This window comes from Streptomyces sp. NPDC086777 (assembly GCF_040702065.1).
Taxonomy (GTDB): Bacteria; Actinomycetota; Actinomycetes; order Streptomycetales; family Streptomycetaceae; genus Streptomyces.
In genome coordinates this window covers 164,287-209,481 of sequence record NZ_JBFBJI010000017.1, presented here as the reverse complement: position 1 = coordinate 209,481, position 45,195 = coordinate 164,287, and the positions used below count along the sequence as shown (strand labels likewise).

Sequence of the window (45,195 nt, the reverse complement as noted above, 5' to 3'; positions counted from 1 at the left end):
CGCCCCGATCAACACGTTCGGCACACCGCTCAGACCGAACCCACCCACCGCCAGCGACGCACCGTCCGGCACATCAGCCACCGCCTCCGCGGCCGAAGTGATCAATTTGTCCATGTTCCTGTGATCCCCAGACGCTCGCGTGAATTCCGTGTCCGTCGCGGAGCGTTCTCCGCCGCCGGTCTGTCCGCCCCATCCGCATCCGGCCCTACCGAGACCTGGGTCCACGGTCCGAGGCCGTGACGCGGTTCGCCATCCCGCAGATTGGCGATATCCGTGGGGATCCGGGGCCCGTACACGGCGCCAGTCCCGCGAACACGGTATTTCGCGGCCGGCACCGGTTATCCCCAGCGGATTCCGTTGACCCCGGTCGTCCGGGCCGCCGAGAGTCTTGCTTCCACGCAGACGGCGGGACTGGGGAAATTCATGAAGACATTCGTGCATCGGGGGCAGATCACCAAGGTGGTCTTCGGCAGCGGTACGCGCAGCCGTATCCCCGAAGAGGCCGACGCTCTCGGATGCCGTCGGGTGCTCGTCCTGAGCGCACCCGGTCAGGTGGGCCAGGCGGCGGAGGTGCACGACGTCCTGGGTGGGGCGGCGGTGGGCACCTTCACGGAAGCCGCTCCGCACACCCCCGTCGAGGTCACGGAGAAGGCGGTCGCGTACGCCCGGACGGTGGGAGCGGACTCGGTCCTCGCCGTCGGCGGTGGCTCGACCATCGGCCTCGGCAAGGCGATCGCCCTGCGGACCGGGATGCCGCAGCTGGCGCTGCCCACCACCTACGCCGGCTCGGAGATGACGCCGATCCTCGGCGAGACCGAGGGGCGCCGGAAGACGACCCGCCGGCTGCCGCAAGTGCTGCCGAGGACCGTGGTCTACGACGTCGACCTGACGCTCACGTTTCCCGCGGCGGCATCGGTGGTCAGCGGCATCAACGCGATGGCGCACGCCGTGGAGGCCCTCTATGCACAGGACCGGGACCCGCTCGCCTTCCTGATGGCCGGTGAGGCGCTCGAATCCCTCACCCGGTCCCTCCCGGTCGTCGCACAGCGTCCGGACGACGGCGAGGCCCGGGCCGATGCCCTGTACGGGGCGTGGCTGGCGGGCACGTGCCTGGGCACGGTGGGCATGGCCCTGCACCACAAGGTGTGCCATGTGCTGGGCGGCACGTTCGGCCTCCCGCACGCCGAGACCCACGCGGTCGTCCTGCCGCACGTGGTCGCCCACAACGCGGCGGCGGCCCCCGAGGCCATGGCACGCATCGCGGGTGCGCTGTCGGCGCCCGACGCGGCGAGCGGTCTCTTCGACTTCGCGCGACGGCTCGGCGCCCCCGGGGCACTGCGGGACCTCGGCATGCCGGAGTCGGGCATCGAGCAGGCGGCAGAACTCATCGTGCGCGACGGCTACTGGAACCCGCGGCCGGTCGAACGGGCCGCGGTACACGCCCTCCTGACCGATGCCTGGGCAGGGCGGCGGCCGCGCACCTCACCCGGCGACGGACCTCGCCCGAGCGAGTCCGCGACCCACAACTCAACCAGCACGGGAGCGCGTCATGCGTGATCTGACCAGCGACACCATCACCGAGGCCGTGATCTCGACCATGCGGGAGACCAAGGACCCCCGCGTCGCCGAGATCCTGGAGTCACTGGTGCGGCACCTGCACGCCTTCGTCCGCGACGTCGGCCTGACGGAGGACGAATGGGCCCGCGGAGTCGACTTCCTGACGCGTACCGGGCAGACGTGTTCCCCGACGCGGCAGGAGTTCATCCTGCTCTCCGACGTGCTGGGCGTCACCATGCTGGTCGACAACCTGACCAACCGACGCTCCGGCGAGGCCACGGAGAACAGCGTGCTGGGCCCGTACTTCAGGGAGGACAGGCCCCGGCAGGCCGCATCCGCCGACATCTCCGGGGGGCTGCCCGGTACCCCGCTGTTCTTCGAGGGACAGGTCGTGGACCACGAGGGAGCGCCGGTGGCCGACGCCGCGGTGGACGTCTGGCACAGCGACTCGGACGGCCACTACGACATGGAGGTACCCGGTCTGGACGAGCCGGCCATGCGCGCGCTGTTCCGTACCGACGACGCCGGGAACTTCGGCTTCCGTTCCATCCGCCCGTCCAGCTACCCGATACCCGGCGACGGCCCGGTCGGCGAACTCATGAGCGCGACCGGCAGGTCGCTGATGCGTCCCGCCCATGTGCACCTGCTGATCGAGGCGCCGGGGTTCCAGCGCGTGACGACCATGCTGTTCCCCTCGGACGACCCCTACCTGGACACCGATCCGGTCTTCGGCGTCAGGGAGTCCCTGGTCGAGCGCTACGACACGTACGCGGCCGGCACCGGGCCCCGCGGGGGAGCGACCGAGGCGCCGTACACCCTGCTGCGCCGCACCTTCGTCCTCGAACCCCACGTCACGGACTGACCCCCACCGCCCCACCACGCCGAGAGCCGCTCGTCCGTGCGGACGACCGGCGTCGAACACTTCATCACACCGCGGGGTCCGGCCCCGCCCTCACGGAGGTCCTCAGATGAGTGAAACCGTTGATGTCGTCTTCGGGTTCCGAACCACGATGAGCCGGCTCGCCACGGGAGTCAGCGTGATCACCACATGCGCGGGCAGCACGCCCATCGGCATGACGGCGAGCGCCGTCGCCGCGCTGTCCCTGGAGCCGCTCCAGCTGATCGTGTGCATCGGCAACCAGCTGTACACGCGGACCGCGATCGCCGAGCACGGCCGCTTCGCCGTCAACGTCCTGGGCGAGGACAGCGAACACCTCGCACGGAACTTCGCCGTTTCCAAGGTGGACAAGTTCGCCGGCGTGGAGACCCTCGACGACCACGGCGTGCCGGTGCTGAAGGACGCCATCGCGGCTGTCGTGTGCGACGTCTCCGCGGCGCTGCCCGGTGGCGACCACACCATATTCGTGGGCGACGTCCGCCACTTCGAGCACCGCGTGGAAGGCCGGCCGCTGCTCCACTTCGGCGGAGACTTCGGCGCGCTCAGGCCCCACTGCTGACGTCGGCGGCCCGGCGAAGGCTGCCGTGACCCCCGGCCCACCACGGCCCCCGGCCCCCGGCGTCCGGCTCGCGCAGGCGAGCCGCGGACGCCGGGGCCGCACTCGTTCCGACGACCCCATCGAAGGTGCCATGACCAGCTCCGTGCCGACCTTCAAGCTGCGACCCGCCGACCAGCCCCCGCACCTGCTGACCCGGCCCCGGCTGCTGCGCCGGCTGGACGCGTCGACCGAGCCCGTCGTGGTGGTCTCCGCACCCGCCGGTGCCGGGAAGACGGTGCTCCTGAGCGAGTGGGCGCAGCGCCCCGCAGCCCGCGGCGGGTGCGCCTGGCTCAGCCTGGACGCGTACGACAACGCCCCGGGCCGGCTCTGGGCGGGCATCCTGCGGGCGCTGCGGCACGTACGGCCGGAACTGCCCGTCCGCCCCCACAGCGGCGCGTGGACGCTCGACGCGTGGCCCGAGGAGATCCTGCCGGACCTCGTGAGCGGACTGCACGGCCAGGGCCCGCTCACGCTGATCCTCGACGGGGTGGAGTCGATCACGGACGCCGACGCGGTCCGCAGCCTCTCCGACTTCCTGACCAGGCTTCCGCAGGGCTTCCGTGTCGTCCTGTCGACGCGTCACGTTCCGGGCGGGCCCGTACCCGCCCTGCGCGCCCGGGGCGCGGTCGCCGAACTGGACCGGGAGGACCTGGCCTTCACTCCGGAGGAGGCCGAGGCCGTGCTCACCGAGCTGCTCGGGGCCGCTCCGGACGCGGAGACGTCGAGCGCGGTGTACCGGAGCACGGAGGGGTGGGCGGCGGCGCTGTGCGTCATGGGCCGTACCCTCGCTCGCCCGTCGGGCACCGCCGGTACGGCCGCCGACCTGGCCCGCGGCGGGCGAGCGGTCACCGAGTACCTGGCCACCGAGGTACTGCACCGGCTCACCACCGAGCAGCGCGAGTTCCTCCTGCGCACCAGTGTGCTCGACGAGCTGAGTGCCGGGCCGTGCCGGGCCCTCGCCGGGGACCGGGCGGGCGTACTGCTGCGCGAGCTCGCGCGGACCGTCCAGCTGCTGGTCCCGGTGGCCGCCGAACCCTCGGCGTACCGGCGCCATCCCGCACTGTCCGCGCTGCTCTTCGACCTGCTCGGAGCCGAGGGGCGGGAGACCGTCGCGTCGATGCACCGGACGGCGGCCCGGTGGTACGCACGGCACGGCGGCACCACCGCGGCCGTCCGGCACTGGGTGCGGGGCGGCGACGAGGCCGCCGCCGTCGGGTCGGTACTCCGCGACTGGGAGAAGGCGATCTCGGCGGGCCGCAGCGGTGAGGTCGCGCACTGGCTGGAGCTCCTGCCGCGCCGCACGGTCGCCGCGGACACGAGACTGTGCGTCGTGGCGGCGATGGCGGCCCTCTCGGAGGGCGCTCCGGAGACGGCCCGGCGCTGGCTCGACGTGGTCCGGCTCAGGGAGCCGGGAGCGCAGACCGTCGGGGAAGGAAGCACGGTGTCCGACGCGGCAGCCGTCGCCCGGGCGGTGGCCTGCTGGCTGCAGGGGCAGATCCTGACCGGCGACCGGCTCGCCGAAACCGCCTTCGCCGGCACCGTCCCGCTGACGTCCTGGCGCGCTCTGGCCTGTACGGCCCGCGGTACCGCTCTGCTGTGGACCTCCCGGTACGAGGAGGCCGAGGCGCTGCTCGGCGAGGCGACCCGCGACGCGCATGTCGCCGGGCACGGCCTGACGCTCGTCCGCACGCTGGGGCTGCGGGCGCTGTGCGCCCTGCTGGCCGGACGCCACGAGCCGGCGCGCATGCTGAGCGACGCGGCCCTGGACGCGGCCGGGACGGCCGGGCTGGAGCGGCACTTCGTCGCCGCGCCCGCCTACATCGGCAGGGCCGGCCTGCTCCTCGAGGAGGGGCGGGCCGACGAGGCCGAGCGGACCCTGGCCGAGGCGGGAGCGGCGCTGGCCGACTCGTCCAGGACCGGCGGCGAACCCCAGATGCACGCCTGGTACCACGTCACACGGGCACGGCTTGCCGCTGCGCGGCACGACACGGCCGCCGCACGGGAGGCCCGCGAGACGGCCGAGCGGGCGGCGGCCCGGTGCGAGTCACCGGGAGTGCTCACGGAACTCCTCGGACGGGTCGCGCAGGACACCGTCGTGGCGCTCGTCGGGTCCGGGTCCCGGGAGCTGTCGCTGCGGGAACGCCGGGTGCTCCGCGCCCTGTGCGGTCCGCTGACACTGCGTGAGATCGCCTCCGAGTTCTACGTGTCCCACAACACCGTCAAGACACAGGTACGGGCGATCTTCCGCAAACTCGGCGCACACGACCGGAGCGAGGCGGTCGCCAGGGCCCGGGAGCGCGGCATGCTCTGACCCGGGCCCCGGCGTCCCGCTACTGGGCGTTCCGGCGCGTGCCGTCCTGTCGCCGGGCGTAGTCCGCCTGGGCCAGGTACGCGGTCTCCGGTTCCCCGTCGCCGGTCACGCTCTCGATGCCGCAGACCTTGCGGGCGAGGTCCGCCATGGTCCCGGTGGGGGACATCTCGGCACGCTTCATCGTGAGGCTCCGGATGGCCAGCAGGGGCGTGCCGTTGAAGTTCTCGAAGGTGCTGATGCGGTCGCCCCAGTCGGACAGGAACATGTCGCGGATCACGCGGCTGATCTTCAGCCGGTCGTGCGGCCTGCCGACCGGCCCGGTCTGCAGCGCCGCCAGCCACGGCCGCAGCTCGGGCCGATCCCACTGCCCCTCGGTGGGGTAGATGAGCGCGGCACGGCCGGACAGGTCGACGAGTTCGTGGGTCAGGTCGGTGATGTGCTCGATGTAGTAGGCCCGCCCGAAGTCGAACATCAGGACGTTCGGCTTGTAGATGCCGCCGGGAGTGAAGAACCCGTCGTCCTCGGAGGCGATCACGTGCGCCTTCAGCGTCTGGAGGAAGCCGGCGAACCGGGCGATCCGGGCCTGGACCGGCGGCAGTTGGTAGGTGCCGATGTGCTCGGTGATCAGCAGGGCCAGGCCGAGCATCAGCTCCGCCTTCACCATGGCGCGCACCAGGGAGTGGTAGTGCAGCCAGTCGAAGACGCGCTGCGGGTACAGCGAGGCGTGCTCGGGGTTGCCGATGTGGAAGACCCGGTTCCAGGGGATGAGCACGTCCTCGAACACGATGATGCTGTCCAGCTCGTCACCCTGCGAGGCGAGCGGGTGCTCCACCTCCTCGCCGTCGCGGACGTTGCTCTCGCGGCAGATGATGGTGACCCCGGGGGTGTTGGGCTTCACGGCCCCGTAGATGATCTGCTCCGCCACGATGCCCGGGCGGTAGAAGACGCCGATGTGGATCCAGTCCCCGAAGGCCGCGCCGGTGCTGATGGACTTCACGCCCCGCACGGTGATGCCCTCGTCCGAGGTGGCGATCACCCGCAGCGCGGGGGACTGGGCCTGTGCGGAATCGCGCGAGCGGTCCGCCTGCGGGTCGACGAAGGCCGGGGTCGCGTTGAGGTCCCCGTCCCGCATCACGTTCCAGAAGTCGAGGATCCCGCCGGTGAGGTCCCGCCCGTCGGTCCCGACGGACTGGCTGCTCCAGGGCTCGGGGTCGTCGACGTAGGTCAGCAGGACGTAGTTGTTGACATCCGGCGTACGCGGTATCGCACCGCCGCCCAGCTCCCGCTGCACCGTCTCCAGATAGCGCCGCTTGCGCAGCAGGTCCTCCTTGGAGCGGTGCTGGAACCAGGTCATGGACCGCCGGACACCGTCCTCGTCCAGGAACGTCATGACGTCCTGGAGGTCGGGGCGATGGTGCAGGTCGTAGAAGTCCGCGATGCTCCGGGCGTAGGCCCTGGTCTTGGGGTGCGTGGACACATCGGCGACGAGTTCGTCACCCACCCACACCGTGCGGCCGTCGTTCAGCGCCGCCAGGTATTCCTTGCCTGTACGCACGTCGTGCTCCTCTCGGGGGCAAGAGATCTGGACGACCAGGAGGATGCGGCGCGGCGGGGTGAGCGGACGGCGCCGGACCGACAATCACCCGGGTGAAAGCGCCGGGCACACAGGGACGGGCGTTGAGGGCCGATGTCGCGGTGCGGCATGCTGACCCCATGCGCAGCACAGACCCCGCGGGTGACCGGCCCGGTGGGCGTGGGAACCGGGCCGTGAACGGCCTGCGCCTCAGGGGACGGGGCCGCGAGCTGGCGGCCGTCCGCGCGGCCCTGGACACGGTGCGGGGCGGACGGGGTGCCTGCGTCGTCGTGGAAGGCGCGGCCGGCGTCGGCAAGAGCCGGCTGCTGGCGGAGCTGGACGACATGGCACGGCGGTCCGGGTTCGACGTGGTGTCCGTACGGGCCGACGAACTCGACCAGTACGCCGCCGGCGCGGCCCTGCAGCTGGCCCTGCAGCCCTCCGACGGCACCGCACGAGCCGCCGCGGCCACCGACGACCAGCGGCTGTGGCTGCTGGACAGCATCACGGACGCCCTGGAGGACCGTGCCCAGCGCGCCCCGGTGGCCGTGCTGGTGGACGATGCGCAGTGGGCGGACGCGGCCACGCTCCTGGTGCTGCGCACCCTGCCCCGGCGACTGGCGGCTTCGCGGATCCTGTGGGTGCTGGCGATACGGCCGGAGGCGGAGCGGCCGACCGTCGCCAGGGTGCGGGAGGATCTCGAACGTCTCGGAGCCCGCTGGCTGACCCTCGGCCCGCTGTCGCAGGAGGAGTTGCAGCACATTGCGGCCGACGTCCTCGGCGCGCAGCCGTCACCCGGGCTGGCCGGGCTCCTGCGGGGTGTCGCGGGCAATCCGTTCCTGGCGATCGAACTGGTGCGGGCCTTCGTCGACACGGACGCCGTCAGGGTGGAGGCGGGCGTGGCGAGCCTGCTGCACGACGGCATCCCCGTCGGGTTCCGGCGGAGCGTCGCCGCGCGTCTGGACCGGCTCCCGGAGGACGCCGTGCGCCTGCTCCAGGTGGGGTCCGTCCTCGGCCGGGAGTTCGACCTCGGTACGGCCGCCCGCATGCTCGGCAGGGAGGTGGGCAGCCTGCTGGCGGGTGTCGAGGCGGCCCTGAACGCCGGTCTGCTCTCCGGTGACGGGCCGCGACTGGCGTTCCGCCACGACCTCATGCGGCAGGCCGTCCACGAGAACCTGGCACCGGCCGTACGCGTAGCCCTGCACCGGCAGGCCGCCGACGTGCTGCGCGGCATCGGGGCACGATCGGCCGAGGTGGCCTGGCACGTCGTCCTGTCGGGCGGCCCGGTCGACGACGACGCCGTGACCTCGCTGACCACCGCGGTACGGGAACTGTCCTCGTCGGCCCCCGACGCGGCCGCGGACCTCGCCCAGCAGATCGCCGGGCTGCTGCCTCCGCACGACCCACGGCGCATCGCCCTGCTCACCGACGCCGCCGAGCACCTCGGCCGGACCCGCCGGGTGCACCAGGCGCTCGACCTGGTCGACGCCACCCTGTCGGACCGGCTGGAGCCGCTGCAGGAGGCGCGCCTGCGCCTGGTGGCCGCCGAGATCCACCAGGCCACGGGCGACGACGCCGCCGCGATGACGCACCTCCAGCAGGCTCTCGCGCTTCCCGGGCTGCCGGCCGACCTGCGGGTCCGGCTGCTGAAGACCAAGGCCACCGGCCACGTCTACCTCGGCGACATCACCGCTGCCGAGCAGACCGACATCGGACTGGTCGAGGCCTCCTACCGCAGCGAGGACCCGGCCGTCGTCGTCAGCGCCATGGTGTTCCAGTCGCAGACGTTCTTCTACCGAGGGCGGCTCGCGCGCGCCCTCGAACTCGCCGAGGAGGCCACGGCGCGTTCCGGCACCCAGACCGGCGTACTCCACCTGCGGCCACCGCGGATTCCCGCGCTCTGGCTGGCCACGGTGCTGACCGCCACGGACCGGCTCGCGGAGACCGGGCGGGTGCTGCGGGAGGGGCAGCGCGAGGCGGAGGCGATGGGCCTGGGCTGGTCGCTTCCCCACTGGCACGCGAGCCGGGCCTGCGCGCTGTTCGAACAGGGGGCCCTGGACGACGCGGCCGTGGAGGCCGAGGCCAGTCTGATGGTGGCCGAGGAGCTGGAGATCACCCAGCCGACTCCGCAGGCCCGCTCCGTACTGGCACTGGTGGAGATCCGACGCGGTGACCTCGCCAGAGCCAGGGACCATCTCCGCGCCGCCGAAGCCGGATCCGGCACGAGCACCCAGCGGTTCGGCCCGTGGGTGTCGCTGGCGCGCGCCTGCCTGGCCGACGCGGAGGGCCGGGACGCCGCGGCGGCAGCGGCGCTGGACGCCGGCTTCGCGGACGCCGAGCCGGCACAGCTGCTCGCGGTGCCGCCGTCCCACTGGCCCTGGATCGTGCGCACGGCACTGCGCGGCGAGGACGTGCCGGTCGCGCGGGCCGTGTCCGGTGCCCTGCGCACCCTCGCCGGACAGGACGACAGCCAGCGGATCATCGGGGCCGTCCGAGCCCATGCGGACGGACTGCTCCACCACGACCGGGGTGCGCTGGAGTCCGCCGTCACCGGTTACCGCAGCACCGGCAGGAGGCTGGCCCTGGCCGGGGTCTGCGAGGACCTCGCAGGCCTGCTGGCCGCCTCGGGCGACACCGCGTCGGCGATCTCCCACCTCGAGGAGGCGGGCGAACTGGCGTCGGCCTCCGGAGCCCTGCGCGATCACGAGCGGATCACGCGGAACCTCAGACACTTCGGCGTGCGCACGGCCGCCCCACGGCACCACACGAGCGGCACACCGGGATGGGAGGGCCTGACCGAGTCCGAGCGGAAGCTCATCCCGCTCGTCGTGGAGGGGCTCACCAACCGGGCCATAGCCGATCGGCTCTACGTGTCGGTGCACACCGTCAACACGCACATGAAGCACATCTTCGCCAAGCTCGGTATCAACACCCGGGTCGAACTGACCCGGCTGGCGATCGAGCGGGGCTGAACCGCCGACGGGGCGGACTGAGCGACGCCCGCGGCGGCGGGGCGCGGGCCGGGGATCCCGCGAACGAGCGATGCCGGCGCCCCGGGCCCGGGTGATGCTGGTCGCGACGGCGCCACAGGTACGGCGCCGTCGGGGATCGGGACATTCACTCCCCCTATTCCCGGAGCGGAGAGCGGAAACCGCCGACGCGGCCGGACCGATCCGGCATGGAGAAATTCGCCCGGGCCGTGCTCCGAATGTGCCACATATCGCATCAATGAGACATTGTGACGCGGACTCAGGCGGTTGTACGTTTCACCCGTGATGAGAATTTCAGCAGTTGCATTCATCGGTGCCGTGGCAGTCGCATTCGGAACTCTCGCAGCGACCGTGTCCCCCTGGTGGTGGCCGGCCGCCCTGCTTTTCGCGGCACTGGCGGGCGTGGGTTCCTACGATCTCCTTCAAAAGCGTCACTCGGTGCTGCGCAACTACCCGGTGCTGGGACATGTGCGCTTCATGCTGGAGTCGATCCGGCCGGAGCTGCAGCAGTATTTCATCGAGCGCAATTACGACGGCCGACCCTACGACAGGGATGTGCGCAGTCTCGTCTATCAGCGCGCCAAGGGCCTGGAGGCCGAGCAGGCGTTCGGGACCGAGCGGAACGTCTACGCCGAGGGGTACGAGTACTTCGAGTCGTCGATGAGGCCGCGCCCGGTGCACGCGGAGCAGCCGAGGATCCGCGTCGGCGGTCCGGACTGCACCAAGCCCTACGACATGGCACTGCTCAACGTCTCGGCGATGAGCTTCGGTTCGCTGTCCGCCAACGCGGTCCTCGCCCTGAACCGGGGCGCCGCCCTCGGGGGATTCGCACACGACACCGGTGAGGGCGGCCTGTCGGAATACCACCTGCGTCACGGCGGCGACCTGGTGTGGGAGATCGGCACCGGATACTTCGGCTGCCGCACCGCGGACGGCCGCTTCGACCGGGCGCAGTTCGCGGACAAGGCCGCTCACGACAGCGTGAAGTGCGTGTCCCTGAAGCTGTCCCAGGGAGCCAAGCCCGGCATCGGAGGGGTGCTGCCCGGGGAGAAGGTCACCGCGGAGATAGCCCGGGTACGCGGAGTCCCCGAGGGCCGGACCGTCATCTCGCCCCCCTACCACGAGGTCTTCGGCACGCCACGGGAACTGATCCGGTTCCTCGCCGAGATGCGCGAGCTGTCCGGGGGCAAGCCGGTCGGCTTCAAGTTCTGCGTGGGTTCCCGGCGGGAGTTCCTGGCGGTGTGCAAGGCGATGGTCGAGGAGGGCACCGCGCCGGACTTCATCATCGTCGACGGAGCCGAGGGCGGCACCGGAGCCGCCCCGTTGGAGTTCGCCGACCATCTGGGCAGCCCCCTGACCGAAGGGCTCGTCACCGTCCACAACGCGCTGGTCGGCGCGGGCCTGCGGGACCGGATCAGGATCGGCGCCAGCGGCAAGGTGGCCACCGGAGCCGACATCGTCAAACGCATGGTGCAGGGCGCCGACTTCACCAACGCGGCCCGCGCCATGATGTTCGCGATCGGATGCATCCAGGCGCAGAGCTGCCACACCAACACCTGCCCCGCCGGGGTCGCCACACAAGACCCGCGCCGCGCCCGCGCGTTGCACGTCGACGACAAGTCGGTCCGGGTCCAGCGCTTCCAGTCCGCCACGGTGAACAGCGCCATGAGGATCATCGCCTCGCTGGGCGTGAGCGGACCGGCCGCGCTGCGCCCGGACATGCTGCGCCGGCGCGTGGATCCCGTCACGGTCCGCTCCTACGCGGAGCTCTACGAATGGCTGGCTCCCGGGCAGTTGCTGATCGAGCCGCCGGAGTCCTGGGCCACGGACTGGAAGGCCGCCGATCCTGATCGCTTCACCGCCTGACCGGTCCCGCGGCGGTGAACGGGTGAAGAACGGGTGCGGCCCGGACGAGCGAAACGCAGGAGCCCCCGAACTCACCGTGCAGGCATCTCGTTCCGGACCGAGCCCGGTCCGGAACGAGATGCCTGCGCCTTCCGTGCCAGGTGATTCTCCTGGCCGACCGCGAGCCACGCCGAAAGCCAGGGCTCCAGTCCCTCTTCGAACGTCTGCCCGGCCTCGTCCTTGCCCGGGGCACCGTCTCCGGCGTTCATCGTGCAACACACTCCTGACTCCTCGGCCGGCTCAGCCGACCTGCCGGAATTCCGTGAGCCGGTTCCGGACCCAGGGGTAGAAACGGTCGAAGCGGTCGTAGGCGTGGCTTGCGCAGTGCCCTTCCGACGCTCTCCCGGCCGCGGGGAAAACGGCGGCACTCGCGGAACCGCCGGCAACGAAGAGAGCACCTGCGGCGACTGCGAGAAGAACAGCCACGACCGCTGTGCGGCGTACGGGTTTCTGCATGGTCATTTCTCCTTGCTCCGGCGAACGCCGACAGGATCACTATGCGCCGCAGAAACGGCAGGGGGCGTCGCGCAATCTGGTGATCGGGCGGTGCGCGGCCGTATCAGGAAAAGGAACGGCGGGACCGATCACCAGATCATGCGATGCGCCTCGATTCCGGGCCGTGCCATTCTGGCCGGATGGAAAAGGGCGTTGTTCGGGTCGGCTGCCCGGGAATGAACGGCCGCAGATGAGTGATCAGACGAAAGTGATCGTCCTGGGCGTGATCGCCCTCGTCCTCGGGGTCGGCCTCGTTCTCGCGCTGCAGCCTGCCTGCACGCCCTGACGGCGGACGCCTCAACTCCGCCCGGCGCCGAACGCACCGGTTCCCCGCGCGGTGTTCGGCGCGGGCCACCAGGCTGCGTTCGAGATCGGGGTCGCGGGTGAGCCGGTGAGCCGGGGAACCACGTCGGTGACCACGGAGACCTCGCCCCTCTCGATCGCCTGGTACCAGGAGATCCAGGTCTCGATCTGTTCCCCGCTCATGCCCAGCCGCCAGCGCCGCGCGAAGGCCTCCTCAAGGGTTTCGGGTTCGTAGCGGTAGGGCCGGCCGGTCGCCGCGGCGATCCGGGTGACCGCTTCGCCGAGAGTCAGCGCCTCGGGCCCGGTGATCTCCAGGGTCGCGCCGTCGTACTCCGAGCGCGGACCGTCCTCGAGGGCTACGGCCGTGATCACGTCCGCGATGTCCTCGTGGGTGACGAAGGCGGCCCGGCCGGTCGTCGCGGGGCCGCGCACGACGAATTCCGCGTCGGCGAGGGCCGCGGGCGTCGACGCGTAGAAGCCTGCCCGGAGGACCGTGTGGCGGATCCCGGCGCCTGCCAGGAACTGTTCGGTCAGCCACTGGTCGCGGGCGTTGAGGTAGGTGGCGGCGGGCGCCGCGCTGACGAGCGACACGTACAGGACCCGGCTCACGCCGACCGCGATCGCGGCCTCGACCGCGGTGGCGTGTTCCTCCAGCCGGCGGCCGTTACGGTGTCCGGAGACCATGACGAGGGTCGACGCGCCGGCGAGCGCCTTGCGCATGCCCGCGGCGTCGGCGTAGGCGGCCGGACCGCGTCGCCGGGCGCCCGGCAGGTCGGGCATGCGGTCGGGACTGCGTCCGACGAGGAGTTGCGGGACGCCGTGGCCGGCGAGCCGGGCCGCGATCCGGCTGCCGAGCGCACCGGTCACCCCGGTGACCGCCACCGTGGCGTGATTCTGGTCGGACATGTGTGTCTCCCTCCGGCCCGGGCAGCTGCGGAACCCGGTATTCCCTTTTTCGCTCACGTCCAGCAACGAGGGCGACGGCCCCGGCCGTATCCGCTGGTGCGCGACGGCGCTCTGAGCCACCGCCGCGGGGACGGTGCCGGTCGGCACCGTCGCCGCGGTCTCACCATCCCTGGGTCACGATCCATGTCTCGCGTGCCGGGGACCGGGATGTTCGACGCCTGCGCCGACCGGTGTCCGCTGGTGCCGGTCATGCAGGGTGAAGTCGGCCCGGACGGCAACACCCGACTGCAGCAGCTTCTGGTGGACCAGGGGGTCCCGTCCGGGGTGCGAGGCGACGACGCTGATGTACCCCTCGGGCAGGCCGGTCACGGCGTACTCGCCGCGCGCGTTCGTCGTGGTCCGCACCAGCTGCCGACCGCCGGAGTCCATGACGGTCACCGCGGCGTGGCGGACGGGCTGCTGCTCGCTGTCGCGGACGGTGCCCTCCAGCATCGGCAACAGCTCGCCGAAGTGGTGCGGGCGGACCGGCAGCGGGGTGGGGACGGGTGCCTCCACGGAGGGGTCCTCCACCGGCGGCTCGGGAATGTCCTCCTGCTCGTCCTCGGCCCCCAGCGCCGCGGCTGCGCGGTGGTGCCGCCACGCGTCCAGGCCGAGCAGCGCCGCTCCCGCGGTGATCCACGCGCAGAGCACGAGGACCGGTTTCAGCACCCCCGTATCGTCGAAGTACATCACGCCCCTCAGGGCGTCTACCGCGTTGCCCAGCGGCATGACCGCGTGCAGACCCTGGAAGAACCGAGGCAGCAGCGGGACGGGGACCAGGCCGCTGGACGGAACGCTCAGCACGACGTACAGGCCCAGGCCCGCGAGCGGGAAGAAGTGCCGGACGAACGGTGCCATACCGAGCGAGAAGGTGGCCACGGCCGTCGTGAGCAGGAAGGCGATCGCCAGGGCCGCCGGGTCGTCGGGGAAGAAGTCCAGTCCGACGCCGACGAGGAATCCCACCAGGCTGAAGAGGCCGGCGGCGCCCGCGATCGTGATCAGCTTCCTGCGCCGGGTGAAGGTCACCGCCCGCAGCAGGGTCGTGGCGAGGATGTAGCCGGGGACGTTCCAGGCGATCCCGAAGTAGACCAGGGTCGTGCCGGTCCCGTCCTTGTCGACCGTGGGGGCCACGTCGGTGACGGTGAGCTTCTGGTGGTTGTGCGCCGCGAGCCGGCCGAAGCCCTTGTCCAGCGCCTGCTCCAGGGCCGAGCCGTTGGCCTCGGCCACGTACAGCACGGCGTGTTTGCCGTCGGCGGCGAAGCCGGCCACGGCGTCCCGGTCCAGCACCGCCCGGCGGGCGTCTCCGGCGTCCGCCACGGCGGTGACGTCGAACCCGGCCGGGTGCTCCCGCTGCAGCACGGTGTCGACCTTGCGTTCCAGCGTGAGATCGGCCACCGCGATCCTGGCGTGGTGGGGCTGGGGCTGGTGAAAGGCCAGCGGGAAGCAGAACAGCAGGCCCAGGAAGAGCAGCACCGGGATCGTGAGGGTCTCGACGACGACCCGGGCCCCGGAAACGCCCCCGGCCCGCTCGATCCGGGGCTTCACAGAACCACCCCTCGGCCACCACGGCGAGCCGTACCGCCGAGCCCACGGGGCGCACGGGCGACCGTACGCCCGGCGGTCCCGAAGCCGCCTCTCCGGTGCAGGCCGGCCTGCAGTATTCGCGGTCCGAACAGTTTCACGGCGCCTCTCTCGACTGTCCCGCGCCCGGGCATCGTCAGGGCGCCATCTCGTTAACGTACCGATCGGAACATCTATGTCTGCTGGACCTTACGCGTACCGATCGGTACAGTCAAAGCGTGTCGCGCCCCGTCAATGCCGAAAAACGTGCCGAACTGCTGAAAAAGGTGGTGCACCACCTCCAGCACCACGGCGTCGCGCAGATGTCGCTGAGTCCGCTCGCCCAGTCGATCGGCACCACCAAGCGCATGCTGCTGTACTACTTCGGCAGCCGCGAGAACCTGCTGGCCCAGGCGCTGGCCACCAGCCGCCCCGACGCGCACGCCATGTTCGACGGCGTTCGCGACAGCGCGGAACTGCGTGCGTCGGCGCACACGCTGTGGGACGCGATGACGGTCGGGGAACAGGCCGGTCCGGTCCGCATGCTGCTGCAGCTGCTCAGCCTCGCCGCCACCGATCCGCAGCAGTACGGCGCCGTCGCGGCCGAGACCGTCGAGGTCATGATCGGGCCCATCGCCGCGGCCTACGTCCGGCTGGGACACCCGCCGCAGCAGGCGCGGACCGCGGCCACACTCCTCGTCTCCGGACTGCGCGGTCTGTGTCAGGACCGCCTGGTGACACACGACGCGGCCCGTACCGACGCGGCCGCCCACCGGCTGATCAGGGACGCGGTCGCGGCGGCCGACTGATCCGGTGCCCCGGTTCCCGGCCGGTGGCAGGGCCGCACGGCCGACTCCGGGCGGTGCCGACAGGAGTGATCCGGGAGCGCTCGGGGAAGGAGTCGGGGTGACGCCGTGGGGCGGTTCGGGCAGGTCCGTGCATCCGTGCCGACGTGTCAGGGCCCCTCGGCGGCAGCTCCACCCGGTGCTGAGCATCCTCGGCAGAAACGCAGGTCGACATCGTGCTGCGGAGACATCGAACGGCTCCGGCCCCACCTGCCGGTACGGACGGTGACGCGGGGCTCTTCACACCCGACTCCGTGACCTGGCAGATGCACGGCGACCCCATGATGTGGGTGGCCGGCATCCGGGCGCTCTACCTCCAGGCCCTGCACCCGCGCGCGGTGCGCGGTGTCATGGCGAACTCCGACTTCCGCCGTGACGCCTGGGGCCGGCTGATGCGGACCGCGAACTTCGTCGGCACGACGACCTACGGCACCACCGAGGCCGCCGAGCGGGCCGGAGCGCGGATCCGGAAGATCCACAGCATGCTGGGCGCGACGGACCCGGACACCGGCGAGCGGTACGGCGTGGACGAACCCGGCCTGCTGCTGTGGGTGCACTGCGCCGAGATCGACTCCTATCTGCACGTCGTCCGCCGCTCCGGCTTTCCGCTCACCGACGCGCAGGCCGACCGCTACATCGCCGAACACCGGGTCAGCGGCCGCCTGGTCGGCCTCGACCCCGCCACGGTGCCGGGCGACCAGGCCGAGCTGACCGCCTACTTCGACAAGGTGCGACCGCAGCTCGCCGCCGGCGCCGACGCCCGCGAGGTCGACGAGTTCCTGCTCCGCCCGCCGACGCACCCGCTCCTGATACCGGCGCGCGCAGCACTGTGGCGGCGCGTGGCCCGCCTCGCGTACGCCTCTCTGCCGCCGTACGCCCACGAGCTGTACGGCAGACCGGCGCCTCGACCCGCCGTCGTCACCCGCCGACTGCGCGCCACCGGCACCCTGTTGCGCTGCGTTCCCGCACGTCTGCGCTGGCAACTCCCGCCCAAACACATCCTGCGCGCCATGGCGAGGCTCGGCCCGGACGCACGCCCCGCACCGTACAAAGTCGGGCGATAGACAGCCATACTGGGCGGGCAGGGGGGTGTCACGGACCGCGACGGGGGGCGACGGCGCGCGATGTCTGACGGCAGGCTGGTCCAGGGGCGGTACCGGCTGCTCGACCTGATCGGGCGGGGCGGGATGGGCGAGGTGTGGCGGGCCCGCGACGAGTCACTCGGCCGGCAGGTCGCCGTGAAGTGCCTCAGACCGCCGGGCCCGCACCACGACCAGGCGTTCACCCGGGTGCTGCGGGAGCGGTTCCGGCGCGAGGCGAGAGTCGCCGCCGCCCTCTCGCACCGCGGGGTCACCGTCGTCCACGACTTCGGCGAGTACGACGGCATCCTCTACCTGGTGATGGAGCTGCTGGACGGGCGCAACCTCAGCCAGCTCCTGGAGGACGACAGGCACCACCCGCTGCCCGTCGGCGACGTCGTCGACATCGCCGAGCAGGTCGCCGCCGCCCTCGCCTACACCCACCAGCAGGGCATCGTGCACCGGGACCTGAAGCCGGCCAACATCATGCGGCTCACCGACGGCACGGTGAAGATCTGCGACTTCGGCATCGCCCGCCTCGGCCACGACATCGGCCTCACCTCCCGGCTGACCGGCACCGGCATCGCCATGGGCACCCCGCACTACATGTCCCCGGAGCAGATCGGCGGCACCGAGGTCGACCAGCGCAGCGACCTGTACTCGCTGGGCTGCGTCCTCTACGAGATCGCCACCGGCGCACCGCCGTTCGACCTCGACGACGCCTGGGCGATCCTCGTCGGCCATCGTGACACCCCGCCCGCGCCGCCGCGCAGCCACCGCCCCGAGCTGCCCGGCTGGTTCGAGCGGGTCGTCCTCGACCTGCTGGCCAAACGGCCCGAGCAACGGCCCTACGACGCACGGGAACTGGGCCGCCGTCTCACCTCGGGTCGGACGACACCCGCATACGTCCCCACCGTCGTCACCGCGCGGCCCCGGCCGCGGACCACGGAACCGGGCGCCCGCGAGCCCCGGCTGCCGTCCTGGACCCGGGGCATGACCACCGGTCACAAGGCTACCGGCGCCGCCCTGCGGACCACCCCGCCCGATCCCGGCGCCGGCCTCACCGGAGAGTGGACCGCCCGTCCGGTCACCGGCGTCCCGGAACCGTTCCCGGCCGTCCCCGCCCCCGTCCCCTCCCCGGAGACACTCGCCGCCCTCGCCGGCCGGCACAACGCCGCTCTCCGCCTGGGACGGCTCGGCCGCTGGGCCGAGGCCGGCGACGTGCACCGTGCCGTCGCCGCCGAACGCACCCGTCTCCTCGGCCCCGACCACCCCGACACCCTCGCCAGCCGCTACGAGATCGCCTTCACCCTCAGCCGCACCGGCCGTCCCGCCGACGCGCTGCGCGAGTACACCGAGGTCGCCGCCGCCCGGGAGCGCGCCCTCGGGGCCGACCACCCCGACACCCTCGCCACCCGGCAGGAAACGGCCTACGTGCTCGGCCAGTTGGGCCGCCACTTCGACGCCCACCAGGTGTACACGGCCGTCCTCGCCGCCCGGCAGCGGCTGACCGGCCCGGATCATCCCGACACCCTGCGCTGCCGCCACAACCTCGCCTTCAACCTCAGCAGGCTGGGCCGCCTGGAGGACTCGTACCGGATGGCCCACGACGTGGCCGCGGCCCGCGCCCGGGTGCTCGGCCCGCTGCACCCCGACACCCTGGTCACCCGCTACGAAGTCGCCTACGCACTGGGCCAGTTGGGTCGCTGGACCGAGGCCCTGCAGACCTACCGCGAGGTCGCCGCCGCCCGGGAGCACGCCCTCGGCGCCGACCACCCCGACACTCTCGCCGCCCGCTACGAGGTCGGCATCAGCCTGGGCCGCCTGGGCCGCAGCGCCGACGCGCTCACCCTGTACCGCACCCTGATCGACGACCGCACCCGCGTCCAGGGCCCCGCCCACCCCGAGACCCTGCGCGCCCGCCACGGCCTCGGCGTCAACCTCGGCCGCCTGGGCCGCTGGGAGGAGGCCCTGGCCGAGTCCCGAGACGTGTGCGCGATCCGGGAACGGGTGCTCGGCCCGGACCACCCCGACACGCTGGTGAGCCGCCGCGAGGTGGCCGTGAGCCTCGGGTGGCTGGGGCGCTGGGCGGACGCGCTGACGGAGTACCGGAGGGTGGCCAGCGCCCGGGAGCGGGTCCTCGGCCCGGACCACCCGGACACCCTCGCCAGCCGCAACGACGAGGCCCACTGCCTGGAGCAGTTGGGGCGGGGGGCCGAGGCGGTGGAGCTGTACCGAAGGGTGGCGGCCCTTCGCCAACAGCGCGCATCCGGAGGCCGACTCTGAAACGCGCCCCGCAACGCGCCCCCGGAGGGGCGCTGGGGGTACCCCCGGCCGAAGGCTGGGGGGAGGCGCCGCGCGACCGGCCGCCCCGCGCGGCCCGCACGTGAAAACCGGCCCTCCCCGCGGAGCGAACCGGCACGCCTCTTACCCACCTAGATCATCGTGTGTTACGAAGAACCATGCCCGCTGCCACGGAACCCTCCCGCACCTACGACGCCATCATCGTCGGCGGCGGCCACAACGGCCTCGTCGCGGCGGCCTACCTGGCCCGGGCCGGCCGCACCGTGCTGGTCCTGGAGCGACTCGGCCGCACCGGCGGCGCCGCGGTCTCCAGCCGCCCCTTCGCCGGCGTCGACGCACGGCTGTCCCGCTACTCCTACCTGGTCAGCCTCCTGCCGAGGAAGATCGTCCGCGATCTCGGCCTGGACTTCCGGGTCCGCGGCCGCACCATCTCCTCGTACACGCCCGTGGAACGCGACGGGCGGCCGACCGGCCTGCTGGTCGGCGGCGGCGAGCGGCGGATCCGCGAGGCCTTCGAACGGCTGACCGGAGGCAAGGCGGAGTACCAGGCCTGGCAGCGGTTCTACGGCACGACCGGCCGGGTCGCCGAGCGGGTCTTCCCGACGCTCACCGAACCGCTGCCCACGCGTGCCGAGCTCCGCCGCCGCATCGACGACGAGGCCGCCTGGCGGGCCCTGTTCGAGGAGCCGATCGGGGTCGCGATCGAGGAGAACTTCACGGACGACCTGGTGCGCGGGGTCGTCCTCACCGACGCGCTGATCGGCACCTTCGCCGACGCCCACGACGCCTCGCTGCGCCAGAACCGCTGCTTCCTCTACCACGTCATCGGCGGCGGCACCGGCGCCTGGGACGTACCGGTCGGCGGCATGGGCGCCCTCACCGACGCGCTGGCCGCCGCCGCGCGCTCGGCCGGCGCGGTGCTCGCCACCGGCCACGAGGCGGTACGGATCGACACGGACGGCAGGACCGCGGAGGTCGCCTACCGCACCGCGGACGGGGAGGGCGTCGCCGCCGCCCGGCACGTGCTGGTGGGCGCGTCCCCGCAGGAACTCGCCGCCCTCACCGGCGACCCGGCACCGGAGCCCGCCGAGGGCGCCCAGCTCAAGGTGAACATGCTGCTCAAGCGGCTGCCCCGGCTGCGCGACACCGCCGTCGACCCGCGCGAGGCGTTCTCCGGGACCTTCCACATCGCCGAGGGCTACGGGCAACTCGCCACCGCCCACGCCCAGGCGGCGGCCGGCCGGCTGCCCGCCGCCCCGCCCTCCGAGATCTACTGCCACTCCCTGACCGACCCCACCATCCTCGGCCGTGACCTGGCCGAACGCGGCTACCAGACGCTCACCCTCTTCGGCCTGCACACCCCGGCCCGGCTCTTCGCCGCCGACAACGACGCCGTACGCGACGAACTCCTCAGGTCCACCCTCACCCAGCTCGACGCCCACCTCGCCGAGCCGATCGCCGACTGCCTGGCCCTCGATGCCGACGGCCGCCCCTGCATCGAGGCGAAGACCCCCCTCGACCTCGAACGCGACCTGCGCCTGCCCGGCGGCAACATCTTCCACCGCGACCTGACCTGGCCCTACGCCCAGGACGGCACGGGCCGCTGGGGCGTGGAGACCCGGCACCCCAACGTCCTGCTGTGCGGGGCGGGCGCGGTGCGCGGGGGAGGGGTGAGCGGGGTGCCGGGGCACAACGCGGCGATGGCGGTCCTGGACGAGTCGGCCGCCTGACCGCGGGCCGGACCGCGGACCGCGGGCCGGAACGCGGTCAAAGAAACTGACGGGGCATCAGAAAACCTCTTCCGTCGGTCGCACGACTGCGGCATCCTGCGCCCATGCAGACGGAGCTGAGCAAGACCCTGGGAGTCGAGCACGCCGTCTTCGGCTTCACGCCGTTTCCGGCCGTGGCCGCGGCCATCAGCCGGGCCGGCGGGTTCGGAGTGCTCGGCGCGGTCCGCTACACCGCCCCCGACGACCTCAAACGCGACCTCGACTGGATCGAGGCGCACGTCGACGGGAAGCCGTACGGGCTCGACGTCGTCATGCCCGCCAAGAAGGTGGAAGGCGTCACCGAGGCCGACGTCGAGGCGATGATCCCGGAGGGGCACCGCCAGTTCGTGCGGGACACCCTCGCCAAGTACGGCGTGCCCGAACTGGCCGAGGGGGAGGCGTCCGGCTGGCGCATCACCGGGTGGATGGAACAGGTCGCCCGCAGCCAGCTCGACGTCGCCTTCGACTACCCGATCCGGCTGCTCGCCAACGCCCTCGGCTCCCCGCCCGCCGACGTCGTCGACCGCGCCCACGACCAGGACGTCCTCGTCGCCGCACTCGCCGGCAGCGCCCGGCACGCGGTCAAGCACCGGGACGCGGGCATCGACATCGTGGTGGCCCAGGGCTACGAGGCCGGCGGCCACACCGGCGAGATCGCCACCATGGTCCTCACCCCGGAGGTCGTCGACGCCGTCGCACCCCTGCCCGTACTGGCGGCCGGGGGGATCGGCAGTGGCCGGCAGGTGGCCGCCGCGCTCAGTCTCGGCGCTCAGGGAGTGTGGCTGGGCTCCATGTGGCTGACCGTCACGGAGGCGGACCTCTCCTCGCCCGCCGTGACCCGCAAACTGCTCGCCGCCGGCTCCGGCGACACCGTCCGCTCGCGCGCCCTGACCGGCAAACCGGCCCGCCAGCTGCGCACCGAGTGGACCGACGCCTGGGACGACGCGAACGGCCCCGGCACCCTCCCCATGCCCCTCCAGGGCCTGCTCGTCGCCGAGGCCCTGTCCCGCATCCAGAAGTACGAGGTCGAGCCCCTGCTCGGCACCCCCGTGGGCCAGATCGTCGGCCGTATGACCAGCGAACGCAGCGTCCAGGCCGTCTTCGACGACCTCACCCGGGGCTTCGAACAGGCCGTCGACCGCGTCAACCGCATCGCCGGAAGGAGCGGCAAGTGACCAGCACGCCCCCCGCCGGGTTCTGGGCCCAGGCCACGAGCGATCCCGACCGCCCGGTGCTCGTCGCACCCGACGGCGAGGAATGGACCGCGGGCCGCCTGCACGCGGCCGTCAACCAGCTCGTCCACGGACTCCGGGCCGCGGGCCTGGAGCGCGGCGACGCCTTCGCGGTCGTCCTGCCCAACGGGCCCGAGTTCCTCACCACCTACCTTGCCGCCACCCAGGCCGGCCTCTACCTCGTCCCGGTCAACCATCACTTCGTCGGCCCGGAGATCGCCTGGATCGTCGCCGACTCCGGCGCCAAGGTGCTCCTCGCCCACGAACGGTTCGCCGGCCCCGCCCGCCACGCCGCCGACGAGGCAGGCCTCCCGGCCACCCACCGGTACGCGGTCGGCGAGATCGAGGGCTTCCGCCCCTATGCCGAACTCCTCGACGGGCAGCCCGAGTCGGCGCCCGCCGACCGTGAACTCGGCTGGGTCATGAACTACACCTCGGGTACCACGGGCCGCCCCCGCGGCATCCGCCGCCCGCTGCCCGGCAGGCTCCCCGAGGAGGCCTACCTCGGCGGCTTCCTCGGCATCTTCGGCATCCGTCCCTTCGGCGACAACGTCCACCTGGTCTGCTCGCCGCTCTACCACACGGCCGTCCTCCAGTTCGCGGGCGCCTCCCTCCACATAGGCCATCGGCTGGTCCTCATGGACAAGTGGATCCCCGAGGAGATGCTCCGCCTGATCGACACATACAAGTGCACCCACACCCATATGGTCCCGACCCAGTTCCACCGCCTGCTCGCTCTCCCCGAGGATGTGCGCGCACGCCATGACGTCTCCTCCATGCGGCACGCCATCCACGGCGCCGCTCCCTGCCCGGACCACGTCAAGCGCGCCATGCTCGACTGGTGGGGCCCCAGCGTGGAGGAGTACTACGCGGCCAGTGAGGGAGGCGGCGCCTTCGCCACCGCCGAGGACTGGCTCAAGAAGCCCGGCACGGTCGGCAAGGCCTGGCCCATCAGCGAGCTCGCGATCTTCGACGACGACGGCAACCGGTTGCCACCCGGCGAACTCGGCACCGTCTACATGAAGATGAACACCGGCGGCTTCGCCTACCACAAGGACCGGGCCAAGACGGAGAAGAACCGCATCGGCGACTTCTTCACCGTCGGCGACCTCGGCTACCTCGACGAGGACGGCTACCTGTTCCTGCGCGACCGGAAGATCGACATGATCATCTCGGGCGGGGTCAACATCTACCCCGCGGAGATCGAGTCCGTGCTCCTCTCCCACCCCGCCGTCGCCGACGCCGCCGCCTTCGGCATCCCGCACGACGACTGGGGCGAGGAGGTCAAGGCCGTCGTCGAACCCGCCCCCGGACACGAGCCCGGCCCGGACCTCGCCGCCGACCTGCTCGCCCACTGCGCCGGACAACTCGCCGGCTACAAGTGCCCCAAGACCGTCGACTTCATCGCCGAGATGCCCCGCGACCCCAACGGCAAGCTGTACAAGCGGCGGCTGCGGGACCCGTACTGGGAGGGACGCACCAGGCCGGTGTGACCGGCCGGGGAGCCGGCGACCCGGCCCGCGTCAGGGGTGCGGCCGGTGCCGGGCCTCCAGGAACCCGGCGAGACCGGCGGCATCGGTGCCGAGCTTCCGGTAGACGCTGGACAGCAGCTGGCGCACGCCCTGCTCGGTGAGGTGCAGCTCCTTGGCGACCACGCCCACCGCGTGCCCCTGGACGGTCAGTTCGGCGGTCCGCAGTTCCGGCGCGGTGAGCGTGTCCACGTGCGCGTACCGCAACGGCAACGGCCGCAGCCCGGCCGCCGACAGCTCCTCGCGGGCCCGGGCGGCGAGCGCCCCGGCCCCGCAGTGGACGGCTCCCTCCAGCCCCTGGTAGAGCCGGTCGGCGGCCTCCTGGAGCCGGCCGGCCAGGGACAGCGCGGCACCGTGGCCGATCTGGGCGCGGGCGAGTTCGTAGGCGGCCGGCGACTGCTCCAGCTGCTCGACGGCCTGCGCGTACAGGCCGACCGCAGGCGGCCCGCCGGTCACCTCGGCGAGCGTGTGCAGGGCCTGCCCGACGGCCGAGTGGGCACCGAACTCCCGGGCCCTGCGCACCGCTTCGCCGGCCTGCCGCACCGCCTCCTCCGGCTCGGTGGGGGCGAGCGCGGACGCGAGCCGCAGCTGCCACGGGCACCAGGCCGGGTTCCGCCAGCCCCGCGCGTCGAGCCACTCCCCGACCTCGGACAGCAGCCGCGCCGCGTCGGCGTGCCGTCCCTCGGCGAGGAGGAGTTCGGCGTAGACGGTGCGGGGGTCGGGGTAGATCACGGCGTTGACCGGGGCCGCGCCGAAGTGGTGTTCGTCGGCGAAGGCGCGGGCCTCCGTGATCCGCCCGCGGGCCAGCAGGGTCTTGATGAGAATGCTCACGCCGAACCACTGCGCGGCCACGACCCCGTCCACCTTGTCGGCGATCCGCAGCCCCTCCCGCACGGAGTCCTCGGCTTCGGCCAGACTGCCGCGGCGGTAGTGGACGTACCCCGCGATGGTCTGGCCGAACGCCAGGTGGGAGCCGTGCCAGCCCTTGGCCATGCATTCGGCGATGCCCTTGCTGAACAGCTCCTCGGCCCGCCGGGGCTGGTCGCCGTACATGTACACGAGGGCGACGGAAAGGGGTACCTCGAACCCCCGGTTCTCGTCGGTCCAGCTCATGCCGCCGTGCAGGGCCTTGTCGGCGTACGCGAGGGAGGTCTCTCTCGGTTCGCCGCGCATGGCCGCGTCCCAGGCCCGCAGACCCAGGATGTACCGCTCCTCCAGACTGCGCCCGGGCAGCTGCTCGGCCAGGCGCGCGAGCGTCCGGGAGCGGGTGGGGGAGTCGTGGTCGTCCGGGCGCACCATGCTCCAGACGAACTGATCGGCCTGCATGCGGAGTTTGACGCGTGGATTCGTGGCCTGCCGTGCCTCCTCGGCGGCCACGTTCACGGCCTCGGCCAGTTGATCGGTGTGGGCCATGGCCGTGGTCAGCCGGTAGACGATGGAGGCGCGCAGATCGGGGTCGACGTGCGGCTGGGCCAGCGCCTGGCGGAGGTGACGCACCGTGGCCGTCGGTTCGATGAGGAAGGTGGCGCAGGCGAGTTCGTGGAGGACCGCGGCTCGGTCCTCGGCCGGGGGCGGTTCCTGCAGCGCGCGGGTCAGCAGACGCCGCGCCGCGTCGGTGGCTCCGGCGCGGAGGTAGTCACGAGCGGCCTCGCGCAGACACGCGACGGTCTCGGCGCGGTCTTCGCAGGGGACCTCCAGCAGGTGCCGGGCGGCCTTGGTGGCTCCGTACCCCGCGGCCAGGACGGCCTGCGCCGCGGTGTTGTGCAGACCGGTCCGGAACCCCGTGCGGATGGACCGGTAGATCGTCGTGGCGATCAGCGGGTGCACGAACTCGAGTTCACCCTCGTGACCGTGCCCGGCTGCCAGGATCCGCGCCGCGCGCAGCTTCTCGGTCGCCTCGGCGGCGGCCTCGTCACCCAGCACCGCGATGGCCGCGGCGAGCTCCGGTGAGAACGGTGAACCCAGTACGGCCGCGGTCTGCGCGAAGCGCACGGTCGTGGTGCCGAGCCGTTCCAGGCGTTCGATCAGCCCCGGGCCCTTGATCGCGGCCGCCAGCTCACGCATGGAGGACAGATCGTGGTCGGTGCCGCCCAGTTCGCGCTCACCGAGCCCGATGGCCAGTTCCACCGTCTCGAAGGGGCTGCCGCCGGTGGCCGACCAGCACTCCTTGCAGAACCGGTCCCCGGCCGCCTCCCCGATCTCGTTCCTGACGATCCGTGCGACGCCTTCCGGGGTGAGCAGGGCCAGGTTGTGGGGGCGGTTCCCGCGGTCCGCGACGAGCGTGCGGAACCCGCCCGCCTCGGCGGGCAGTTCGTCGGGCCGGTAGGTGACGACGATCAGCAGCGGGAGATCCTCGGCCCGTGGCGCGAAGGAGGTCAGCCAGCTCAGGGACTCGGGGTCGGTCCAGTGGAGGTCGTCCAGGATCAGGACGATGGGAGCCTTCTTCATCGTGAGGCGCGTCATGACCCAGTCGAGACCCTCGCGGACTCCGGTCGGGTCCGGAGCGGGGGCAGGTCCCGTCGCTTCGAGTCCGAGTACGGCGGCGACGGTGTCGTACCAGCTGCCCAGAAAGACGCGGAGTTCCGCCTCGTCCATCCGTGCCAGGGACGGCTGCATCAGCTGGCGCACCACGCGGAACGCCGAGCCTTGTTCCGTTTCACTGCCCCTGCCCGACAACACGGTGAATCCACCCGCCGCGGCTTTCGCACGCGCCTCCGACATGAGAGCCGTCTTGCCCAGTCCGGCCGGCCCGGTGAAGGCGAGCAGCCCTTTGTTCCGTGCTCGTGGCACGCCGCCCGTGGTCCGTCGCAATTCCCGGAACGCGGCGTCGAGGGCCAGAAGTTCCCGGCGGCGTTCGATCAGGTTCTCCTGGTCCGTGATCGGTCGCAGCGGCTCCGTCGCCATATGCCGTACCGCTTTCTTTCGTTCGGCCCGGGGAGAGCCGAGCGTACGCCTTGTCGCGGTGCGGGCAGACCGGACTGAGCACTATCGGGTGAATCATGAACTGCAGAAGGGATAATGTCCGATCTCCGGGTAAGAGGCCCTGACGCCACCTCTCTCAGGCGAGGTCGTGCTCGGGCGTCGGATGCCGTGGCGCCACGGCGGGCACCGACGTCACGTCCGCGTACCGGGGCACGGTTCGGGACCAGTGGTAACACCCGCCGATCCAGCCGATCATGCCCTCCACGTATCGGACGCCCGCCGGACTCAGCTCCGGCCCGACCTCCGCGTGGAGCCTCTCGAACTCGCGGACCGTGCCGTTGATCCGCCGGATGGCGAGGACCACGGCGGCCTGCAGGGAGCAGCGGTGTTCGCGCTGGTAGGCAAGGGCCAGATTGATCATTTCACCCGCGCGCTGTTCCTTCACGGCGGAGAACAGGTCGGCCGTCCAGACGGCCGCGTCGGCCGAGAGCCGGCCGAGTCGCCGTACGGCCGGGTGGTGGATCTCCGCGGCGCACGCCTCGTCCGGCGCCGCGGCCTCGTACAGCGGGTAGAACGGCTCGACACCCGCGGTCAGCGACCGTATCGAGGCGCACTCTCCCGTGCGCAGGACGACGGGGTCGGCCTGGGCGACCGCTTCGTACAGCAGACCGTGCACGTATTCCCGGCTCTGCCAGGCCCATCGTGCCGCCTGGTCGGGTGTGCACCGTTCCCGCACCTGCCGGTACAGGTCGGTCAGGGCCGCTCCGAGCGGTGTGCTGGGCGCACGGCCGTCCCGCAGGACGGCGATGCTCTCGCACAGCATGGGCACCAGCCCGGCCGGGGAGTGCCGGCCGACGTCCTCCGCCCGGTCGTCGAAGACGAACTGGTAGGCGATCTGGTGGGCCACGATGCGCAGGATCCCGGGGTCCACGGCGGGGCTCGTGAAGGACGCGAGCCGGGCGGGGCGAGTGCGGGCGATCATCGCCGCCACTCCGGGGTCGGCGGTCAGCCCCCACGTACGCAGCCATGTGTCCACACCGGCCGCGGCCTCCCGTTCATGGGGGTTGAGCCGGAGCGGGAACGGCATGTGCAGGCGGGCGTCGATGAGGTCCCTGAGACTGGCCGCCACCTGTCCGTCCGGTCCGCCCACCGCGACTTCCTCATGCGTTGTCGACACTGCAGCCACCTGCCGATCGGGAGTCGGGTTCCTGTCGGGTGCAGACCGTGCGGCGCGGGAGCGGAGGGCGGGACGACGACGCCTCCGACGGCCGATGCGGACGGGTCTCGCTGAGCATGACCAGCGAGCGCGGCCCCAGCGTGATCGCGGGGCGCGGTGCCCGGGCGACGTACCCGGGCAGATGGCGCAGGCGCACGCGGCCGGCGATGGTCGCGAGCGCCACGGTGACCTCCACCATGGCGAACTCGTCCCCGAGGCATTTGCGGTTGCCCGCGGAGAACGGCATCATCGCGCGCCGCTGTGCGGCCGTGGGCCGGCCCGGCAGCCAGCGGTCGGGGTCGAAGCGTTCGGGGTCGGGGAACGACGACGGGTCGTGGTGGAGGAGGTAGGGGCTGTAGAGCACGGTGGCTCCGGCGGGCAGCCGGCGGCCGCCGAGTTCCGTCTCCCGGGTGGCGACGCGGGTGAAGAGCCAGCCGGGGGAGGAGTGCCGCAGCGTCTCGGAGACGACGCACCGGGTCCGGACGAGGTCCGGCAGATCGCCGGGGCCGGGCCGGCGCCCGCCGGGCAGGACGGAGTCGAGCTCGGCGTGCAGGCGCTGTTCGGCCTCGGGATGGCGGGCCAGCAGGCTGAAGGCCGCGGCCAGGGACAGCGCCGAGGTCTCGGCACCGGTGAGCAGCAACGTGATCAGGTGGTCGTGGATCTCGCGGTCGGTACGGGCGGGGGTCCCGCCGGCACTCCGGGGGGCGGCCAGCAGGGTGCCCAGGACGTCGTCGCGGGCGCCGCCCCGGCGGCGCTCCGCGATCACCGCGTCGATGATCGCGTGCAGGCGGGCGAGCGCCCGCCGGTAGCGGCGGTTGGCCGGGGTGGGGAGCCGGAACAGCGCGTCGATCGGCACGACCGTGCGGACGAAGAGGCCGCGGACGACGTCGGCGAGACAGTCCCGCACCCGGGCGGCGGTCGTGTCGTCCAGCGAGTCGGAGAGCAGGACCCGGCTGATCACGCGGGTCGTGAGGGTCGTCATCGCCTCGGTGACGGGAACCGCCCCGCCCGCCTGCCATGTCTCGCACACCGACTCGGCCTCCTCGGCGACGAGTTCCGTGTAGGCGGCGGCGTGGGACGGGCGGAAGGCCGGCTGCAGCAGCCTGCGCTTGTCCCGGTGCGCCGACTGCCGGCAGGTGACCAGCCCGTCCCCCATCAGATTGCCCAGTCTGTCGTACAGCGGGCCCCCCTTGTCGAAGGTGTGCGGGTCCATGAGCACCTCGTGGGCCAGTTCGGGGTGGCACACCATCCAGGCACGCCGGGGGCCCAGCCGTATCTCGACCAGATCGCCGTGCGCGGGCAAAGAATTGAGAAACGCCAGCGGGTGACGGTACAAGGCGATACCGTGGCCCAGGGTCGGGAATATGCCGGGAGCAGTACCTGTCGTCCACGTTCGTTTCTGTTCGAATACGGCACCGTTCATGGAAACCTCCTGCGCAGTACGACATGTGAAATGAACGAACCTGCTTCGAGGCTGACAGTCCGAGACAAGTCCTGCCCAGTTCAATCATGTCCGGGTTTCCGGAAACCTTTCTTCAAAGGGGCGCACGGGGGCACGTCGAAGCAGAAAGCCCGTGGGATGAACGCCTCTTGATGCATGACGCATCGAGTGTGATTTCTCCTGTCACTCCAGTGCGATTCCCCACCGTGCCGCCTTCCGGCCGGGACGGGCGGGAGACCGGTGGTGGCCGGGCGGACCCGTCGGTCTCCCGCGTCGGACCTCGCGGCCGCTTGACCTGTCCCGGCCGCGGGCCGAGGATCATGAGTCATGACGCAGGGACAGGGCAGCACGGTGGACGGGGTACTGCGGCGCAGCGCCCGGCGCACCCCCGCGCGGGTGGCGGTGCGGTACGGCGAGCGGCGCTGGACGTACGAGGAACTCGACGACGCGGTCTCGCGCGCGGCGAGCGTCCTGCTCGGCCAGGGCCTCGGCCGCGGTGACCGGGTCGGCACCTACGGGCACAACTCCGACGCCTACCTGATCGCCTTCCTCGCCTGCGCCCGCGCCGGCCTGGTGCACGTCCCCGTCAACCAGAACCTGACCGGCGACGACCTCGCGTACATCGTCGGGCAGTCGGGCAGCTCACTTGTGCTCGCCGACCCCGATCCGGCCGGCCACCTCCCCGACGCCGTACCGGTGCTGCCCCTGCGGGACGCCGACGGCTCGCTGCTGGCCCGGCTCGCGGACGCGGCGCCGTACGACGGGCCCGAACCGCGCACCGAGGACCTCGTGCAGCTGCTGTACACCTCCGGGACCACGGCGCTGCCCAAGGGCGCGATGATGACCCACCGGGCGCTTGTGCACGAGTACCTGAGCGCGATCGCCGCCCTCGACCTGAGCGCCGGGGACCGGCCCGCACACGCCCTGCCGCTCTACCACTCCGCCCAGATGCACGTGTTCCTGCTGCCCTACCTCGCGGTGGGCGCCACCAACATCATCCTCGACGGGCCCGACGGCGACACCCTCTTCGGCCTCGTCGAGGCCGGGGACGTCGACAGCCTGTTCGCGCCGCCCACCGTGTGGATCGCGCTCTCCAACCGGCCCGACTTCGCCACCCGCGACCTCGGCGGGCTGCGCAAGGCCTACTACGGGGCGTCGATCATGCCGGTGCCCGTCCTGGAGCGGCTGCGCGAACGGCTGCCGGAACTCGCCCTGTTCAACTGCTTCGGGCAGAGCGAGATCGGACCGCTCGCCACCGTGCTCGCCCCCGAGGAGCACAAGGGGCGGCTGGACTCCTGCGGGCGCACCGTCCTGTTCGTGGAGGCACGGGTGGTCGGCGAGGACGGCGCGGACGTCCCCGACGGCACCCCCGGCGAGATCGTCTACCGCTCACCGCAGCTGTGCGAGGGCTACTGGGACAAGCCCGAGGAGACCGAAGCCGCCTTCCGGGACGGCTGGTTCCACTCCGGCGACCTCGCGGTGCGTGACGCCGACGGCTACTACACGATCGTCGACCGCGTGAAGGACGTCATCAACTCCGGTGGCGTGCTGGTCGCTTCCCGGCAGGTCGAGGACGCCCTCTACACCCACGAGGCGGTCGCCGAGGCCGCCGTGATCGGGCTGCCCGACGAGCGGTGGATCGAGGCGGTCACCGCCGTCGTCGTAGCGCGCGGCGAGATCGACGAGGCCGGCCTGATCGCCCACGTGAAGGAGAAACTGCCCGCCTTCAAGGCGCCCAAGCGGATCCTGTTCGTGGATGCGCTGCCCCGCAACGCCAGCGGAAAGATCCTCAAGCGGGAACTGCGGGACCGGTTCGGCCCCGCCTCCTGAGGACCCGGCACGCCGCACCCTGCACGCCGCACCCGGCTCGACCCAAGAAGTCCGGATCCCTACCTCTTGCGGCCTCCGGCACCACGTCCGCCGTTCACCGGTGGCGCGCACATAGCTGACATGCGCTGCTGCCTCCCCGTCCCCCTCGGCGCACTCGCGGGCATCCCCGGCCCCTGCGAGATGCTGCGCTCCGGCTTCCTCCTCACCCCGGCCCTGCTCCGCTCCGCCACCGCTTCCCGCCCCCGGCACCCCCGCTCCCTCGCCGCCGTCCACCTGGAACTGGTCACCCTCACCGAGGACCGCGCCGTCATCACCTGGCACACCGCCCTGCCCGGCACCGACGACGGCACCGGCCGGATGCTGCCCGCCGTCACCGAGGGCGAGATCGTCTACGGCACCCACCCGGCCCGCCTCAACCGCACCGCGGGCGAGGACCGGCCCACCGCGCACCACCACGTCGAACTCACCGGCCTGGAACCGGGACAGACGTACTACTACCAGGCCCGCTCCGGCGGCGTGCCCGCCACCCCCACCGCGCTCCACCTGGTGCGCGGCAACGCGGCCGGCACCTCCCGGCACGGCCTGGACACACCCGGCGGCCCCTACTCCTTCACCACCCCGCAGCCCCCGCCCGGCCGCCACCTGCTCTCCCTCGCCCTCTGCAACGACCTGCACATCGGCGAGACCGTCGCCGGTCTCGTGGCCGGCGTCCCGTTCCTGCGCGGGGTGGCGCAGCGGACGGGACAGACCCCCTACCCCGAACTCATGAGCGGCGCCGTGGTGGACGAGGCCCGCCGCCGCGGCGCCCGGCTGCTGCTGGCCGCGGGCGACATCTCCGCCGGCGGCGGGCCGCGCGACCTGGTGCGGGCCAGACGGATCCTCGACGGCTTCGGCACCCACCGCCGGGACTACCTCGTCGTCCGGGGCAACCACGACCGCGCCACGGGCGAGGGCGACGCCTTCCACCGCGAGTTCGGCGGACCGGACGGGCCCGGCTGGTTCGAGCACGACGTCGCCGGACTGCGGATCATCGGCCTCGACACCTACGACAAGCACGGCAACGGCGGCGACGCGGGCGGCCTCGGCGCCGAACAGCTCTCCTGGTTCCGGCGCCGGCTGCGCGCCCACCGGGAACAGCCCACTGTCGTCTTCGGCCACCATCCGCTGACCGTCCGGGAGGCCCTCTTCCCGGTGAGCCCGGCGCAGCGCCTCGGCCGCCGCCAGGCCCGCGCGATCCTCCGGGCCTACGCCACCGCCCCGGGTGTCTTCCTCCACCATGTGGGCCACACCCACCGCAACAAGCGCACCCATGTGGCCCTCGCCCCGCAGGTGACCCTGCAGGAGGTCGGTGCCGCCAAGGAGTACCCCGGCGGCTTCTTCCTGCTGCGGATCCACAGCGGCGGCTTCGCGCTCAACTTCTTCCGGGCGCGCGCGGCCGAGGCACTGGAGTGGAACGAGCGCAGCCGCCGGCAGGCCGGGGGACTGTGGCCGTACCACGCACTCGGCCGTAGCGTCGCCGACCGCAACAGCATGACCGCCCGCGACCTGTCCGGCATCGGCCGCCTCGTGCCGCCGTCCGCCCAGTCCCGTTCGCCCCAAGGGATGACGGCGGTCCGGAACCCCCGCCCGGATGTGGCCCAGCGGACGGCACGTCCGTAGCGTGGCCACATGTCGACCCTGTGGGAACTCATGCACGACTGCATCCCTGACGACCACGCCCGCCAGGTCACCTCCCGCTACTACCTCGACGAGGCGATGCGCTCGACGCGGGCACCGGACCGGGTGGTCGACCTCGGTTGCGGCCGGGGCACGTCGGCCGAGCTCTTCCGCAAGCACGACTCCGGCGTCCGATGGGTGGGGGTCGACATCCGCGAATCGCCGGAGGCCGCCCAGCGCGCGGCCGGGCGCGACAGCGTGGTGCACTACGACGGCGTCAACCTGCCGTTCCGCTCCGACGCGGTACCGCTCGTCTACTCCCACCAGGTCTTCGAACACGTGGCCAGACCCAGGGAGCTGCTCGCGGAGGTGAGCCGGGTGCTGCGGCCGGGAGGGCTGTTCATCGGCAGCACCTCCCAGTTCGAGCCGTACCACTCCTTCAGCCTGTGGAACTACACGCCGTACGGATTCCGGGTGCTCGTCGAGGACGCCGGGCTCGCCCTGGAGGAGATCCGGCCCTCGCTCGACGGCGTGACACTGATCATGCGCACCTACCACGGTTCACGGAAGAAGGAGTACGGCCGCTTCTGGCAGACGGAGTCGCCGCTCAACACGGAGATCGACGCCTGGGCCCGCAAGAGCAAGCGGGAGACGGCCCTGGTGAACCTCCGCAAGCTCACGTTCTGCGGCCAGTTCGCCTTCCGGGTGAGCAAGCCTGCTCCGCCTGCCTGACATCGGGGCCGTCCGCCGAAATCCTTTGCGCCATTGCGCCGCCGTCCCCGAGGATCGGCGTCATGCCCACCTTCAGCGCACCCGACGGGACCCGCCTCGCCTACCACGTCAGAGGGGAGGGCGAACCCCTCGTGGTGCTGCCGGGCGGCCCCATGCGGGCCTCCGCCTACCTGGGGGACCTCGGCGGGCTGACCGCCCACCGCCGGCTGGTCCTCCTCGACCTGCGGGGGACCGGCGACTCCGCCGCGCCCGCCGACCCGGCGTCGTACCGCTGCGACCGGCTGGTCGAGGACGTGGAGATGTTGCGCGCCCATATGGGGCTCGACCACATGGACGTACTGGCGCACTCGGCCGGCGCGAGCCTGGCCGTCCTCTACGCGGCGGCCCATCCGCAGCGGGTGCGGCGGCTCGCGCTGATCACCGGCAACCTCTCGCCCGTGGGTGTGTTCGCCTCCCCCGAGGACCGGCTGGCCACGGCCCGGCTGCGGGCGGGGGAGCCCTGGTTCGAGGAGGCCTTCCCCGCGCTGGAGGCGTGGCTGACCGGTTCCGGGGACTTCGACGAGGTGTTCATGCCCTTCTTCCACGGCCGTTGGGACGACGCCGCCCGGGCTCACGTCGCGGCCGTCGAGCAGCAGAGCAACTTCGAGGCGGGCGACCGTTACTTCGCCGAGGGCGCGTTCACCCCCGACGCCACCCGGGCCGCGCTGCGCGCCCTCGCGGCCCCCGTCCTGGTGTACGCCGGTGAGCTCGACGGCGGACCCAGCCCCGCCCTGGCCCGGCGCGCCGCCGAGGCCTTCCCGGTGGCCGAGGTCACCGTGCAGCCCGGGGCCGGCCACTATCCCTGGCTCGACGACCCCGAGTGGTTCGTCCGCCGCACCGTCGCCTTCCTGGACGCCTGAGCGGCCCCCGGGTCCGGGCCCCCGACGGCCGGCCGGAAGCGGTCGCGGAACCTGTCCACCGCCCGGACCGGCACCTCCCGGCGTGGGCTGCCCCGCGGCGGTGGCGCATTCGCACGGGCTACCGGTCGGCGGCCACCGCCACCTCCCGCGCCCACCGGTAGTCCGCCTTGCCGCTGGGCGAGCGCTGGATGGCCTCGGCGATCACCAGCTGACGGGGCACCTTGTACCCGGCCAGCCGGCTGCGGCAGTGGGTCTGGACGTCCGCGAGGGAGGGCGGCTCGGCACCCGGGCGCAGCTGCACCACGGCCGCCACGTGGTTGCCCCAGGTGGCGTCGGGCACCCCGGCGACGAGCGCGTCGTACACGTCCGGGTGCGACTTCAGCGCCTGTTCGACCTCCTCCGGGTACACCTTCTCGCCCCCCGTGTTGATGCACTGCGAGCCGCGGCCCAGGACGGTGACGACACCCTCCTCGTCGACCGTCGCCATGTCGCCGAGGAGCACCCACCTGCGGCCGTTCTTCTCGAAGAAGGTCTCGGCGGTTTTCACCGGGTCGTTGTAGTAGCCGAGCGGCACGTGCCCGCTCTGCGCGACGCGGCCGATCTCGCCCACCGCGACCGGTTCGTGGGTCGCAGGATCGACCACCAGGGTGCGCGAGTTGACGCGGACGCGGAAGCCGCTGCCCGCCCCGGAGTCGTCGGTCGCGGTGCCGTTGAAACCGGACTCGGAGGACCCGAAGTTGTTCAGCAGCATGGCGTTCGGGACGAGTGCGCTGAACTGCCGGCGCACCGTCTCGGAGAGGATCGCGCCGGAGGAGGAGACGCTGAACAGGGCGGAGCAGTCGGTGCCCTTCAGCGGCCCGTCGAGAGCGTCGACCAGCGGGCGCAGCATCGCGTCGCCGACCAGCGACATGCTGGTGACCTTCTCCCTCTCGACGGTCCGCAGCACCTCCTCGGGCACGAACTTGCGGTGGATCACCACGCGTTGCCCGAAGTTGAACCCGATGAACGTGGTGAGCGTGGACGTGCCGTGCATCAGCGGGGGAGTGGGGAAGAAGGTGATCCCGCTGCCGCCCGCCGCGACCCGCTCGGCCAGCTCCTCCGGCCGTTTCACCGGCTCCCCGGTCGGCGCGCCTCCGCCCAGCCCCGCGAAGAACAGGTCCTCCTGGCGCCACATCACGCCCTTGGGCATGCCGGTCGTGCCGCCGGTGTAGATGATGAACTGGTCGTCCGCCGAGCGCGCGGGAAACCGCCGGCCGGGCGACCCGGCGGCCTCGGCCTCCGTGAAGGCGAGGGCCTCGAGCCCCGTGTCCACCGGTTCCCCCACCCGCACCAGGTGCCGCAACCCCGGCGTCCGGGGCAGGGCCGCCGCCACCCGCTCGTCGAACTCCGCGTCGAAGACCAGCGCGACGAGATCCGCGTCCCGGTAGAGGTACACCAACTCCTCTTCGACATACCGGTAGTTCACGTTGACCGGTACGACCCGGGCCTTGAGGCAGCCGAGCACCGTCTGCAGGTACTCCACCCCGTTGTAGAGGTGCAGGCCGAGATGCTCGCCCGGCTTGATGCCGCTGTCGACCAGATGGTGGCCGATGCGGTTGGCGGCGGCGTCCAGCTCCGCGTAGGTCAGCCGGCGCTCCGCACCCGTGCCGGGGTGGTCGATGTAGACGAGCGCCTCGCGGTCGGCGGCCACGTCGACGACCGACTCGAACAGATCGGCAAGGTTGTACTCCACCGCTCCTCCTGACCCCGGCGACCGTGACGAAGAAAGGCGCACCTGTCCGTTCGCCGGTCATCAGAGCAAAGGGCGCGGCAAGTGTGAAGGGTTCGCGCGAAGAAATCTGACTGTCTGTCAGAAAACCCTTGAAGTGCCTCCCCGGCTACTGCAACCTGTTCTCGTTCTGGTGGAGGGGAGGCGATCCCCTCCGGAGGGGAGACGGTCCATGGCTGGGACGGAACACCTCACCGTGCGACGCGAGGGCGCCACACTCGTGCTCACGCTCAACCGGCCCGAGGCGAAGAACGCGCTCTCGATCTCCATGCTCGTCGGCCTGTACGACGGCTGGATCGAGGCCGACGAGGACGACGACGTCCGCTCGGTCGTGCTCACCGGGGCCGGGGGCGCCTTCTGCGCCGGGATGGACCTCAAGGCGCTGGCCGGGCAGGACATGGCGGGCGAACACCTGCGCGACCGGCTGAAGGCCGACCCCGACCTGCACTGGAAGGCGATGCTCCGTCATCATCGCCCACGCAAACCGGTGATCGCCGCGGTCGAGGGGTACTGCGTCGCGGGCGGCACGGAGATCCTTCAGGGGACCGACATCCGGGTGGCGGGCGAGTCCGCGACGTTCGGGCTCTTCGAGGTCCGGCGGGGGCTCTTCCCGATCGGCGGCTCCACGGTACGGCTCCAGCGGCAGATTCCGCGCACGCACGCTCTGGAGATGCTGCTCACCGGGCGGCCGTACAGCGCCCGCGAGGCCGCGGACATCGGGCTGGTCGGACATGTCGTTCCGGACGGCGGTGCGCTCGACAAGGCGCTGGAGATCGCCGAACAGGTCAACGCGTGCGGGCCGCTGGCCGTCGAGGCGGTCAAGGCGTCCGTGTACGAGACGGCGGAGATGACGGAGACCGACGGGCTCGCCGCGGAGCTGAAGCGGGGGTGGCCGGTCTTCGACACGGCCGATGCGAAGGAAGGTGCCCGTGCCTTCGCGGAGAAGCGGGCGCCCGTCTACCAGCGCGAGTGAGGCCCGGGGCGCGTCGGACACTGCGGGCCGTCTGCGGCTGGTCGCGCGGTTCCCCGCGCCCCCGGAAGAAGGGGTGTCACTCGCACCGACCTCAAGGAGGCACAGTCCGCCATGCCCGAAGTCCTCAAAGCACCCCTCGTCGTCGAGTTCCCCTTCACCCGGTCCCTCGGCCCCGTCCAGAGTGCGTTCCTCACCGGCCTGCGCGAACGGGTCGTCCTCGGGGTCAGGGCCGGCGACGGCCGCACCCTCGTGCCGCCCGTCGAGTACGACCCCGTGACCGCCGAGGAGATCCGTGACCTCGTCGAGGTCGCGCCCACCGGCACGGTCACCACCTGGGCCTGGAACCACGAACCCCGCCGCGGTCAGCCCCTCGGCACCCCCTTCGCCTGGGTCCTGGTCCGGCTCGACGGCGCCGACACCGCCCTGCTGCACGCCCTCGACGCCCCGGGACCGGACGCCGTGCACACCGGCATGCGGGTCCGGGTCCGCTGGGCCCAGGAGCGGTCGGGGGCCATCACCGACATCGCCTGCTTCGAGCCGTACCAGGGTGAGGCGGCGCAACCCGCCGGCCACGGCGGTGAGTTCGAGGACGCGGTGCACGGCATCGTCGCGCACGCCCGCCTCGACTACACCTACTCGCCGGGCCGCGCCCAGTCCGCCTACATCGACGCGCTCTCCTCCCGGCGGACCTTCGGCGAGCGCTGTCCCTCCTGCCGGAAGGTGTACGTCCCGCCGCGGGGTGCGTGCCCCACATGTGGGGTGGCCACATCGGAACAGGTCGAGGTGGGGCCCGGCGGCACGGTCACCACCTTCTGCATCGTCAACATCAAGGCGAAGAACCTCGACATCGAGGTGCCCTACGTCTACGCCCACATCGCCCTCGACGGCGCCGGCCTCGCCCTGCACGGCCGGATCGGCGGGATCCCCTACGACCAGGTGCGGATGGGGCTCAGGGTCGAACCGGTGTGGACCGACGGGGCCCGCTTCCCCGACCACTACCGGCCCACCGGTGAGCCCGACGCGGACTACGAGACGTACAAGGAGCTGCTGTGATGCGTGACATAGCACTGGTCGCCTTCGCGCAGACCGACCACCGCCGCACCAGCGAGGACCTCTCCGAGGTCGAGATGCTCATGCCGGTCCTGCACGACGTACTCGAACAGACCGGCCTGAAGACCGCCGACATCGGCTTCACCTGCTCCGGATCCAGCGACTACCTGGCCGGCCGCGCCTTCTCCTTCACCCTCGCCCTCGACGGCGTCGGCGCCTGGCCGCCCATCTCCGAGTCGCACGTCGAGATGGACGGCGCCTGGGCCCTGTACGAGGCCTGGACCAAGCTGCTCACCGGGGACGCGGACACCGCGCTCGTCTACTCGTACGGCAAGTCCTCACCCGGCTCGGTGCGCGACGTGCTGACCCGCCAGCTCGACCCCTACTACCTCGCCCCCCTCTGGCCCGACTCCGTCGCCCTCGCCGCCCTCCAGGCCCAGGCCCTCATCGACGCGGGGGAGACCGACGAGCCCGCGCTGGCCGCCGTCGGCGCCCGGAGCAGGACGGACGCGGAAGCCAACTCCCACGCGCAGCTCAGGGGTTCGGTGCCGCAGGGGGAGTACGCCGTACGGCCGCTGCGCACCGGCGACTGCCCGCCGATCGGCGACGGAGCCGCCGCCGTGATCCTCGCGGCGGGGGAGCGGGCCCGGGAGCTGTGCGAACGGCCCGCCTGGATCCGGGGCATCGACCACCGCATCGAGGCGCACGGCCTCGGCGTCCGCGACCTGACCGACTCGCCGTCCGCGCGGCTCGCCGCCGAGAAGGCCGGCGCCTTCGAACGGCCGGTGGACACCGCCGAGCTGCACGCGCCGTTCAGCTCGCAGGAGGTGGTGCTGCGCAAGGCGCTGCGGCTCGGCGACGACGTGCGGGTGAACCCGTCCGGCGGGGCCCTCGCCGCCAACCCGATCATGGCCGCCGGTCTGATCCGCCTCGGCGAGGCCGCCGCCCGCATCCACCGCGGCGAGTCCGACCGCGCCCTCGCCCACGCCACCTCCGGGCCCTGCCTGCAGCAGAACCTGGTCGCCGTACTCGAAGGGGATCCGCGATGAGCAAGGAGCCCGTGGCCGTCACAGGGATCGGCCAGACCAAGCACGTGGCGGCCCGCCGGGACGTGTCCATCGCCGGGCTGGTCCGCGAGGCCGCGCGACGCGCCCTCGACGACGCCGAGCTGGACTGGGCCGACGTCGACGCCGTGGTCATCGGGAAGGCGCCCGACTTCTTCGAGGGCGTGATGATGCCGGAGCTCTACCTGGCGGACGCGCTGGGCGCGGTGGGCAAACCCATGCTGCGGGTCCACACGGCGGGCTCGGTGGGCGGCTCCACCGCACTCGTCGCGGCCAACCTCGTCGCCGCCCGCGTCCACTCCACCGTGCTGACCCTCGCCTTCGAAAAGCAGTCCGAGTCCAACGCCATGTGGGGGCTGTCCCTGCCGATCCCCTTCCAGCAGCCGCTGCTGGCCGGCGCCGGCGGATTCTTCGCACCCCACGTACGGGCCTACATGCGGCGCAGCGGCGCCCCGGACACCGTCGGCTCCCTGGTCGCCTACAAGGACCGGCGCAACGCGCTCAAGAACCCCTACGCCCACCTGCACGAGCACGACATCACCCTGGAGAAGGTCCAGGCGTCCCCCATGCTGTGGGACCCCATTCGCTACTCGGAGACCTGCCCCTCCTCCGACGGCGCCTGCGCCATGGTCCTCACCGACCGCGCCGGAGCCGCCCGTTCCGCGAAGCCGCCGGCCTGGATGCTCGGCGGCGCCATGCGCAGCGAACCCACCCTCTTCGCGGGCAAGGACGCGGTGTCGCCGCAGGCCGGGAAGGACTGCGCCGCCGACGTCTACCGGCAGGCGGGGATCGCCGACCCGCGCCGGGACATCGACGCCGTCGAGATGTACGTGCCCTTCTCCTGGTACGAGCCCATGTGGCTGGAGAACCTCGGCTTCGCCGAGGAGGGCGAGGGCTGGAAACTCACCGAATCGGGCGTCACCGAACTCGACGGTGACCTCCCCGTCAACATGTCGGGCGGTGTGCTCTCCACCAATCCGATCGGCGCCTCCGGGATGATCCGGTTCGCCGAGGCCGCCCTCCAGGTGCGCGGGCAGGCCGGAGAACACCAGGTGGACGGCGCCCGGAAGGTGCTCGGGCACGCCTACGGCGGCGGCTCCCAGTTCTTCTCCATGTGGCTCGTCGGCGCCGCCGCCCCCGACAACTGAAAGGACCCGTTCACGTGGCCTGTTGAGTGCCGGAACCGAAAGCTAGGCTGGCCGCGGACGACGAATTCGGGAGGAGCACGGACGTGGCCGAGAGCACCATCCAGCAGCAGCGGGCACTGGGCTGGGACAAGCCGGAGCTGGACCTCAGCGGGGCCGACTGGCAGTCCAGCAGCCGAGGCCTGGGGGATGTCCAGATCGCCTTTGTCGAGGGGTTCATCGCGATGCGCAACAGCGGCAGCCCACAGAGCCCTTCCCTGATCTTCACCCCCGCCGAATGGGGTGCCTTCGTCTCGGGGGCCCGGGAGGGCGAGTTCGACCTCACCTGAGCGCCTCCCCCGGTCCGCCGCTGCGGCAGAGAGGTGAACCAGGGGGTGTTCCGCAAGGATTTCCGGACACGTGACCAGCAGCGCCCTTCCGGGGCCGCCGCCTGAGACAGGCTGGCCCCGGACGGGGAAGGTCGTATTCCGGAGGTGAGGAACGATGAGCGCTGCGCCGGTCATCGCCGCGGCGGACGAGTCGGACGACAGCCTGCGCGCCCTCGACTGGGCCGTACAGGCGGCCCGGCAGCGGGACGCGCCGCTGCGGGTGGTGCACGTCCGCCAGTACGCCGCCTGGGGGCAGCCCGACGTCCTGGTCGCCGGCGGACCGGACGCGGGCGGTGACCCCGTGCTCGACGCGGTCCGGGACCGGCTGTCCACCGGCGCCGTCGGGCTGACCGTCGAATACGTCGCCCTGGAGGGCGCCCCGGGCGCGCTGCTGCCCGAACTGGGCGCCGACGCCCAGCTGCTGGTGCTCGGCTCGCGGGGCCGCGGCGGCTTCGCCGGCCTGCTGCTCGGCTCCAACGGCATGGCCGCCGCCCGCGACGCCGCCTGCCCGGTGGTCGTCGTACCCCGGCCCGGGCGGGAGGTGCACGAGGAACTGTCCGCGGGACCCGGCCCGCGGGTCGTCGTCGGCCTGGACGTGGACAGCCCCGACGACGCCACCCTCGCCTTCGCCGTCGCGGAGGCCGCCCGGCGCGGCGCCCGGCTCCAGGTGCTCGCCGCATACCCGTGGCCTGCGCAGAGCTGGTTCGCGGCAGGCGGACTCGTCCCGCCGGCCGGCGGCCAGGACGAGGTCGAGCAGGAGACCCGCACGCTCGCCGAGGGCTTCCTCGCCCCGCACCTCGAGGACCGCCCCGACCTGCGCGCCGACATCCTCGCGCTGCCCGGTGACGCGGCAGGGCTGCTGGTGTCCGCCTCGAAGGACGCCGCCCTGGTCGTCGTCGGCCGCCACCGCCGGCGGCTGCTCGCCCCGGCCCGCATGATGGGCTCGGTCACCCACGCCGTCCTGCTGCACGCGGCCGCCCCGATCGCGGTCGTCCCACCCGCACCGCAGGAGTGATGTCAAGCCCCGTCACCCAGTTACCGTCAGTAGGGAGCGGATCACCGAAGTCGGGCGTACGCTGAGCTGCCTGCAAGCCATGGTGCGCGGCCGCTCCCGCGCTCGCGAACCACCGTGGCGGGGGGTGGTCATGGGACAGCGGGTCCTGCGGAACCGGCGGACGCTCTACGAGCGCGACAGCGAACTCGCCGCCGTCGACGAGGCGTTGGCCGAGCTCACCGGCCTGCGTACGGACGGTGCGGCAGCGGGCGACAGGCCGCTCGGCGCACTGCTCGCCTTCGCCGGCCGGGCCGGCATCGGGAAGACCACCCTGCTCGCCGAGGTACGCCGCCGCGCCGCCGCCGGGGGCTGCACCGTGCTCTCCGCGCGCGGTGGCGACCAGGAGCAGCGCGTCGCCTTCCACGTCGCCCGCCAGCTCCTGCAGCCCCGCCTCGCCGGCGCACCGGAGGCCGAACTCCGCGCCTCGCTGGGCAGTTGGTACGACATCGTCGGCCCCGCCCTCGGCCTGTGCGCCCCCACCGAGGGCGCCCCGCCCGACCAGCAGGGCCTGCGCGACGGCCTCGACTGGGTACTCACCCACCTCGCCGTACGCCAGGCCCCGATGGTCCTCGTCCTGGACGACGCGCACTGGGCCGACCCCGAATCCCTCGGCTGGCTCGCCGCGTTCGCACCGCGCGCCGAGCAACTCCCGCTGCTCGTCGTCGTCGCGTACCGGCCCGACGAACTCCCCGAGCACGCCGACGCGTTCCGCGGCCTGCCCGGACGGGCCGGCGGCCGCCCGCACGGCCTCGAACCGCTGAGCGCCGACGCCGTCGCCGGACTGGTCCGCGAGAGCCTCGGCGACCACGCCGACGACGCCTTCTGCCACGAGTGCTGGGCCGTCACCGCCGGCAACCCCTTCGAGGCCGTCGAACTGACCGCCAAGGTCCACGACCGGGGCCTGGACCCCACCGAGGCGGGCGCACCCCTGCTGCGCGACCTGGCCGCCGCCGTCAAGGGCAGCGGTCTCATCGCCCGCCTCGAACGCCTGGGCCCCTCCGCCGTCCGGTTCGCCTGGGCCTGCGCCGTCCTCGGCACCGAGATCCATCCCGCGCTCGCCGCCGCCGTCGCCGGCCTCGGCCACGAGGAGGCCGCCGACGCCGCCGACGCCCTGCGCGGTGCCCGGGTCCTCACCGGCGCCGAGACCCTGGAGTTCGTCCACCCGCTGATCGCCACCGCCGTCTACCGGGCCATCCCGCCCGCCACCAGGGTCGCCCTGCACGGCCAGGCCGCCTGGTGCGTGACCGACGACGGGCAGGGCGCCACCGCGGCCGCCCGCCACCTCCTGGAGACCCACCCCGAAGGCGACACCTGGGTCGTACGGCAACTGCGCGCCGCCGCCGGCGAGACCCTGCGGGCCGGCGCCCCCGACACCGCCTGCGCCTACCTCGCCCGCGCCCTGCGCGAACCCCCGCCCGCCGACCAGCGCGCCGCCGTCCTCCACGAACTGGGCAGCGCCTCCCTTCTCACCGAGCCCGCCACCACCGTCAACCACCTGCGCGCGGCCCTCCAGGAGCCCATCGCCGAGCCCGCCCTGCGCCACCACATCGTCTACCGCCTCTCCCAGGTCCTCGCCCACAGCGACCGCCTCGCCGAGGCCTCGGAGACCCTCGCCCGCGAGATCCAGGTCACCGGCGACGCCCGCGTACGGCTCCGGATGCTCTCCGAGCAGTTCATGTGGGACGCCTTCCGCGCCGACGAACCCGACCACCCCTCGCGCTCCCGCCGCCTGACCCGGCTCGCCGACCGCCTCCGCGGCCGCGACCTCACCGAGCGGTACGTCATCGGGCTGCGCACCTGGGACGCCATCCAGCGCGGCGAACCCGCCGACGTCGCCCTCCACCACGCCGAACGCGCCCTGGCCGGCGGTCTCGGCTGGGCCGAGGCCGACCGCGGCTTCGAGGTGCCCGTCCTCGTCGCCCTCGCCTTCATGTACGCCGACCGGCCCGACCGCACGGAGGAGCTCTTCGCCGCCGGGATCGCCGACTTCGAACAGCAGGGCTGGCGCAGCGCCCACCTCTCCTTCGCCTACACCCTCCTCGGCTATGTCCGCTACCGGCGCGGCCGCCTCGCCGAGGCCGAGGAGCACGCCCGCTCCGGCCTGCGCCTCGCCGAACGCGTCGGACCCGGCACCCCGGCCCACTGGTACGCGGTCGGCATCCTCGTCCAGACCCTGCTGGCCCGCGGCCGCACCGACGAGGCCGCCCGCCTCGCCGAGGACCACGCCTTCCGGGAGCCCTTCCCGGCGGCCGTGGTCTTCCCCGACGCCCAGACGGTCTACGGCGAACTGCTGCTCGCCCGCGGCCGGCCGAAGGACGCGGCGGCCGAGCTCGCCGCGGCGGGGCGGCGCCTCGAACCCCGCGGCATCCGCAACCCCTCCTGGTGCCCCTGGCAGCTCCACCTGGCCCGCGCCGAGGCCCACGACGCCCCGGAACGCGCTCTGACCACCGCCCTGGCCGCCCTGACCCACGCCCGCCGCTTCGGCGCCCCGTCCGCGATCGGCCAGGCCCTGCGCACAGCGGCAGAGGTCTCTTCCGGCGAGGCCCGCCTGGCGTACCTGCGCGAGTCGGTGGCCCACCTGGAACGCTCTCCGGCCGCCTACGAGCTGGCCTGCGCACTGGTGACCCTCGGCACCGAACTCCACGACCCCGACCTGCTGCGCAGGGGCCTGCACACCGCCGAGCACTGCGCAGCGGACGGCCTCGCGAAAACAGCCCGCACCGAGTTGGCCACGACGAAAACAGCAACCTTGTAGCCCCGCCGACATCAGCCCACCCGGGGCGTGCGACGGGCGCCGACAACGGGATACCCGAGGTGCGCGACGGCCGCCCACGACAGGACACCCGAGGTGTGCGACGGGCGCCCACGACGGCGTACCCAAGGGGCGCGGGGAACTGCGCGACAAGCCACGACGGCGCCGCACCCGGCGAACGACCGCCCACCCACCACGGCGAGCGCCCCCGGCACGGCACCGCCGAACACCACCGTCGTGGCTGAGCACCGTCGCGGCGGATCAAGTCAGCCGACGGAACAGGAGTGCCGAGCGATCAGGCGTGCCGGCGCGGCACGGGTCCCTGGCGTTCGGGAGTGTCGGCGGAGCGGGAGTGCGGGCGGACAGTGGCTGCTGGACCGGCGGAGGCGCCGGCGGAGTGCGGGTGCCGGGCGGTGAGAGGTTTCGGCGCGG

General features: G+C 72.6%; 31 protein-coding genes. 23 read left to right on the top strand and 8 right to left on the bottom strand.

The window, feature by feature from the left end; all coding sequences use genetic code 11:
• Window positions 1-114: CoA-transferase (locus AB0472_RS24580; protein WP_366358985.1), on the bottom strand; the 114-nt coding region annotated here is incomplete at its 3' end.
• 309 nt (window positions 115-423) lie between these two features.
• Between AB0472_RS24580 and AB0472_RS24575 the strand changes: the two genes are divergently transcribed.
• The 4 genes from AB0472_RS24575 to AB0472_RS24560 all read left to right on the top strand — a co-directional run bounded on the left by AB0472_RS24575 (window position 424) and on the right by AB0472_RS24560 (window position 5,364).
• Window positions 424-1,557: a maleylacetate reductase gene (locus tag AB0472_RS24575; protein ID WP_366358966.1), complete on the top strand. Its 1,134-nt coding sequence runs from the start codon at window positions 424-426 to the stop codon at window positions 1,555-1,557.
• Window positions 1,550-2,419 carry a dioxygenase gene (locus AB0472_RS24570; protein ID WP_366358964.1) on the top strand — a complete coding sequence of 290 codons (870 nt, stop codon included), beginning with the start codon at window positions 1,550-1,552 and terminating at the stop codon, window positions 2,417-2,419. The genes AB0472_RS24575 and AB0472_RS24570 overlap by 8 nt, the downstream gene beginning before the upstream one ends.
• A gap of 106 nt (window positions 2,420-2,525) precedes the next feature.
• Complete coding sequence (locus tag AB0472_RS24565) at window positions 2,526-3,014, top strand: flavin reductase family protein (RefSeq protein WP_366358962.1); 489 nt, start codon at window positions 2,526-2,528, stop codon at window positions 3,012-3,014.
• 130 nt (window positions 3,015-3,144) lie between these two features.
• Window positions 3,145-5,364, top strand: coding sequence for a LuxR C-terminal-related transcriptional regulator (locus AB0472_RS24560; RefSeq protein ID WP_366358960.1), 2,220 nt, complete (start codon window positions 3,145-3,147; stop codon window positions 5,362-5,364).
• 19 nt (window positions 5,365-5,383) lie between these two features.
• On the opposite strand, the gene AB0472_RS24555 is transcribed toward AB0472_RS24560, so the two are convergent.
• Window positions 5,384-6,919, bottom strand: a complete 1,536-nt coding sequence (locus AB0472_RS24555) for a 4-hydroxyphenylacetate 3-hydroxylase N-terminal domain-containing protein (protein ID WP_366358958.1) — start codon at window positions 6,917-6,919, stop codon at window positions 5,384-5,386.
• 158 nt (window positions 6,920-7,077) lie between these two features.
• On the opposite strand from AB0472_RS24555, the gene AB0472_RS24550 reads away from it, so the two are divergent.
• Window positions 7,078-9,909, top strand: coding sequence for an AAA family ATPase (locus AB0472_RS24550; protein ID WP_366358956.1), 2,832 nt, complete (start codon window positions 7,078-7,080; stop codon window positions 9,907-9,909).
• Between the two features lie 303 nt (window positions 9,910-10,212).
• Window positions 10,213-11,793 (top strand): FMN-binding glutamate synthase family protein, encoded by a 1,581-nt coding sequence (locus AB0472_RS24545; RefSeq protein WP_366358983.1) that lies wholly within the window; start codon window positions 10,213-10,215, stop codon window positions 11,791-11,793.
• An 831-nt stretch (window positions 11,794-12,624) separates the two neighbouring features.
• Here the strand turns inward: AB0472_RS24545 and AB0472_RS24540 are convergent.
• Entirely contained in the window at window positions 12,625-13,536 is a 912-nt protein-coding gene (locus tag AB0472_RS24540) for an NAD(P)H-binding protein (RefSeq protein ID WP_366358954.1), read from the bottom strand.
• Between the two features lie 174 nt (window positions 13,537-13,710).
• On the bottom strand, window positions 13,711-15,120 hold the full coding sequence (locus tag AB0472_RS24535; protein ID WP_366358952.1) for a carboxypeptidase regulatory-like domain-containing protein: 1,410 nt from the start codon (window positions 15,118-15,120) through the stop codon (window positions 13,711-13,713).
• Between the two features lie 254 nt (window positions 15,121-15,374).
• On the opposite strand from AB0472_RS24535, the gene AB0472_RS24530 reads away from it, so the two are divergent.
• The 6 genes from AB0472_RS24530 (at window position 15,375) to AB0472_RS24505 (ending at window position 23,857) form a co-directional block, all read left to right on the top strand.
• Window positions 15,375-15,944, top strand: coding sequence for a TetR family transcriptional regulator (locus tag AB0472_RS24530; RefSeq protein WP_366358950.1), 570 nt, complete (start codon window positions 15,375-15,377; stop codon window positions 15,942-15,944).
• A 302-nt stretch (window positions 15,945-16,246) separates the two neighbouring features.
• Window positions 16,247-17,044, top strand: a complete 798-nt coding sequence (locus AB0472_RS24525) for an oxygenase MpaB family protein (protein ID WP_366358981.1) — start codon at window positions 16,247-16,249, stop codon at window positions 17,042-17,044.
• A 60-nt stretch (window positions 17,045-17,104) separates the two neighbouring features.
• Window positions 17,105-19,345, top strand: a complete 2,241-nt coding sequence (locus AB0472_RS24520; protein ID WP_366358948.1) for a serine/threonine-protein kinase — start codon at window positions 17,105-17,107, stop codon at window positions 19,343-19,345.
• A 176-nt stretch (window positions 19,346-19,521) separates the two neighbouring features.
• Window positions 19,522-21,093, top strand: coding sequence for an NAD(P)/FAD-dependent oxidoreductase (locus AB0472_RS24515; protein ID WP_366358946.1), 1,572 nt, complete (start codon window positions 19,522-19,524; stop codon window positions 21,091-21,093).
• Window positions 21,094-21,197: 104 nt separating this feature from the next.
• Window positions 21,198-22,307 carry a nitronate monooxygenase family protein gene (locus tag AB0472_RS24510; protein WP_366358944.1) on the top strand — a complete coding sequence of 370 codons (1,110 nt, stop codon included), beginning with the start codon at window positions 21,198-21,200 and terminating at the stop codon, window positions 22,305-22,307.
• Window positions 22,304-23,857 (top strand): acyl-CoA synthetase, encoded by a 1,554-nt coding sequence (locus AB0472_RS24505; protein WP_366358942.1) that lies wholly within the window; start codon window positions 22,304-22,306, stop codon window positions 23,855-23,857. Before AB0472_RS24510 ends, AB0472_RS24505 begins: the two co-directional genes overlap by 4 nt.
• Before the next feature lie 30 nt (window positions 23,858-23,887).
• Here AB0472_RS24505 and AB0472_RS24500 read toward each other — a convergent pair whose 3' ends face one another.
• The 3 genes from AB0472_RS24500 to AB0472_RS24490 form a co-directional block, all read right to left on the bottom strand.
• Window positions 23,888-26,797 (bottom strand): AAA family ATPase, encoded by a 2,910-nt coding sequence (locus tag AB0472_RS24500; RefSeq protein ID WP_366358941.1) that lies wholly within the window; start codon window positions 26,795-26,797, stop codon window positions 23,888-23,890.
• 154 nt (window positions 26,798-26,951) lie between these two features.
• Window positions 26,952-27,992, bottom strand: a complete 1,041-nt coding sequence (locus AB0472_RS24495) for a (-)-alpha-amorphene synthase (protein ID WP_366358939.1) — start codon at window positions 27,990-27,992, stop codon at window positions 26,952-26,954.
• Window positions 27,976-29,454 (bottom strand): cytochrome P450, encoded by a 1,479-nt coding sequence (locus AB0472_RS24490; RefSeq protein WP_366358937.1) that lies wholly within the window; start codon window positions 29,452-29,454, stop codon window positions 27,976-27,978. The genes AB0472_RS24495 and AB0472_RS24490 overlap by 17 nt, the downstream gene beginning before the upstream one ends.
• Window positions 29,455-29,799: 345 nt before the next feature.
• Between AB0472_RS24490 and AB0472_RS24485 the strand changes: the two genes are divergently transcribed.
• The 4 genes from AB0472_RS24485 (at window position 29,800) to AB0472_RS24470 (ending at window position 34,589) form a co-directional block, all read left to right on the top strand.
• Window positions 29,800-31,302: an acyl-CoA synthetase gene (locus AB0472_RS24485; protein WP_366358935.1), complete on the top strand. Its 1,503-nt coding sequence runs from the start codon at window positions 29,800-29,802 to the stop codon at window positions 31,300-31,302.
• Window positions 31,303-31,422: 120 nt separating this feature from the next.
• Entirely contained in the window at window positions 31,423-32,961 is a 1,539-nt protein-coding gene (locus AB0472_RS24480; RefSeq protein WP_366358933.1) for a metallophosphoesterase family protein, read from the top strand.
• 9 nt (window positions 32,962-32,970) lie between these two features.
• Window positions 32,971-33,690, top strand: coding sequence for a class I SAM-dependent methyltransferase (locus AB0472_RS24475; RefSeq protein ID WP_366358931.1), 720 nt, complete (start codon window positions 32,971-32,973; stop codon window positions 33,688-33,690).
• Between the two features lie 62 nt (window positions 33,691-33,752).
• The gene (locus AB0472_RS24470) at window positions 33,753-34,589 is read left to right on the top strand and encodes an alpha/beta hydrolase (protein ID WP_366358929.1); all 837 of its coding nucleotides are present in this window, start codon (window positions 33,753-33,755) and stop codon (window positions 34,587-34,589) included.
• A 118-nt stretch (window positions 34,590-34,707) separates the two neighbouring features.
• On the opposite strand, the gene AB0472_RS24465 is transcribed toward AB0472_RS24470, so the two are convergent.
• Window positions 34,708-36,321 (bottom strand): acyl-CoA synthetase, encoded by a 1,614-nt coding sequence (locus tag AB0472_RS24465; RefSeq protein ID WP_366358927.1) that lies wholly within the window; start codon window positions 36,319-36,321, stop codon window positions 34,708-34,710.
• A gap of 208 nt (window positions 36,322-36,529) precedes the next feature.
• On the opposite strand from AB0472_RS24465, the gene AB0472_RS24460 reads away from it, so the two are divergent.
• From AB0472_RS24460 to AB0472_RS24430, 7 genes are all read left to right on the top strand, one after another.
• A complete protein-coding gene (locus tag AB0472_RS24460; protein ID WP_366358925.1) occupies window positions 36,530-37,330 on the top strand; it encodes a crotonase/enoyl-CoA hydratase family protein in 801 nt (266 codons plus the stop codon).
• 111 nt (window positions 37,331-37,441) lie between these two features.
• A complete protein-coding gene (locus tag AB0472_RS24455) occupies window positions 37,442-38,383 on the top strand; it encodes an OB-fold domain-containing protein (RefSeq protein ID WP_366358924.1) in 942 nt (313 codons plus the stop codon).
• Complete coding sequence (locus AB0472_RS24450) at window positions 38,383-39,429, top strand: thiolase domain-containing protein (RefSeq protein ID WP_366358922.1); 1,047 nt, start codon at window positions 38,383-38,385, stop codon at window positions 39,427-39,429. The genes AB0472_RS24455 and AB0472_RS24450 overlap by 1 nt, the downstream gene beginning before the upstream one ends.
• A complete protein-coding gene (locus tag AB0472_RS24445; protein ID WP_362587512.1) occupies window positions 39,426-40,592 on the top strand; it encodes a thiolase domain-containing protein in 1,167 nt (388 codons plus the stop codon). The genes AB0472_RS24450 and AB0472_RS24445 overlap by 4 nt, the downstream gene beginning before the upstream one ends.
• 83 nt (window positions 40,593-40,675) lie before the next feature.
• Complete coding sequence (locus AB0472_RS24440) at window positions 40,676-40,918, top strand: DUF397 domain-containing protein (protein ID WP_366358921.1); 243 nt, start codon at window positions 40,676-40,678, stop codon at window positions 40,916-40,918.
• Between the two features lie 154 nt (window positions 40,919-41,072).
• Window positions 41,073-41,972 (top strand): universal stress protein, encoded by a 900-nt coding sequence (locus tag AB0472_RS24435; RefSeq protein WP_366358919.1) that lies wholly within the window; start codon window positions 41,073-41,075, stop codon window positions 41,970-41,972.
• 130 nt (window positions 41,973-42,102) lie between these two features.
• Complete coding sequence (locus AB0472_RS24430; RefSeq protein ID WP_366358917.1) at window positions 42,103-44,766, top strand: AAA family ATPase; 2,664 nt, start codon at window positions 42,103-42,105, stop codon at window positions 44,764-44,766.
• Window positions 44,767-45,195: the final 429 nt, after the last annotated feature.

Excerpts from the sequence above, each read along its gene's own strand:
- AB0472_RS24575 (WP_366358966.1), top strand. The coding sequence starts at position 424 with ATGAAGACATTCGTGCATCGGGGGCAGATCACCAAGGTGGTCTTCGGC.
- AB0472_RS24570 (WP_366358964.1), top strand. The coding sequence starts at position 1,550 with ATGCGTGATCTGACCAGCGACACCATCACCGAGGCCGTGATCTCGACC.
- AB0472_RS24565 (WP_366358962.1), top strand. The coding sequence starts at position 2,526 with ATGAGTGAAACCGTTGATGTCGTCTTCGGGTTCCGAACCACGATGAGC.
- AB0472_RS24560 (WP_366358960.1), top strand. The coding sequence starts at position 3,145 with ATGACCAGCTCCGTGCCGACCTTCAAGCTGCGACCCGCCGACCAGCCC.
- AB0472_RS24550 (WP_366358956.1), top strand. The coding sequence starts at position 7,078 with ATGCGCAGCACAGACCCCGCGGGTGACCGGCCCGGTGGGCGTGGGAAC.
- AB0472_RS24545 (WP_366358983.1), top strand. The coding sequence starts at position 10,213 with ATGAGAATTTCAGCAGTTGCATTCATCGGTGCCGTGGCAGTCGCATTC.
- AB0472_RS24540 (WP_366358954.1), bottom strand. The coding sequence starts at position 13,536 with ATGTCCGACCAGAATCACGCCACGGTGGCGGTCACCGGGGTGACCGGT.
- AB0472_RS24525 (WP_366358981.1), top strand. The coding sequence starts at position 16,247 with ATGCACGGCGACCCCATGATGTGGGTGGCCGGCATCCGGGCGCTCTAC.
- AB0472_RS24520 (WP_366358948.1), top strand. The coding sequence starts at position 17,105 with ATGTCTGACGGCAGGCTGGTCCAGGGGCGGTACCGGCTGCTCGACCTG.
- AB0472_RS24515 (WP_366358946.1), top strand. The coding sequence starts at position 19,522 with ATGCCCGCTGCCACGGAACCCTCCCGCACCTACGACGCCATCATCGTC.
- AB0472_RS24510 (WP_366358944.1), top strand. The coding sequence starts at position 21,198 with ATGCAGACGGAGCTGAGCAAGACCCTGGGAGTCGAGCACGCCGTCTTC.
- AB0472_RS24500 (WP_366358941.1), bottom strand. The coding sequence starts at position 26,797 with ATGGCGACGGAGCCGCTGCGACCGATCACGGACCAGGAGAACCTGATC.
- AB0472_RS24490 (WP_366358937.1), bottom strand. The coding sequence starts at position 29,454 with ATGAACGGTGCCGTATTCGAACAGAAACGAACGTGGACGACAGGTACT.
- AB0472_RS24485 (WP_366358935.1), top strand. The coding sequence starts at position 29,800 with ATGACGCAGGGACAGGGCAGCACGGTGGACGGGGTACTGCGGCGCAGC.
- AB0472_RS24480 (WP_366358933.1), top strand. The coding sequence starts at position 31,423 with ATGCGCTGCTGCCTCCCCGTCCCCCTCGGCGCACTCGCGGGCATCCCC.
- AB0472_RS24475 (WP_366358931.1), top strand. The coding sequence starts at position 32,971 with ATGTCGACCCTGTGGGAACTCATGCACGACTGCATCCCTGACGACCAC.
- AB0472_RS24470 (WP_366358929.1), top strand. The coding sequence starts at position 33,753 with ATGCCCACCTTCAGCGCACCCGACGGGACCCGCCTCGCCTACCACGTC.
- AB0472_RS24460 (WP_366358925.1), top strand. The coding sequence starts at position 36,530 with ATGGCTGGGACGGAACACCTCACCGTGCGACGCGAGGGCGCCACACTC.
- AB0472_RS24455 (WP_366358924.1), top strand. The coding sequence starts at position 37,442 with ATGCCCGAAGTCCTCAAAGCACCCCTCGTCGTCGAGTTCCCCTTCACC.
- AB0472_RS24450 (WP_366358922.1), top strand. The coding sequence starts at position 38,383 with ATGCGTGACATAGCACTGGTCGCCTTCGCGCAGACCGACCACCGCCGC.
- AB0472_RS24445 (WP_362587512.1), top strand. The coding sequence starts at position 39,426 with ATGAGCAAGGAGCCCGTGGCCGTCACAGGGATCGGCCAGACCAAGCAC.
- AB0472_RS24435 (WP_366358919.1), top strand. The coding sequence starts at position 41,073 with ATGAGCGCTGCGCCGGTCATCGCCGCGGCGGACGAGTCGGACGACAGC.
- AB0472_RS24430 (WP_366358917.1), top strand. The coding sequence starts at position 42,103 with ATGGGACAGCGGGTCCTGCGGAACCGGCGGACGCTCTACGAGCGCGAC.